Source organism: Brucella tritici (assembly GCF_902825325.1).
Taxonomy (GTDB): domain Bacteria; phylum Pseudomonadota; class Alphaproteobacteria; order Rhizobiales; family Rhizobiaceae; genus Brucella.
The window spans coordinates 288358-346028 of the sequence record NZ_CADEAR010000004.1 but is presented as its reverse complement, the minus strand read 5'-3'; the positions used below and the strand labels follow the sequence as shown (position 1 = coordinate 346028).

The window sequence follows — 57671 nt, the reverse complement described above, 5'->3', positions numbered from 1 at the left end:
TCAGTCGACCATGGAAACCCCTGCGCTGGAATCCTGGGGCTGGCGTATTCCGTTCTTCATCGGCGCCTTGCTTGCAGTAGTCGTATTCTGGCTGCGTCGCGGCCTTGCAGAAACCGAGAGCTTCAAGAATGCGAAGGCTAAGAACGCTCCGAAATCCGGTTTCTGGACGCTTATCAAGCATCATCCAAAGGAGACCGCTCTCGTCATGCTTCTGACTGCTGGCGGTACGCTCGCATTCTACGCGTACTCGATCTACATGCAGAAGTTTCTTGTAAACACGTCTGGCTTCAGCCGCGAAGTGGCAAGTCAGATCAACGCGGTGACGCTGTTCGTCTTCATGTGCCTGCAGCCAATCGCTGGTGCTTTGTCGGACAAGATCGGCCGCAAGCCATTGATGATCGCTTTCGGTGCCGCAGGTGTTCTTTTCACCTATCCGATCTTCACAACGCTGGAACAGACCCGCGATCCGATCACGGCCGGTCTGCTGGTCATGGGCGCGCTCATCATCGTCACCGGCTACACCTCCATTAATGCTGTAGTGAAGGCGGAGCTTTTCCCGGCGCATATCCGTGCACTCGGCGTAGCGCTGCCCTACGCACTAGCCAACACTCTCTTCGGTGGTACTGCCGAGTATGTTGCATTGAGCTTCAAGAATGGCGGATGGGAACGTGGCTTCTACTGGTACGTCACCATCATGATCGGCATTTCCCTGATCGTTTATCTGCGTATGCGGGATACGAGCAAGGACAGCATGATCAAGGAAGACTGACATCGCCTCCCAAGCGACAAGATGCCGGGCTTAGGCCCGGCATCTTTTATTCCTCTTGCTGTACAGTCCGAAACTGCCCTGGGCTTTGCCCCATCCATTTATGAAATGCGCGATAGAAGGCGCTCGGCTCACTGTAGCCAAGTTCGGCAGCCACCTCCGCTACACTTAGCTTGTTTTCCTGCAAAAGCCTTTCGGCTAACACGAAACGTAACTCGTCCTTGATACTCCCGAAATTCTGCCCCTCCCCGCGCAGCCTGCGCCGCAAGGTTGGCGCGGACATGCCCAGTCCGCCTGCAATTTCTTCAAATGACGGCCAGTCCGTGATTGGCAAGGCATTCAATTGCGCGCGTACCCTTGCGGAAAGATCATTATCGTGACGATAGCGGATCAGAATATTGGCGGGAGCTTCGCGCAGAAAACTTTCGAGCGCCACATCACTGCGAATGATCGGCAGCGATAGATAAGACGAGGAGAAAACCAGCTTGGTCACCAGTTGGTCAAATAGCACCGGCGCGCCGAAGAACTTATGATAATCCTGACGGTGAACCGGAGCGGGACAAGCAAAGTCGAGTGTGCGCAACGGAATACGCCGCCCGATCAGCCAACAGGCAACACCCATCAGGATCAGCCAGTAAGCACGATAGGCAAAGGCAGGTCGCGGAGCCCCGGCATCGGTCAGAACGACATGGGCCATCCCATCGCGGATACGCAATTCGCCTTGCGGATCGTCCAGCACCACGTTGAGAAATTGCAAGGCCCGTCGCAAAGCGCGTTCCAGCGTACCCGCGTGCAGCACAGCATGACAAAGCAGATTAAAGCTGCCGGGACGCATCGGCCTTGCCGCAAGTCCGAAGAATTCGTCGTCAATCGTTTCAGCGATCAGCCACCACAAACGACCATATTCTATATTGGTGACGGGCTCTGTCACTGCTCTAGGCAGGCCAATCTTCGCCATCAGAGGAGCCGTATCTATCCCCCGGACACGCACGCTTTCGAGCGCATCCTCGACAAAGCCTGGTGCAATATTATGGCGTTCCATGGCTTCTCCATATTGCAAAATCGATCACACATTAATGCATCTGATGTCATTGTTTGCAATGCATGACGCGTTAACCTTCAGGAATGGTTGGCCACGAGGAGGTGGCGGTCAGGGAGGGTATACTGGATGATTGAAACGTCCGCTTCAGCGCGGCTGGCGCGTTATGATGATGCCGTTGCGCAATTTCGCATCGAAGATGCCATTGCAAAGCTTCACGGCAATCCTGAAACCGGCATCAATGCCTGTGTTGAATGCTGCGACAGGCACACTGGCGATAATCGCGTAGCCCTCCGCGCAATTGCAACCAATGGCGAACTTTCCGAATTCACTTTCGAGAACCTGCGGGATATGGCCGCTCGTGTTGGCAATGTACTGAAAGATGCAGGTGTCGGTGCTGGCGACGTAGTCGCGGGCCTGTTACCGCGCACGCCGGAACTCATTGCAACCATTCTCGGTGCATGGCGTATCGGCGCTATTTATCAGCCGCTTTTCACCGCCTTTGGCCCGAAAGCAATCGAACATCGCCTGAAAACCAGCGGTGCAAAACTGGTGGTTACCAACACAGCCAACCGCTCCAAGCTCGCTGAAATTGAAGCCTGCCCCAAAGTCGCAATGGTACTGGCGCCCGGCGAAGACCTGCCAGCCGATGACATCGATTTTCGTGCTGTAACGGCTTCCGCTTCGGTCGATTGCACGCCTGTACTTCGCAAAAGTAGCGATCTGTTCATGATGATGTCGACCTCCGGCACGGCGGGTCTACCGAAAGGCGTACCGGTTCCGCTTTATGCGTTGATGGCATTCGGCGCCTATATGCGCGAAGCCATCGGTCTGCGTTCTGACGACATTTTCTGGAATATTGCCGATCCAGGCTGGGCTTATGGTCTATATTACGCCGTTACAGGTCCGTTGCAGCTTGGCATGGCAACTACGCTTTACGAAGGTGGTTTCACCGCTGAAAGCACCTACGACATCATCGAACGCCTTGGTGTCACCAGCCTCGCCGGTTCGCCGACTGCTTTCCGTCTGCTGATGGCTGAGGGACCGGAAGCTGCGAAACGTATCAAGGGTCGCCTGCGTGTAGTCTCCAGTGCCGGAGAGCCGCTTAATCCAGAAGTCATTCGCTGGTTCGACGCATATCTTGGTACACCAATCTACGATCACTACGGCCAGACCGAACTCGGCATGGTCGTGAATAATCATCACGGCCTTGAACATTCCGTTCGGCATGGTTCTGCTGGCTATGCAATGCCCGGCTATCGTGTCGCGGTTCTGGATGAAGAGAGCAATGAACTTGGCTTTAACCAGCCCGGTATTCTCGCTGTCGATATAGCACAATCGCCGCTTCTCTGGTTTTCCGGCTATTACAAGCAGGAAACTCCAGCCATTGCGGGCGGTTACTATCGCACCGGAGACACCGTGGAGTTCGAGCCGGATGGTTCGATCAGCTTCATTGGTCGCGCTGACGACGTTATAACATCATCTGGTTATCGCATCGGACCATTCGACGTCGAAAGTGCCCTTCTTGAGCACGCAGCCGTCAACGAAGCGGCGGTTGTCGGCGTGCCGGACCCACAGCGAACGGAAATTGTGAAGGCATTCGTTATCCTTGCGTCCGGTTTCGAAGGTACGCAGGAACTGAAGGATGAGCTGGCACTGCACGTGAAGAAGCGGCTCTCCGCCCATTCCTACCCGCGTGAAATTGACTTCCTGAGCGAACTTCCCAAGACGCCAAGTGGAAAAATCCAGCGTTTCCTCCTTCGCAAGGCGGAAATCGACAAACAGCAACAGACGAAGGCCTGAGGACAAGCATATGCAGATTAAAGATCGGGTATTCCTTATTACCGGTGCAAGCTCTGGCCTCGGTGCTGCGGTTGCTAAAATGGCCGTTGATGCCGGTGGGAAAGTCATGCTTCTCGATGTGAATGCTGAAGCCGGTGAAGCACAGGCCAAGGCACTTGGCGCGATGGCAAAATTTCATCGCACCGACGTCACCAGCGATGCGGACGGCAGTGCTTCCATCGCCGCTGCACTGGAGGCTTTCGGGCGCGTCGACGCACTCGTCAACTGTGCCGGTGTGGCACCGGGTGAAAAGGTTCTTGGACGTGATGGCGCGCATAGGCTGGAAAGCTTCACGCGCGCAATTTCGATCAATCTCATTGGCACATTCAATATGCTGCGCCTCGCTGCCGAAGCCATGGCAAAGAACGAGCCCAGCGAGGGTGGAGAACGAGGCGTCATCATCAATACGGCGTCCGTTGCAGCCTTCGACGGCCAGATCGGCCAAGCCGCCTATTCAGCTTCCAAGGGCGGCGTTGCTGCCATGACATTACCAGTGGCCCGCGAACTTGCGCGTCACGGCATCCGCGTCATGACCATCGCGCCCGGAATTTTCGCCACACCTATGATGGCGGGCATGCCGCAGGAAGTGCAGGATGCCCTCGGCGCTTCCGTGCCATTCCCGCCTCGCCTCGGTCGACCGGACGAATATGCGGCTCTTGCCCGCCACATCGTGGAAAACCAGATGCTCAACGGTGAAGTCATCCGTTTGGATGGCGCACTTCGCATGGCAGCGAAATAACGCAATTCCAGGAAAAGTGGAAACCGGTTTTCCGTCCGGAACTGCGTACAGAAAGAACCAACGAGGAACAATCATGTCCAACAGCGATTCTATTGTCATTGTCGGTGCTTCCCGTACTCCTATGGGCGGCTTTCAAGGCGATTTCGCCAATGCTCAGGCCACAGATCTCGGTGCTGCCGCCATTCGCGGCGCACTTGCAGGCGCTGGCCTTGCGCCGGAAGCGGTAGAGGATGTCTATATGGGCTGCGTCCTGCCTGCTGGTCAGGGGCAGGCTCCGGCGCGTCAGGCTTCGATCAAGGCAGGAATACCTGTTTCCACCGGCGCAACCACCGTCAACAAGATGTGCGGCTCGGGCATGAAGGCAACCATGCTTGCACATGATCTGCTGCTGGCGGGTTCTGCCGACGTGATCGTTTCCGGCGGCATGGAGAGCATGACAAACTCCCCCTATCTGCTGCCCAAGGCACGTGGCGGCTATCGTATGGGGCACGGACAGATTATCGATCATATGTTTATCGATGGTCTCGAAGACGCCTACGACAAAGGCCGCCTCATGGGCACCTTTGCCGAAGACTGCGCGGAAGCCTATCAGTTCACGCGGGAAGCTCAGGATGAGTTCGCCATTGCCTCGCTGACACGCGCCCAGAATGCCATCAAGAATGGTCTTTTCGCAGCCGAAATTACGCCCGTTACCATGAAAGCTGGGCGCAGCGAGATCGAAATCTCCATCGATGAACAACCCGGCAAGGCAAATCTTGACAAGATTCCAACCCTTCGACCGGCATTTCGTGACGGCGGCACCGTGACGGCCGCAAACTCCTCCTCAATCTCGGACGGTGCGGCGGCCCTCGTTCTCATGCGCGCTTCCGAAGCGGAAAAGCGCGGCCTCACCCCGCGTGCGGTTCTGGTCGGCCATGCGACCCATGCCGACAAGCCGAATCTCTACCCGACCGCCCCCATCGGCGCCATAAACAAGCTTTCGGCGAAAATCGGTTGGAACCTGAAAGACGTAGATCTCTTTGAGATCAATGAGGCTTTTGCGGTCGTAACCATGGCGGCGATGCGTGATCTCGATCTGCCGCATGACAAGGTCAATATTCATGGCGGCGCCTGCGCCCTTGGCCATCCCATCGGCGCGTCCGGTGCGCGTATTCTTGTCACCCTGCTTTCAGCCCTCGAAACCCATGGCCTGAAGCGTGGCATGGCGGGCATCTGTCTGGGCGGTGGCGAAGCGACTGCCGTCGGCATTGAAAGGATCGTCTGATGCTCTTGAACGATACGCAGGAGCAGATTCGCGACGCCGCCCGGCAGTTTGCACAGGAACGGCTCGCGCCGGGTGCTGCCGGACGCGACAGGGAACATGCTTTCCCGCGCGCAGAACTTTCTGAAATGGGTGAGCTTGGCTTTCTTGGAATGCTGGTGCCGGAAGAATGGGGTGGGTCCGATCTCGGCACGGTTGCCTACGCGCTGGCATTGGAAGAGATCGCCGCTGGCGATGGCGCCTGTTCGACCATTGTTTCCGTCCATTCATCCGTCGGTTGCGTTCCGATCCTGCGTTTCGGTACCGAAGAGCAGAAACAGCGTTTCCTGCCCAAGATGGCTTCCGGTGAATGGATCGGCGGGTTCGCATTGACCGAACCACAGGCCGGTTCGGATGCGTCTGCGCTCAAAACCCGCGCACGCCGCGACGGCGATCATTACGTGATCGACGGTTCCAAGCAGTTCATCACGTCGGGCAAGAATGGCAGCGTGGTGATAGTGTTCGCCGTTACGGATCCATCGGCAGGCAAAAAAGGCATTTCGGCGTTCATTGTGCCGACCGATACTCCGGGCTACGAGGTTGTTTCCGTGGAACACAAGCTCGGCCAGCATTCATCGGATACCTGTGCGCTCGCTTTCACCGATATGCGCATTCCGGTAGAAAATCGACTGGGCGATGAGGGCCAAGGCTACAAAATCGCGCTTGCCAATCTGGAGGGCGGGCGCATCGGTATTGCTGCGCAATCTGTCGGCATGGCCCGCGCAGCATTCGAAGCAGCATGTGCTTACGCCAAAGAACGCATCACATTCGGCAAGCCGATTATCGAGCATCAGGCCGTCGCTTTCAGGCTTGCCGACATGGCAACGAAGATTGAGACAGCCCGTCAGATGGTTCTCCATGCAGCTGCGCTGCGCGAAGCGGGCAAACCGTGCCTGACTGAAGCATCAATGGCCAAACTTGTTGCCTCTGAAATGGCTGAACAGGTCTGCTCTGCCGCGATCCAGATTCATGGCGGTTACGGTTATCTGGCTGATTATCCAGTTGAGCGTATTTATCGCGATGTTCGGGTCTGCCAGATTTACGAAGGCACCAGCGACGTGCAGCGTCTTGTAATTGCGCGAGGAATGTGAAGGCCACTTGCGATAATGTTTGCAAGTCGTGGTGAAAATCGGCCAAAAGATCGCGTGCGGATACGAGGTATATCTGCACGCAAAATGTGAGGCCTGATGACTGTTCGCCCGATTGTAAACTATCCGGATAAACGGCTTCGCGTTGCAGCCGAGCCAGTCACCCTGTTCGACGGCGCTTTGCAGGAACTAGCCACTGATCTTCTCGATACAATGCGCGCAGCACCGGGCATCGGCATCACCGCGGCGCATATCGGCATATCAACACGTTTGGTGGTTTTAGAACTGCCAACCGAACCAGTCCCCAAATTCTATGTAAATCCGGAAATCGTCTGGGCTTCAGAAGAAAAAATCCATCGTCAGGAAGGCAGCGTCTCGATGCCAGGTGTTGTCGATGAGGTCGAGCGCCACGCCCGCATCACAATTCGCTATCAGGACCTTAATGGTGACGAGCAAGCCGAGGAATCGGAAGGCCTGCTCGCCGTTTGCCATCAGCACGAAATCGACCAGCTTGACGGTATTTTCTGGATTCAGCGTCTTTCGCGATTACGCCGGGACCGCCTCATCAAGCGCTATGAGAAATCGCAGCGCCCGAGATAGTTGGCGCTGCGAAATGCACTCAATAAAGTAGACGAGCGCGGATAGTGCCGGGAATTTCGCGAATGGCCTGCAATACCGTTTCGCTGGCCTCACCGACGCCATCCGCTTCCATCACAAGATAACCCACTTCGCCATCGGTCTGCAGAAACTGGCTGGCGATGTTGATGTTATGCGTCGAGAAAACATTGACGAGGCTGTTGAGAATGCCGGGGCGATTTTCATGCACATGCATGAAACGTGTTCCCGTCGGACGTGGCGGCAGCTGGACTTGCGGGAAGTTGACAGCGCCCAGCGTGGAGCCGACATCGGAATATTCGACCAGTTTTCGGGTGACTTCCAAACCGATACGTTCCTGCGCTTCTTCCGTCGATCCGCCGATGTGAGGCGTGAGAATGACGTTCTCCAGACCCTGAATCGGAGAAACGAACCTGTCGTTGTTCGAGGCTGGTTCAACCGGGAACACGTCGATAGCAGCACCTGCGAGGTGACCTTCCTGCAGAACCTTTGCCAGAGCTTCCAGATCAACAACCGTACCGCGCGCATTGTTGATGAGAAAGGCTCCCTTTTTCATCTTGCGCAGTTTCGCTTCGGTAATCAGCTTCGAAGTCGATTTATTCGACGGCACGTGCAGGCTGACAACGTCTGAAATCTTCAGCAGTTCGTCGAGGCTCGCAGCTGGTTTGACATTGCCATATTGCAGCTTGTCGGAAGTGTCGAAATAACGCACGGTCATGCCAAGGCTTTCAGCCAGATTACCGACTTGCGAACCGATATTGCCATAACCGATGATACCAAGCGTCTTGCCACGCACTTCACGGCTGCCGGTTGCCGTCTTGTCCCAACCGCCTGCATGTGCGGAGACGGAGCGTGGGAAAATCCGGCGCATCAGCATGATGATTTCGCCAATCACCAGTTCTGCTACCGAACGGGTATTCGAAAATGGTGCATTGAAGACCGGAATACCGCGCTTGCGTGCAGCTTTCAGCTCAACCTGATTAGTCCCAACCGAGAAGCAACCGACTGCGATCAGACGGTTAGCCGCAGCAAAAATCTCTTCAGTCAGTTGCGTCCGCGAACGAATGCCGACGATATGCGCTGACGAAATCGCTTCAATCAGATCGGCTTTATCCAGCGCCTTCGGCAGATGCGTGACATTGGTGTAACCGGAAGCTTTGAAGTAATCGACGGCTGTTTGATTGATGCCTTCCAGTAGAAGAACATTGATGCGGTCGCGTGCGAGTGAGAGACGTTCAGTCATTTTGGGGATTTCCAGGCTGTAACAGCAGATAGTCGGTTTACGACATGAATGAACGCAAAGCCGTCGTCAACAGGATGTATTGAAAGATTTTACCCCAATTGCAGATTCACGAAGAAAGTGAATGGAGCAGCGCCTTTTCAGAAACCCCGACGGGCCTATTTGATTACTATGGCAAATAACAAAAGCTTCCATTTGGCTCACCTGCCAACCGAGCCAAAGATGTCCTTAAATGACAGCAACCGGAGGAATACCCCCGATGAGTGAAACTATCACCCTTGATACGCATGAAGCCATTCGGGACTGGGTGGCTGCTCGCAACGGAAACCCTGCATTTGTCAGCACATCCATAGATCCCGATGCAGCGCCGGTATTGCGAATTGTTTTCGAGCCGGAATTCGTTGCCGATGTCGAACGGCCCTTGGATGCAGGCGGACTTGAAGTCGTGGAATGGGAAGATTGGTTTCGCGTTTTCGACCAGGAAAAACTGGTCATGCTGGTAGCTCACTCGAAGCCAGGAAAACTTGATAATTTCTATCAAATCCTCCCGGCCTAATTGCTAATGAAATAATTACCTTTTGCCGGTCAGGGACTGGCTTCAAGCCAGTTTCCCTGATCGACTATCAGTTCTTAAGCTTCTTGCCGATGGTTTCCGCGACCAGCGCCAGCGAAATGGCCCCCGCATCGGGATGACCAATGCTCTTTTCCGCCAACGGTCTCGCCCGACCGAGTTTCGGAGCAAGCGGCGCCGTCGCGTCGGCTGCGACCTTTGCAGTCTCCGCCGCTTTATTCCAAGCATCGGCCAGCGTCTTGCCAGAAGCAAATTCGCTTTCAAGCGTTTCCACAAAAGGAACAAACGCATCCACCAATGTCTTGTCGCCGGGCTTCGCCCGGCCAAGGGTTGTCACTGAATCAAGCGCGCGCCTACCACCGCGAACGACCGCACCATCATCAATGTTGCCATTGTCGGAAAGCTCCGCGCTCCATGAGCGCAGCAGAAGTCCCCATAGCGCTCCCGATGTTCCTCCGGCTCGGTCCGCCCAGGCGTCACCTGCAACAGCCAATACGCTTGCGGCCCCCGCCCCGGCCTTGACGGCCTGGTCAGCTGCATCTTTTGCAGCCGTAGAGCCACGTCGCATGCCTTGCCCATGATCGCCATCACCTGCGAAGGCATCGATACGACCCAATTCCTCTTCGGCCTCGACCAGCACATCAGCGACGGCGTGCAAAATACCCTGCATGCAAACAGCACCGGCACGCCCGGCCTCATCCGACTGAGCAAAATCGGGCGCCGCATCCTCGTTGGCAATGACATCGTATGCGGGCTCGACTGTGATCGCTTCGCCGCGACGCAGAACCGGAGTATCGCAAGCTGCCGTCCAATAGCGCTCGAGTTCGTCATCGAGCCAAAGAAGGGTCAGCGAACAGCCTTGCATGTCGAGACTGGTAACAAACTCACCAGCTTCCGGAGCTACAACGTCAAGACCAGCTTTTTCCAGCAACGACGCAATCGCTGTCCACAGGACAAACAGCTCTTCGTACTTGGTAGCACCAAGGCCGTTCAGGATAACACCAACTTTCTTCGTTCCTTTGGGACACTCCGCCAGAAGCTTCTCCACCAGCAGGCTTGCCAGACCAGAGGCAGGCAAGATCGCCTCTTCCTTGATCCCCGGCTCGCCATGAATGCCGAGACCAAGCGCCATCTGGCCTTCCGGTACGGTAAAGAGCGGGTGTGGAGCGCCAGGCAAGGTGCAGCCTTTGAAGGCAACGCCAAAAGACACGGTGTTGGCATTCGCATGACGTGACAGCCGTTCGACTTCGTCCAGTGACAGACCGGCCTCAGCAGCAGCACCAGCAATCTTGAACACGACCAGATCACCAGCAATGCCTCGCCGCTTCTCGTGCATATCCGCCGGAGCGCTGGCCACATCGTCGGTTACAGGCACGATGCGGACGTCGATACCTTCGGCACGCAGTCGTTCAGCAGCAACGCCAAAATTGAGGACATCCCCGGCGTAATTGCCAAAGCCCAAGAGAATACCACCGCCCTTATGCGCCTGCCGACAGACACGCGCCACTGCCGCCGTGGAAGGCGAAGCAAATACGTCACCAGCAACGGCTGCATCCGCGAGGCCTGGCCCGACATATCCGGCAAATGCAGGGTAATGACCCGAGCCGCCTCCGACAACTACAGCGACCTTGCCTTGAGGGACCTTTGTGGAACGAACAACGCCGCCACGCACGTGACGAACATAGCGGTTATAGATACTGGCAAACCCGGCAAGAGCGGTCGAGGCAAACTCCTCCGGGGCGTCGAAAATCGTCGTCATTGAAACAGTCCTTGGTCTGGGTCATTAGCCGCGTGGCAGGATGCGGCGCAAGTAGTCACGATTTGTAGCCGAAACAGAAAGCCCGTCGCCACCATAATGTTCACATAAAAACGGGCTGGCAAATCCGTGATCCAGCGCCATTCTGATGGCTGCACGATAATTGATGATCCCGCTTTCGAGGGGAGCAGGATGTGTGACGATGACACCGGAGGCTGGATCTTCTGTACGGGTGTAGTTCTTGACGTGCCAGAATTTTGCGTAAGGCGCGACCTTCTCCATCATCTGCTGCCAATGCTCGACCGGACGGTGCAGACGAATGAGATTACCCAGATCGGCATTGATCCCTACATTATCGAGGCCGACTTCCTCGACAAAACGAACCGAACTGTCCGCAGTACCGAGATAAGTATCCTCATACATTTCAAGAGACAGCTCTATGCCAAGCTCCTCTGCGTGACGACCGAGTTCGCGAATTCGTTCAACAGCCTTGTTCCAGACAGCCGGATCGTCCGGGTTCTTCGCTCCGTCGACCGTCCAGAACCATAATGCCTGTTTCTGCAGGTCTGTCAGCGGTTCAAAAAGCCCGAAGGAAACGCAACTGGCACCGATTTCCTTTGCCGTGTCGATAACCCTGTGCCCATAGGCCAAATATTCGTCGCCATGCTGTGCATCGATCACGCTGCGCCGTGAGGTCGAAATCGCAGGAATAGTAAAGCCGAGCGATTTGGTGACCGCCATAAATTCACCAAGACGGGCGGGTGACAAATCCGCCAGCCGCAACCAGCTGTCAGTCGGATCGAGTTCGGTAAACCCTGCATCCGCAACGTCGGACAAAGTACGAGCCCAATCTTCTGCCGACTGATCCTGCACGGAACTGCCATCCGGCAGCATATTGGGATACTGGATCATCGCTGCTGCAATTGGCCAGGTTTCGCGCGTCCATTTCGAAGTCGTCTGTTTCAACTTACATTCCCGTTCTTTGCGTAATCCATCGAAATCAGGCCACATTACCGTTACCCGAGGGCATTTCGGGTTTCCGGCTACGCAGTTTGCCAATGCCCCAGAAGATCGCGGGTGAAACAAGCAGGAAGACGCCGAGCGTCATCAGCGACGCAACCAAACCATTCGACCAGAATATCGAAAGCTCACCGTTAGAAATCATCATCGACTGACGGAAGGCATCCTCTGCCTTATCGCCCAGAACCATGGCGAGAACCAACGGTGCCAGTGGATAGTCGAGTTTCTTGAAGATATAGCCCAGCACGCCAAATGCGATCACCAGCCAGACGTCGGTTATCGAATTGGCGACCTGATAGGCGCCGGAGAAAATGACCGCGACAATAATCGGTCCGATAATCGAGAACGGCACGCGCAGGATAGATGCGTAGAGCGGCACAGTCGCAATCACCAGAATGACGGCAACAATGTTGCCGAGATACATGGAGGCAATCAGGCCCCAGACGAAATCCGGGCGATCCGTGAACAATGTCGGGCCAGGAGTGAGACCCCAGATCATCAGGCCGCCCATCATCACAGCAGCGGTAGCCGAACCCGGCACACCAAGTGCAAGCATGGGGAGAAGCGCAGATGTACCGGCCGAATGGTCCGCAGTTTCCGGCGCCACGATACCGCGTGGATCCCCCTTGCCGAACTTCGATTTATCGCGAGCGGAACGACGAGCCACGCCGTAACTCATAAAGGATGCGGCCGTTGGTCCGGCGGGCGTTATGCCCATCCAGATACCAATCAGCGTTGAACGAGCGAGCGTGAACCAGTAGCGCGGCATTTCAAGAAGCGTACGCCCAATCTCACCGAGACGCACCCGTGCCTTGATGCCATCAAAGCGTAACCCCTCCTCCGTCGTCAGCAACAGTTCGCCGATCCCGAACAGGCCCATCACTGCAATCAGAAAGGAAATACCCTTGATGAGTTCCGGCATTTCGAATGTCAGGCGCAAGTTGCCGGAGATCGTGTCCATCCCCACCGAAGCAAAAGCAAAACCGATCATCATGGAAACGAGTGTCTTGAAAGGTGATTGAGCGCCCATGGATATGAAGCTGGCAAAAGCCAGAAAATAGACAGCAAAATATTCCGGGGAAGAAAACCGCAGGGCGAAATTGGCGACCCAGCTGGAGAGCAGTGTAATCATCACTACGCCAGCCAGTGCTCCGATACCAGCCGAAACGAATGCCAGCGTCAGGGCGCGGCTCGCATGTCCGGCCTTCGCCATCGGATATCCATCGAAAGTGGTGGCAACGGACGAAGGCTCACCTGGAATATTGAATAGAATGGACGTAGTCGATCCACCGAACAATGCGCCCCAATACATACAGGAAAGCAGAATAATCGCGGAGATAGGGTCCATCGTGAATGTCAGCGGCAAAAGCAAGGAAACGCCGTTAGGCGCGCCCAATCCCGGCAGGACACCAACCAGAATTCCTAGCGTCACACCCAGCATCATCAGCAGAACATGATTGAAACTGAGTATGTGGGCGAAGCCATCCATCAGGAGACTGAAATTTTCCATGTCTTTCCTCCAAAGACATCGGACTTTCCGGTATCAATAAATGCCGAAGAAAGCCTCGACCGGGCCTTTAAGGAGCGGAACCTTGAAGCCGATTTCAAAAATGACGAAAAAGAAGAGGGAAACGGCAATACCGGCTGGCACGGAAGTCCACCACTTGTAGCGTCCCTGAAACATCATCGCTCCAGCGATGTAGAGTGCCGTGCCGACATAAAGCCCGAGAACCGTGGATATGGCAGCGAAGGCAACCAGCGGCAAGGCGAACCCGAGAACCGGTTTCAGCCGGGAGAGTTCAACAAAGACTTCCCCGCTGCCACGATGTTTTATAAATGCCACAACGAGATTGACCGCACTTCCGAACATGATCAGCAGCCCGATGTAGAACGGGAAATAACCCGCATCCGGCCCCATTTCCGTCCAGCCTGTGCCAGCCTGTTGTGAGCCGTAACAGACCGCCGCTCCCAGCGCGCCTGTCAGGAGAGCAACGCCCGCTTCGATGACGAATCGGGAAACGCCGCCTTCACCTTTCTCACTCATGGGATGAGCTCCTTCGATGAATGATGCAGACGCCAATGGCGTCTGCATGAATGCACAAAACGTCAGTTGGCAAGCCAACCTTCACGCTTCAATACGGCCGTTACCGCTGTTTCATCGTTCTTGATAAAGGATGAGAGTTCATTACCGCTCATATAGGCGGCGGATTGCGAACTATCGGCAAGATACTTCGCCCATTCAGGTGTCTCGGCAACCTTCTTGAGTACGCCTGCATAGTAATCAACCACGTCCTGATCGACGCCTGCAGGAAGCCAAACGGTGCGTGGCATGGAGTAATTTTCGATTGCGATCCCTGCTTCCTTGCAGGTCGGGATGTCGCTCCATCCCATATCGCCAGCAACCTTGCCGTCACTCTTGAGTTTTTCACCCTTGAAGACGCAAAGCGGCTTCACCATGCCCGCCTGCCATTGGCCAAGATTCTCACTCGGATTGTTGACATTGGCCGCAATGTGCTCGCCCGCGAGCTGAACAGCGGCTTCGCCACCGCTTTTGAACGGGATATAGCCGAGTTTCGAACCCGTGGCATCGTTGATCATGGATGTCAAAATCTGGTCAACGTCTTTGGACTGACTGCCGCCAACCTTCATGCCCGCATCAACTTTCGCTTTGGCGATAAACTCTGCGGCTGTCTTGAAGTCAGACTTTCCGTTGATCCAAAGAATGAATTCATCCGAAGCCAGTGCCGAAACTGGGACCAGATCTGCCGATTTATAAGGAACCTTTGCGCGCACCGGCAAAAGATAGGCGTTGTTCGTGCCGAAAGCGAGCTTGTATGGATCGCCCTTATAGCCGGCAGTGTAGACAAAACCTTCTGCTCCGCCCGCGCTGCCCTTGTTTGTGGCGACGATTGGCGCACTCATCAGGTCATACTTGCCGATGATCGACTGGATTGTACGCGCGAAAATATCCGTACCGCCGCCCGGCCCGGCTGTCACGACAAACTCGACTGGCCGTGTCGGCTCGAATGCCAGAGCAGATGATGCGATTACTGCCACGCCTGCTGCCAGGCATGCGATATGTAGAGACTTCTTCATGGTCTATCCTCCCAGTTAAGCGGCACGGGCCTCCCCCCATGCCGATAGTGTCAAAATGTCGAAAATCAGGCAGCGTTTGAAAGTGCAGCCGCTCTTTTCGCCATTCGTGCCGCGAGCAGGATTGCTTCGCGCGTGGCCCCCACGTCGGCGATGCCCTTCCCGGCAATATCGTAGGCAGTGCCATGGGCGGGCGTGCAGAGCGGGAACGGCAATCCGCCCATCATTGTCACGCCTTTGTCGAAGCCCATCAGCTTCATCGCGATCTGACCCTGATCGTGATACATGGTCAGCACCGCCTGAAAGCCATCCTTCAGAGCACGCAGGAACACTGTGTCAGCTGGGAACGGACCATCGACATCGAACCCCTTGGTCTTCGCTGCCTTGACGGCAGGTTCAATGATGTCGATTTCTTCCATGCCAAAGCTGCCGCCGTCACCAGCATGTGGATTGAGCCCAGCCACTGCAATCTTCGGATTGTCATATCCCGCCTTCTTCAAGCACATCCAGGCCAGTTCCAGCTCGGCGAGAATTCCTTCAACAGTCAGGGTCGAGGCCACATCCTTGAGCGGAATATGCGACGTCACGCGCGCGTTCCAGACTTTCTCCAGAACGTTGAACTCACGCACCTTGCCTGTGAAGCTCAGCACATCGGCAACAAAGCGGATTTCGTCGTCGTAACCCGGATAGGCAAACCGCATGGCCTGCTTGTTGAACGGCGTAAAGCAAACAGCCTGCGCATGTCCGGCATCGGCAAATTTCAACGCAGTACGAAAGTTCTGAGTTGCAAAAGTTCCGCCGACCAACGTGGCTTCACTACGCACAACATCCTTCGGATCGAGATTTTTCAAGTCAACGAAGACGTGCTTGCCGACCGGCATGTTCGGCGCATTTTCGAGAGTAGAATCCTGCAGATCAAGCTCAACACCCGCTGTACGCGCACCTTCGTCCAGAACGCGGCGATCACCAAAGACGATGATATGCGCTTCTTTTCTGACATCCGGCAAAGCGAGGAGACGCGCCGTCAGCTCGGGACTGACACCGGCTGGATCTCCCATTGCAAGCGCAATTACGCTCGGTTCAGCGCCAGTAACGGTCATTAGCATCCTCCTCGTCTGCATTCTGTATGCAGCATGCATATGACAGCCCCACGCATGACGCAAGCATTTTGTATTCTGTATGCAGCATTTTATATTGACGGTTGAGGGCAGGCCAGCCATCTTCGCCTCAAACGGTGAGGTGAGGATTCGAGCTCACTCTTTGAGAAAAAGGCCGATGGACGAAATTCAAAAAAACGAACAAGCCGAAAACGGCTCACAAGCGTTCCGCCGTACTGCCTTGCACGACATGCTCGTCAACCATCTGCGCGACATGATTATCGAAGGGCAGCTAGAACCTGGCACGCGTCTGCATGAAGGCCAGCTCGGGGAGCAACTTGGCGTGTCCCGGACACCGCTGCGTGAGGCGATCAAGTATCTGGCCAGCGAAGGTCTGGTCGAGCTTGTTCCAAGTCGGGGCGCCGTTGTGAAGCGATTCAGTGCCGCCGACGTGAAAGACATGCTCACAGTCCTGCGCACTCTGGAAGAGCTTGCCGGAAAGCTCGCCTGCGAGCTGGCGTCCGACAAGGAAATTGCTGACGTTCGTTCACTGCACGATGAAATGATCGAGCGGTACAAGCATGCTGACCGACTGCAATATTACAAACTGAACCAGCAGATTCATCTCGCCATCGTTCGTCTGGCCAAAAACCCCACGCTGGCAGACATTCACCAAATGCTGCAGACACGATTGAAACGAATCCGTTTCGTCGGCCACGAAGGCACCGAAAAATGGGCGGCGGCTGTATCAGAGCACCAAGAAATGATCGAGGCGCTGGAAGCCCGCGACGCGACCCGACTGTCTGAAGTATTGGGACGCCATTTGACCAAGGCATGGGAGCGCGTACGCGACTCGTTGTAAAGGCATCAGACGTCTCGTTTTGTCTATCTGCCGCTATCGGCCAGATCATTGTTTGATCGAAAACATCAGATGAACTCTACCTCAATCCAATCGGATCGCGTTATAGATAGGCTGTGAACTTTTTTGCTTATCTGATGTATCGGTGCAGACTATGGAACTGAAATGGCTTGAAGATTTCGTCAGTCTTGCAGAACACAGGAGCTATTCTCGCGCGGCAGGTGACCGCAATATCACGCAGTCTGCCCTCAGCAAGCGCATCAAGCAACTGGAAGACTGGATTGGCCTCCCCCTGATCGACCGCTCTTCGAATCCTATTGGCTTGACGAAGGCGGGAGAGTGTTTTCTTCCGCGAGCACACGATGCTCTTGAAATGCTGCTTACCGCCCGTAAGACCGTCAGCGAAGGTTATAGCGCATCGTGGGAAATCGTTTCTTTTGCTACACTCAACACGCTGTCACTCACATTCTTTCCGCACTGGATGGCGCAGATTGAAGCCTCCGGCGCGTCATTCCGTGCCCGTTTTGCCGATCCGCATTCATCATTCGTCGGAAATATTTCCACGCTTGTCAGCGGGCATTGCGACTTCTTCCTGACTTATGCGCATCCGGCAGTTCCGCAGATGGATGATCTTGGCGGTTATCCGTTTTTGGCACTGGGCACCGAGAGGGTCATCCCTGTATCCGCTCCTGCGCCGAATGGACAAGCCCTACATAGCTTGAAGGAAAAGTCGCTACCAATCGACTTCCTCAGCTATCGAGGCAATTCGTTCTTTTCTCTCGCTCTGCCCTGGCTGCTTGAGAAACATGGTTTCGAATTGAATACGGTCTATGAAAACGGAATGTCTGTTGCGCTCAAAGCAATGGCGGTCTCCGGACATGGTGTTGCATGGATACCGGAAAGCCTTGTCGACGATGAACTCAAGCGTGGCGTGCTCGTCCGCGCCGGTGAAACAAACACCGATCTGTTGATTGAAATCCGCGTTTACCGAACACCTCAATTCAGGAACAAGCAGGCGGAACTCTTCTGGCGCCGTGCCTCGCAACTGGTTGCCCAGAAAAATGGCCACAACGCCGGAAGTCTTGCGCCGAGTTAAGTCATCAAGGCCGGGTGAAAAGTGCCGCAACAGCTTGCAGGTTCTCTGCATCGTCAAGATCACGCAAATCCCGATAGATCTGATCTGCTGCCGGAATCACCGCACAACAATCAAGAAATTTTCGCGTCCGGTCATCTGCGCTAAACGGTTGCTGCAGAGTACCAACGGCGAAGCTGCGCGACGCCTGCAAAACACGTCCGTTTTTCAGTGTAACGGTTGCGACATGCGGCAGCTTTTCCACTGATGCCCGTTCTTCCTCCATCGAATAACTTCGCATGGCGATAACATCGAGCAATGGATCGTCCCGGAAAGCACCCACGGCCTCTGGGGTAAAATCTGCAAGTGCCAGATGTCCCTGCCGCAGGGCGCGTGCGACGCAATATTGCATGGAAAAGCGTGCCTGCATCTGGTCGGCCGGCTGCATATAGGCAAGATTGCGGTAGTTCGCGATCCCAACCAACGTATCTACAGCTACAACATCCTCGGCATCAAACCGGTGTTCTTCCTTAAGATCAAGCAATGCGTCGACGATCATATGGGTGGACCCACAGCAAGGATGCCGTTTCGGCATGACACCGGCCGTTTCGATTACATGCGCCTTATCCGTGAGGATATCCTCGATAATCCAACCGTGACGTGGGTCCCCTGCAAATAACTCACGAATACCCTGCTCCCCTTCCAGAATATCGTGCCGGGCCTCCATTCCGGCTTTTGCGAGCAATGCAGCCTCAACAGCATTGCGCGCGGCCATGCCTGCATGAAACGGCTTGATCAGCGTGCCGAACTGACCTTTCGTGCCGGATGCGAAACTGGCAGCGATAGTGATCGCCTGTGTGGTCGTCGCGATGTCGAGACCGAGCATATGAGCCGTGGCGACAGCCGTGCCAATACTCCCCACCGTTGAGGTGCCGTGCCAGCCAGCTGTGTAATGTGCCTGTCCCAGGCCCTCGCCTACCAGGGCCTGTGCCTGCAGTCCTGCCAGATAGGCGTCAATCAGACGCCCCCCTGCGGTTTCATCCAGATTGGTCAGTGCCAAGATAGCGGGCACGATCACCGCCGAGGCATGACTCATGCCGGGCAGGAAATTATCGTCGAAATCGAGCGCATGCGCTGCTGTAGCATTGACCAGTGCAGCGAACATCGGGCTGCCTGTTTCTCCCGCAACCAACAAAGCAGTTCCGCCAGCGCTGAATTCTGCAAAGGCTTTCGCAACACTTTTCGTACTGACATCGTCACGACCTGCCACCATACAGGCCAACGTATCTAAAATGGCGTCACGCGCCAGTGTCCGCGCATTGGCGCTCACCACTGGTTTTGCACATGCTGAAGCAATCGCGAATGCGACCGTCACCTTTTCCCGCTGCATGACATTACCCCTGAAAAGCATCCAGAATGAGCTTCAAGAGACGCCCGAACTTGTGCCGGTTCAGCTGACGACCAGCAATGTCCGTATCCACACGATGCACGATCACCATGTCGAGCGCGGGCAATACGATACAGAAATGGCCGCCGGCACCGAAACCTGCATAGCTGCCATTCGGTGCCACCACACCGGGGAAAAACACGCCGTCTCGCTCCAGCCACCACATATAGCCATAAGCGCCACGTGCACCGGCATGAGAGTAAGGCATCACACATTCCTGCGCCCACCCCTCAGGTAGAACGGGTGCACCATTCCAGCGACCATTGCGCAGATAAAGCTGACCGAAGCGCGCCAGATCGCGTGTCGACAGACGGAACGGGTAAGCGGCGTGTCGGCTTTCCATAAAACGGTCATGCCAGCCGTCTGGCTTGTCACCGTCGAGTCTAAAATCCTCAAGGCCAAGCGGTTTTGCGATACGCTCATCGAAAGCCTGGTGTACGGTCTTGCCGGTCAACTGCTCGAAAATAGTACCTAGTGCGTTGAAATCCCAATTGTTGTAGCACCAGAAGGTACCGGGAGCGTGGGAATGACGCTTTTCCTTGATCATCCGCATCCATGGCGTTTCGTAGCCCGCCGGATGGTAGATGCCAGAACGGGCCGTTAGGAGATCATAGACCGTCGCCTGCTTTTCTACTTCGCTCAAGCCTTCATTGTCATCAATGCCTAGCTGCTCCAACGTCAGGCTGAGATCAATGGTGCCATCGGCTACATCCTGTCCCATCATCGCGGCAAGAATACTCTTGCGGATGGAGTGGCAGAGATATTTGTGCGTGATGTCGCCATATGTGTGGACGATCTTGTTGCCCTGAACGATCATCAGCGCATCGGTTTCCTGGCTGTCGGCACAAGCATCGACGGCGCCCAGCCCAGCTTCAGACCAGCCCGCCGCAGCGGGGCTTTTCAGACGTTCCCATTCCTGTCCCGGATTGGCCACCGAATGATAGTTCATACTCGTATTTCCCTAGACTGATTATGTGCAACAGCTTCCACACTGGCATGCAGGAACTCCTGCGTGTATTCGGCTTTGGCGCGCGAATGGCGCAGATCGTCCGCCGTCAATTCTTCCAGAATGATGCCCTTGTGCATGACCCCGACACGCTCGCAGATATGCGCCACCACGGCGAGATCGTGCGAAACCATGAGGTATGTGAGATTTCGCTCGCGGCGCAGCACCTTGAGCAGATTGAGAATTTCCGCCTGCACGGAAACATCGAGCGCGGATGTCGGCTCATCGAGAAGCAGCACGTCCGGTTCGATGATAAGTGCACGTGCTATGGCGACACGCTGGCGCTGGCCACCGGACAATTCATGCGGATAGCGATAGAGAAAGCTCGGACCGAGACCCACCGCTTGCAATACGTCGCGAACTCGCTCGTCCTTGCGGTCCATGCCGTGAATGGCAAGCGATTCCGCCAACACCTTATGCACCTGCTTGCGTGGGTGCAGCGAGGCATATGGGTCTTGAAACACCATCTGCACGCGACGGAAAAATGCTTTATCGCGTTCGCCGCCCATCTTCCGTCCGTCAAAGCTGAAGTTGCCTTGATAATGCGGGATGAGACCGGCAAGAGCGCGCAGGATCGTGGATTTGCCGCAACCGGATTCGCCGATCAGACCGTAAGCTCCGCCGCGTTCGATGTGAAACTTCACCTTCCTGACGACAGTGGCGCGCTTGCGCCCCTTGCCGAAGCTGATGGAGAGGTCCGAAACATCCACGAATGGAGAATTGGCGGCGTATTTCATCGGGTTTCTCCCACAAGCGTCGGTTCGGTCAGCCAGCTTTTGTCGCGTTCGGGAACCTTAAGCATATCGACCGGATGGTCGAGCCGCGGCAAGCTGGCCAGAAGCGCCTGCGTATAGGGGTGACGCGCCTTGTGCAGCTCCTTGGCTGGCAGATCTTCCATGATGCGCCCCGCATACATGACCAGTACCCGGTCACAGAAGTCCGCCACCAGATTGAGATCATGACTGATGAACATCAGCCCGGTGCCCGAACGGCTGACCAGTTCGTCGAGTATAGTTAGAACCTGGCGCCGCACCGTCACGTCGAGCGCGGAGGTTGGCTCGTCGGCAATGATCATGTCCGGTTCGGGAATCAGCATCATGGCGATCATCACACGCTGTCCCATGCCGCCAGAAATCTCGTGTGGAAACAGACCCATGACGCGCTCGGGATCGCGAATATGCACTGCCTCCAGCATGGCAATTGTTTTCTGTCGCGCTTCGGTCGATTTCACACGATGGTGCAGGCGATAGGCTTCCATGATCTGATCGCCGATACGGATCAGCGGATTGAGCGAATATTTCGGATCCTGAAGGATCATCGAGATACGGTTGCCGCGCACGCTGCGCATCTGGCGTTCGCTGGCTGACAACAGGTCAACCTCGCCGAAACGCAGGGCCTTGGCACGGATCTGCGCCGTCTTTGGTGTGAGTTTGAGAATCGAGCGCCCGGTCATCGATTTGCCGGAGCCGGATTCACCTACGATGCCGACTTTTTCGCGCCCGATGGAAAAGCTGATGCCGCGAACGACATCAATGTTGCGATCAGCACCGGGAAAAGACACCCACAGATCATCGACTTCAAGCAATGGTTTTGTCATTGATCTTATCCGTTTCTAGGGTCGAGGACATCGCGCAAGCCGTCACCGAACAGGTTGAATGCAAGGCTCGCAAGCAGGATTGCGGTGCCCGGCACAGCGGCAAGCCACCAAGAGGTCATCATAAATTCACGGCCACTGGACAACATCGCGCCCCATTCCGGGCTTGGCGGCTGTGCACCAAGGCCGAGAAAGCCGAGGCCCGCAGCGGTTAGGATGATCGACGACATGTTAAGTGTGATGCGGATCACCACCGAGGGTATGCACATTGGCACGACATGCTTCGCAATGACCCGCATGGCGGAAGCCCCCTGCAGACGGATGGCGGCCACATAATCCGACGAGCGGATCGTCAATGTCTCGGCACGAGCAAGACGCGCAATGGGTGGCCATGCAGCGAGCGAAATGGCTATGACAGCATTTTCGATACCCGGCCCGAGTGCTGCAGCAAAGGACAGCGCAAGCACAAGACTGGGAAAGGCGAGAAACATGTCGACGATGCGCATCAGCGCCGTATCGACCCAGCCACCCATATAGCCTGCGGTGGTACCCACGATGAGGCCGATAGGTGCAGCGATGACGGCGGTCAGCGTTACGATGTAGAGTGTAATGCGCGAACCATAGACAAGGCGACTGAAAATATCGCGACCCAGTTCGTCTGTACCGAAGAAATGGCCCCATGACGGTGGTTGAAGCCGATTGGCAAGATTGTTGGCACCGATGTCGTGTGTTGCGATCAGGGGCGCGAAAATCGCCACCAGAACCAGAAGGACGATGACCGCAAGACCAAAGACAGCGGATGTGTTGGCCATCAGCTTGAACCAGGACCGGCGCAATTGCTGTATATTGGCCTGAAAGGCAGAAGTGGGTACGGGAGCGGTCATCCAGGCCCGCAGGGAACTGGAAGTTTGCGCCGGCGACGTGCTGGTGTGCGTATTCATCGGCAGTTTCCTATCGTGTGCGGGGATCGAAGACGCGATACAGAAGATCGCTGATCAGGTTGATACCGACGAACAGAATGCCGACGATAAGCGTACAGCCGACCACTGCGTTCATGTCACCAGCCAGAAGTGCATTGGTGAGGTAACGCCCGAAGCCCGGCCATGCGAACACCGTCTCGGTCAGCACCGCACCTTCCAGCAGGAAAGCATAGGACAGCGCCACAACCGTCACGACCTGAACCGCAACATTGCGGAAGGCATGGCCCCAGACGGTACGCGCCCAGGACAACCCCTTGACGCGTGCTGTGATAACATATTCCTGATTGAGTTGCTCGATCATGAAACCGCGCGTCATGCGGCTGATATAGGCCATCGAGCCGAATGCGAGGATCAGCGCGGGCATGATGATATGGCTTACGGCGTTCCCAAAAGCATCCCACTGGCCCTGCATCGCGCTGTCGAGAAGCAGGAAGCCGGTCGTCGGGTCGACGGAATATTCGTAAATGAAGTCTATCCGACCCGGCCCGCCAATCCAGCCCAGCGTGGCATAGAAAATCAGCAGCGCCATCAAGCCGAGCCAGAAATTCGGCGTGGAATAGCCAAGCAAACTGACCATACGCACGGCATGATCCAGAGGCGAATTGCGGTACATGGCAGAGAAAACACCGAGCGGAATGCCCAGCGCGGTTCCGATGACGATAGCCACAGTCGCCAGTTCGATGGTGGCCGGGAAGACGCGTGCAATATCTTCCAGCACCGGACGACCGGAAGTCAGCGCGTTGCCGAAATCGAACATCAGCGCGTTCTTGAGATAGAGGCCATATTGCACGATCAATGGCTGGTCGAGCCCCAGCTTTCTATACATCGTGTCATACGCTTCCTGGGACACATTATCGCCCAGCATCGCGATGACCGGATCAAGTGGCAAAAGGCGGCTGATGAAAAAGGTCAGCGTGATCAGCCCCAGAAGCGTAATTGCCACTGAAACGACCAGACGCGCGGTGGCGGCGAGAAACTGAAGTACGGGTCCGGCCTCCCGATCGTGGTCCACCGCCTCCACATCTTCAATGATTTCGTGCGTCGTCATCTGCAAATTCCCGAAAGAGAAAAACGGGATGCCCGGTCCGGGTCGCGAAGCGAACCACAGGCGACCATGCGGTCATCCATTGAAACGATGTGCACCCAACCACTTTGAGAGAAGCCGCCGGGTGCGTAATTTCCGTTATTTAGCGGCCAGATCGTAGTAGACGCGGAAGCCGTTCCAGCTCCAGTTCTTCATGGCCTTGTTGACACCGGCGACATTGTAAATTTGGAAAATGAAGGCATGCGGCCCCTTCTCCATCATCTCTTTCTGCAGATCGATATACATCTGCTTGCGCGTGGCCTCATCCTTCTCGAACAGGGCAGCGTCAACGTCCTTGTTCACGGCTTCGTTGAAATAGCTCGCGCGCCAGCTCGGATACATGGTCTGCTTGGCTTCAGCCCGGTTGTCGGGATTGAATATCTGACGCGAAGCATTGCCATGCGCGTCCGGAACAGTCGTCTGCCAGCCCATCAGCGAAGTCTGGAACTCACGGCCACGGATACGGCTGAACAATTGCGCATTGGCCATGCGTTCGATCTTGATCTTCACGCCTATCTTGGCGGCCGCGTCCTGAATACTCTGGGCAATCGGAGCGGCATAAGGCGCGGTACTGATGAACATCGTCGTCTCGAAGCCCTTCTCGTAACCGGCTTCCTTCAGCAGTTCGCGAGCCTTTTCGACATCAAGTTTGAAGGGCTGCCCTTCCTTCTCGTCCAGCGCGCCGAAAGCACCGAGCTGCACGAAACTTGCACGCGGCACACCGACATTGTTGATGACCGTCTTGCCGAGGCCCTCATAGTCGATGAGATAACGCATCGCGAGGCGTACCTTCTCATTGGCGAAGATCGGATCGGCATTGTTGAAGTTCCAGTAGAACAGCGAAGGCTTCAGCGAGCGTGAGGCGGTCACCTTGTCCTGAGTTTCCAGATCGCGCAGATCTTCCGGCGTCAGGTCACGGGCGATGTCGATGTCGCCCTTTTCGAGCAACAGTCGCTGGGTTCCCGCTTCCGAAACATGGCGGATCAACACCTGCTTGAGCTTCGGCGCTTCATCCCAATAATTGTCGGTCGCCTGGAGGATAACCACTTCAGCCGGGTTCCATCGCATCAACTTGTAGGGGCCAACGCATTCCGACCGAGTGGCCAGATATTTGTTGCCCATGTCATTATCGACCTGGTTCTGCATCAACACCTTCTGGTTCAGAAGGCTGGCAACACGGTTGGCGGCGATCGCCGCCAGGATGAGATTGACCGGATATGGCTTGTCCAGCTTGAAAACGACTGTGTTGTCGTCCGGCGCCGAAATGGTCTGATCCACATTGTCCTTGGTGAAACCGTATTCTGTCAGCGTGGCTGCATTGCCGAAACCGAGCTTGACCGCGCGCTGGAGCGACCACGCCATATCACCCGCCGTCGCCTTGTCGCCATTGTCGAACGTCAGATCATCGCGCATGTGGAATGTGATCTGCAACCCGTCTTGCGAAACCTCCCAGCTTTTGGCAAGTTGCGGCACGATCTTGGTCTCGTCAGCCGGATCGAAATCGACCATGGGATCGCAAATATTCTGGATAATTTCATTGGTCGCGGCCTCGCCGATCTGCGCCGGATCAAAAGTGCTGATAGCGTCGATATTCCAGGCCATGACGAGTGCGTTCGGCGGTGAGGCGGCTTCGGCGGTGAACGTCACGGCGCCCATACCGGCGGCAAGCGCGAGCGCCGTGGTGCGGCACAGGATGGTTGTCTTCTGTTTTTGCATTGTTATCCCCTTTTATGGTTGGGCATTTTCGAGAGGTGCCGCGCGCGGACGCAGGGCACGAAATGCATATTCTTAGCAAGTCAATCGGCCGGACGCGGCTGCAGCGGCGGGTTGACTTCCGGCGGGATCGGGCAGGTATAGGGCGTCTTTGCCGTGCGAGCCTTGTGATCGGCTTTGGCGTCGTTCAGAATCTTCTCATTTTGAAGAACATCGAGCGCCGTGCCCGCCATTACCTTCGCAGCATAGACCATGCCCTTATGAGCAGCCGGCATCTTGCCTTGCGCGGTGATCTGCCAGGAATGGCCCGGCGAACCGATGGCGTGCGTTGCCACGCGTGCCTGAACAGTCGGCACGACCCAGCTCACATCGCCCAGATCGGTGGAGCCGATCATCGGTACGCCCTTCTGTTCGCGCTGCAGCACGTAGTCGCAAAGCGGTTCGTTTTCCGCCAAAGGCTGGCCGACACGCAGATAGTCGGTTTCGATGTCTTCTTTCGAAAGAGTCGCCTGTATCTCCGCTGCAAAGGCACGGTCCGCATCATCGAACGGCACGCCGCCCAAACGCTCCATGTTCGAATGCATCGCGATTTCCAGTGGCGTATTGCCCAGCAGGTTCGAGACCGCGCTCATGATGGAGATATTGACGGTTGTTTCCGTCATCATTGCTGCGCCCGCCGCAACCTTCTTCACCCGATCATTGAGGGCGAACATGCCCGGCAGATCAGTGGCGCGAATGGCGTAGCGCACCTTGGCCTTGGCTTGCACGACGTTCGGCGCGATGCCACCCGCATTGAGATAAGCATAGTGAAGACGGCAATCGGACGGGATATGCTCGCGCAGATAGTTGCAACCGACACTCATCAGTTCCGCCGCATCCAGAGCCGAACGCCCTAGATGCGGTGCCGCAGCAGCGTGGGAGGCCCTTCCGGTGAATTCGAAATCCATCCGGGTATTGGCAAGCGATTGGGCGTCATCGACCTGCGTAAACGAAGCCGGGTGCCAGCAGATGGCAATATCGACATCGTCGAAAGCGCCCGCGCGCGCCATGAAAGACTTGGCCGCGCCGCCTTCTTCTGCAGGACAACCATAGTAGCGCACGCGACCCTTCTTGCCAGTCTTTTCCAGCCAATCCTTGACCGCCGTCGCAGCCAGAATGGCAGCGGAGCCCAGAAGATTGTGGCCGCAACCATGACCATGTCCCGTACCGGGGATCGGGCGCGGCTCTGCTATGCCCGCTTCCTGACTAAGGCCTGGCAGCGCATCATATTCACCAAGAATGGCGATGACTGGTCCACCCTCACCCGCCTCGCCCGTGACAGCAGTGGGAATGCCAGCCACATTCTCGGTGATACGAAAACCCTGTGCCTTCAACATTTCGGTGTGCTCGGCACAGGACTTGTATTCGGTATAGGCGATCTCGGGCATCCCCCAGACACGATCGCTCAAGGCTTCAAAATCAGCCTTCTTCGCATCCACTAGATCCCAGATCTCTTCACCATTCTTCACGGCGTACTCTCCCAACAATGCTTTTAAAGATTCTCGTCGATGAAACGGGCAAGCGCGCCAAACACGCGGCGACGATTTTCGATACGCGCAAAGCCATGGCCTTCATGCGGCACGCGCAGATACTCGATGGGCTTGCCGAGGCCGCGTAAGCAGGAATAGACCATCTCGCTCTCGCACGGGGTGACGCGCGGGTCTTCCAGACCGTGGGCGATCATCAGCGGCGCTGCGATATTGCCGATGCGGTTGATGGGTGAGAACCGCTCCAGTTCATCCCGCATGGTTTCCGCATGACCATATTCGATGGCGCGCAGTTCCTTGCGCCACGGTCCGGTGGTCTGCAACAAGGTGAGAAAATTGGCGATACCGTAATATTCGACGCCAAGCTTCCACAGATCGGGATATTCGGTCATGGCCGACAAGACCATGAAACCACCATAGGAACGACCGAACACACCGATACGGTTTGCATCGACATCGCTGCGTGCCGCGACCGCCATGCGTACCGCCTTGAGATCAGCAACGCTGTTCATGCGTAATTCGCGATCATCCAGGTGTTGGTAGGCGCGGCCATATCCCGTACTGCCGCGAATATTGGGCGCGATGACCATGATGCCTTGCGCCAGCATGTACTGAATGTCCGCACGAAAATCCGGCTTCCACTGGGCTTCAGGACCGCCATGTACGATTATCATCACCGGATAACCATCGAGACCTGCAGCACGCTCCGGCTTGTAGACGAAATAAGGAATCTCCAAACCGTCAAAGCTTGCAACGCTTGTCACTATCGGTTCGAGGAAAGCTGGTAATTTAACCTTGGCCTTTGGTGCGTCTGTCAGGCGCGTGAAAGCACCGCTTTCAACATCGCAGCGCCAGATGTCGCTTGACGTCGCAGCACCTTCCACAGGCATGATCAGTGACATGCCATCCGGCGTCCACGCGATCGAAGCAACGACCCCGGTAACCGGCATCACTAGCTGTTTCAGTACAGCTCCACCGCGGCCGACCAGAACCACATCGTTCCAGCCTTGACGGTTCAGGACGAGTGCTATCCTGTTTTGATCGGGTGAGATTGCAAGCGCTTCGACATCCTGCCCTTCGAAAGCGGCGAGTTCGGTCAGCGATGCCGCGTCGTGCGGCTTGACCATGACAGAGAGATATTCGCGTTCCTGGTCGGCAATCAGCAGAATGCCGGAGCCATCCTTGAAGAATTTCGGCGCTTGATAGCGTGCCCGTCCTTCATGCGGCAAGGCATTTTCATAGGTGCCAGTTTCAAGATCGAGGCGACAGAAATCCTGATCCGTCATTGCGCGCTGGCAATCGTTGACCAGCAACGACTTGCCGTCGGGCGTAAAGGCGGCCGGCGTGCGCCATCCGATCCCCTCGTAAACGCATTTCGTCTCACCGGTTGCAACGGTCATCACATGAATATCCATGTGGAAACGGTCACGATAATTAGCACCATAGGCGATCTGTGTGCCATCCGGCGACCAGCAACCCCAGGCATGAACCACCGTAGTATAGGTGGTAAGAAGGTGCGGCTCGCCTTCGGCATTTTGGATCAACCAGAGCTGGTGACGCTCATCACCACCCCAATCGGTGGTGATGAGCAGATCACGGCTCTTCGGACTGAAGGCAAGATTACCGACCGGTTCCGGCAGATTGGTGATCTGGCGTGGCACGCCGCCCGCAAGCGGGCGCCCCCAGACCTGCGCCGTGCCGCTTTCATCGCTTAGATAGACCAGAAGCTCTCCGTCCGGCGAGACGGCAGGCTTCACTGCCTTGCAGATATCGATGTAGTGCGTCATCGAAAGCGATGTATCGGCGGTCTTTGTATCGAACATCGAACTGTCCTCAATTCCAAGCATTGAAAGTGTGGGCTTACGTCAATTGCCGCGCCAGCCGGACTGATGCGGCGGTCAGTGCATCGGCCATCGGGCCAATTGTGGACTGATGGTTGGCAAGCGTGACGATGGTGAAATTCGCTTCCGGCCAAGCTTCCTTGAGTTTCCACGCCGTCATCATCGGAGTGACGGTATCGTAGCGCGCCTGCACAATTTCAGCGGGAAGGTGGCGGATACGATCGATATTATCGATGAGATAATTGTCCGGGAGAAAAGCCCGGTTGACGCAATAGTGGGTAAAAATGCGTGATACGGCCAAAGCCGCTTCCGGCTTCAGAAGCTTGGAAACGTGGTCCGTGTCCGGTTCGAAGGTCTGCGTGCGCGCCGAGAACCCGCGCAGGCTCTGGGCCGCTTCCCGTTCTTGTACGGGATCGCCCGAGGTGAGCCGCCTGTAATAAGCGGTAAGTAGATCGCTACGTTCGCTTGTAGGCACGAATTCGGCAAATTTCTGCCAGTGGTCTGGAAAAATGGCCCGGCAGCCATGGAACCACCAGTCGACATCCTCCTGCCCCCCCAGAAATATGCCGTGCAGCCGAAAGCCGAGGCAACGCTGCGGATGCGCGATGCCATAAGCAAGCGAAAGACACGATCCCCAAGAGCCGCCGGCCACAAGCCAGCGCTCAATACCCAGTTTTTCGCGCAGGGCTTCCATATCCGCGATCAGATGCTGTGTGGTGTTTTCAGTAATTTCAGCGAGAGGGGTGGAACGACCCGCGCCACGCTGATCGAAAGTGATGACACGATAGATATCGAGATCAAAACTGGCAATCTGCGCAGCTGAGACGCCCGCACCGGGACCGCCGTGCAGAAAGACAGCGGGGATACCTTTCGGGTTGCCATATTCCAAAACGGAAAGCTCATGTATGTTGCTGACTTGCAAACGGAACTCATGCTTCGGCTGAGCGGCGCTTGACGCCCCAACGGCGCCGCTTTGCAGTTTCGAATCATTGATTTGCTGCGCCTTTTCGCCAGAAGGGTAAATCTTCCCCTTCGGAAGGAACTTGGCTTCCGTCATTCATTTCCCCATTTTTTGCGCTCGTTTGAAAGGCGCGCCAGTCATCATTGCCCTGAGCTGATCTTCTCGCTTTTTCAAAAGCTTAAAGAAAGGCTGAGGAGCATTCTCCCTTGACTGTCAGTTTTGTTATTCGAAATTTATAGGCAGCAAATTTGGGCTTTGGCCAATGCAATTTTAGACTTGCCATTCCAATCTGGAATACGTGTCTATACGCGGCCATATCGTTGGCAGCCTGTCTTTACGGGATTGGATAATACTGATCCCGTAATATGTCCGGGGCAAACTTTGCCAAGCATCGTGGCAAAGAGATTTATGGCGTATGGAGCCAATCCCCCATACGCATATGGACAACCGTTTCAAGAAAATAGAGCTGACAACGTCTTGGCAAGCTCTGAAATTTCAAGCAAATACTTCAATCCCGACCATAGATGCCGGTATGAATCTCACCATCTGCACCGCACCACGCACGATACATGCCCGGACTGTTGAACGGCAGACAGACATTGCCCTTGCGGTCCACCGCAACGAGGCCGCCAGAACCGCCGATTTCACCAAGCTCGCGGACAACAACTCCAGCCGCTTCGCTGAGCGTTTGCCCGGCCCAGCGCATCCGCGCATCTACTTCGTGGCCTACAGCCCAGCGGATGAAATATTCTCCGTGACCTGTGGCGGAAAGCGCAACCGTCTGGTCGTCAGCCCAGGTTCCAGCGCCGATGACCGGACTGTCGCCAACACGTCCCGGCGTCTTGGCCGTCATACCACCCGTGGAGGTTGCTGCAGCCAGATGCCCGAAACTATCCAGCGCAACAGCACCTACAGTCCCGTGCTTGCGGGCAGGATCGCCATCGTCGGCTGCGCCACTGCGACGACGCTCCATTTCGTCATGCAATGCCTTGCGGCGCTGTTCCGTCGAGAACCATTCCGGTGCCATCATTTCCAGACCGGCAGCTTCGCAAAACCGCTTCGCCCCTTCGCCTGCAAAGAACACGTGTTCGGTCTGCTCCATAACCGCACGTGCCGCCAGAATAGGGTTGCGTGGTCCGCAAATTCCAGAAATTGCACCACATGCCCTAGTTGCGCCATCCATGATGGCAGCATCCATCTCATGCGTTTCGTCGGCGGTGAAAACAGCTCCTCGCCCGGCGTTAAAAAGCGGATTTTCTTCCAGAGCAATCACAGATGCCGTCACAGCATCGATAGCTTTGCCACCTTTACGTAAGACGTCCAGTCCAGCCTGCAGGCATTCACGCAGGCCAGCGTGATAGGCGGCCTCTTTCTCCGGCGTCATATTGGCCTTGAGAATAGTTCCAGCGCCGCCGTGCAACGCAATTACGGGTACAAATTCGGACATTTTAACTCACTGTTGAAGACGTTATCACGGACTGGAATGACGTGAAGACCTATACGAACTATCGAAATGTATCAGCCAGTTTTGACTGGTTCGTTTCGTTCTGCGTATCTTCAAGTTCCCTTGGAAGAGGCGCGCTTGAGCAACGCAGATGCATCTCGCGAACGAAAATTTTCCGCCGCTTCTCGTCGTTCTCTTTTATTGCCGCCGCGATACCCAGCCCATATGGACCGATGAGAAGTCCAGGAGCTAGATCAGAAGCTTTCGTTTCTCTGGCCTCATAGTTCGTGGCCTCCGCACGAATTTCTTCGCACTGCGGCGACTGCCATTTGGGATCCTGCGTTGAAAGCGAAGCTGCATAATTCTGCGGCGATGTCGTGCATCCAACCAAAGTCAATGACAGCAGGCAAACACACCCCACCGCTAAACGCTCTAATACCATTTTATTCCGTTTCTCCGTGCGACAAGCTTCATATGCGAAGCCACCGCTCTATTCAGAAATATTGCTATTACCTGCAAGTATTGCATCTGCGGCCAGGCCACCTGCCATACGGTATTCATCCGACCACTCTTCGTCATCAAAGACGCAAAGTGCAACTGTCGCACATCGCTGCCTCTCTCTAAGGATAGCGAGCGCGATCACATCGACGGGTACAACTTTTTCGTTCGCTTCGGAGACTTCCAGCCACAAATTTCTGGCGGCATCTTCGATATCACGGGGAAATTCCATGCCGTTCGCCTCTTCACGTGGTTCAATGCGCAAAATTTCAGCTCGTCGAATCGCACGCACTTACCCGCTATTTCTATCGTTTCACAATTCAAAACATCAGGCACTTCTCAACAATGCCGCATTGAGCGAAACTTTCTTTCGACAGCGCCCGTTAACGAAAAACACTGATCCGCACGGATATAACATATTGAAGGTTGCATCTAACAACGGGTGAGGCAGGGCTTGAAGCCGGACTTATTCTTTAAAATCATACTGGCTTTATGCGCAGCTTTCCTTGTGACTGCCATCATTGTCAGACTTTATCACGAGTATCACGACATTGATTCAACTTGGGGCAATATGCGTTTAGGCGTATACCCAGGTTGGGATACACCGGAGAACTAGTTTCCCGAAGCTTCAGAAAACCTGCTTGCCTTGTAAGTCAGGCTTCCAGATTCCGCAGTCTCCACCTCAATTCGAATATTCCTGATTTCGATAGATTGTTGCTCGACCGGAAAATCGACTGTTTGTCCCGTATCCGGGTTTAGCAAGTCAGTCGCGGTATAACCGCGAATCTCGAAACACATTCTGCCATCGATAACGCCCAGATAAACGATGTCAAAAATCGTGCCGGACTCGACAGGATCATACTCATCGGGATTCGGTATCTCCGACCCTTTTGCGTAGTCGCGCGGAGGGACAATGGGATCGCCGCTGAGAACGAACTGCGTCTGACCGAAGGTGTCGGTTGCCGGCGCAGGATGATGCAATGTCTCTTCAGTCATCGCCGACACCTCTGCATTTGCAGCCGGTTGCGCATGCAAACCCGTTGGAAAATTCAGAATACAAGATGTAACCGAGAATATCGCAAGCCATCGAGTTGTATTCGAACGTTTATCCATAGGCTGTTCCTTTCCCTGAATCGCAAATCAGCAGCGTTGTTTTGACCGAAACGCGACACGCAGGCAATCCTGCCTATCATGTGTTGCTCCCGTTGAAAGGACAGCAGTAACTGTCACGATTTTATGACTGCAATCATTAATACCTTAGGTTAGGGTCAGCGCGAGAAGACTACCTTCTGAAACCTCAATAGAGAGGCATGGCATGACGGTTGAATCCAGGTCAGTTCGCATTATCCGGACAGTTGTTGAAACGCTGCGCCCACAGTTCAACGTGGAACTATGGGATGGTACACGTATCGGTGCGTTCGATGGTCCGTCATTGGTAATCAACGATCCGACAATCGTCCGACAGCTTCTTCTCAAGCCCAACTATGATTCCCTGATTGATATCTGGACATCCGGTCGCGTCGATATCAACAACGGTACGATCTTCGATCTCGCTGAAGCCAAGACTGATGGGAGTGTGAAGAACAGGTTGAAAGAGCTGCCAAAATGGCAACTACTCAAGGATCTTCCGGCTCTTCTGTTGGCTGGCAAAACCGATGCGCGCGAGGTTCTTGACGGCAAGGAGCCGTTCGTCAGTGGATCAAGCAAGGAGGCAATTACCCATCATTACGATGTATCCAACGAGTTTTATCGCTTATTCCTCGATGAACGAATGGTTTACACATGCGGTTACTTCAAGGACTGGGCCAATGATATCGACCAAGCCCAGAAGGACAAGCTGGAGCTTATTTGCCGTAAACTACGATTGAAACCCGGTGACCGTCTTCTAGATATCGGTTGCGGTTGGGGTGCCCTCCTGATCTATGCAGTGCAGAACTTTGGCGTCATCGGAACTGGCGTTTCATTGTCGGAAGCGCAAACCGCGCTGGCCCGCGAGAGGGTCAAGCAGGCAGGACTTGAAGACAGGATTACCATCCACGTCAAATCCTATGCAGAACTTGATGGTCAGTTCGACAAGATTTCATCTGTGGGAATGTTCGAGCATGTGGGAATTGCCAACTACGATAGCTATTTCAGCGCTGTGAACCGGCTTCTACGCCCCGGTGGACTTTATATGCATCACGCAATCACAAGGCGCATGAAGAAGGACAAGAAATCCTTCAAACGTAAAAGTGCAGAGCATAAGGCGCTTGTGAAATATATTTTTCCCGGCGGGGAACTCGATCATCTTGGAATGACCGTAGAGAACCTTGAAGGGCACGGGTTCGAAGTCCACGACGTCGAAAATTTACGCGAACATTATGGCCGCACCTGCCGGTTATGGTGCGAACGACTGTATTCCAATTTCGACAAAGCCGTTGCTGAAATCGGATATCCGAAAGCGCGTCTCTGGCTGCTCTATCTCGCGGGATGTTCGCTGGCATTTGAGAGAGGCACCGTCCAAATCAACCAGACGGTGGCTTCAAAACGCAAACGCGGCATTTCCGCTGTGCCGCAGACGAGAGCGGATATCTATACCAGTTTCAGCCGGCCGGGACGTGAGTAAGCAGCGAGGGTAATCGCTGCTGAGACCCACGACCGGCTAAACAGTCTCCACTAACTGTACGCTTTGTACCGGTTTAGCCTGTATCTGGCGCCATAGAGGCGTCATTGCAGCTGTGATTTCTCCATAAAGCGCGTAACGGCGATTATAGTGTCCATCCAGCGCGGCGTTCGGCTTGTAATGCCGATCGGCGCGCACCATGGCATTGGCACCTTCTGTGAAATCTGAGAACAGCCCAACACCGGTCCCCGCCGCAATGGCTGCGCCAAGTGCGCCTGTTTCTCGTGAGACGGCAACAGAAACTGGCACGCCGAGTACATCGGCAAATATCTGGGGCCATAAACGGCTGCGTGAGCCGCCACCGGAAAGCACAGCCTCCTCGAAGGTCGCGCCTGCTTTTCGGATGGTTTCCACATGCTGGCGATGACCGAAGGCAACGCCTTCAAGCAAAGCGCGTATCAGATGCCCCTTCGTATGCCAGCCCGCAATACCGTAAAACCCTGCGCGGGCGTGGCCGTCCTGCTGCGCTCCGTAGAGATAAGGGTGGTAAAGCGGATCATCACTTGCAGGTTCGATGGCTGCGGCGAGACTGCAACAAACATCAAATGGCGAGACATCGGCATGATGGTCGCCTTCAAAAAATTCCCGCACCAGCCATTCAAGATTCGCCGCAGAGGTAGCGCTGTTTTCCATCGCCATGTAACGGCTGCGATCAAAAGTAGAGGTCATGAAGACCGGCCCCTTGAGATCAGGACTATCGACAATAATCTGGTTGATGCTCCACGTACCTGCAATGATCGATGCGCTTCCCGTGCGCGAGACGCCAGAACCCAGCGCCGACGCTACGACATCGAAGAGACCTCCAACAACGGGCGTACCCGCCGCAAGCCCAGTCTCCCTTGCCACAGCCTCAGTTACATTACCTGCAATATTGTCGCTTTCGATGAGCGGCGGCAGGATGTCCATACTGTCACCCAAACCGTAAGCATCCATCAAAGCACTGTTGTAACGGCGCGTTGCAAGATCGAGCAAGCCTGCCCCCGACATATCGGAAACTTCGCTGAAACGTTTGCCCGTCAAGCGATTGACCACGAAGTCCTTGGAGAAAAATACCGTGCCTATCTGGTCAAACAGTTCAGGCTGGTAGCGCTTCAGCCAGGCAAGCAGCGTCGGGGTTTGGGAGGGCCATGGACGCTGGCGCGCTATCGGATAGGTCTTTGCGCCCACCCCTTTTGCCGTCCACTCTTCAACGAGACCAGTCGCGCGGGTGTCGAGCGACTGGATGCCTATGAGCGGATCTCCCTCCCGGTCGAGCGCGTAGAGCCCGTTACCGTGTCCGGCACAGCCGATAGCGGCAATATCACTCGCCGCTATCCCCGCCTTATCAAGGCAAGCCCGAATAACCCGCTTGGCATTGGACCAGAGCTCGCCAAGGTCACGCTCGACGTGACCGGGATGCAGCATGCGGCTATGTCCTTCTTCACCTGCATGGGCGAGCTCCCGTCCCGAAAGATCAAAAACCACCGCCTTGATGACAGTGTTGCCCGCATCGAGCCCCAACAGATATTTTTGCATGAAGAAGCCCTCCCAAGGTCCAACCAATCCAGTAACTCAGCCCTGCTGATAAAGCGAGTAGGCCTCCTCGCCGCTCGCATTCTTATGAATAATCGCCATCAACCCACGCACCACGGCGCTTGGATTGGCATGCTGATATATGTTGCGTCCATAGACCATGCCCATTGCACCTTGCTGCATCAAGGCTGCAGATTTTGCAAACACTGCGGAGAGATCTTCCTTACCGCCGCCACGCACCAGCACCGGACAGCGCGCCGTCTCTACGACACGATGGAAATCCTCTGCATTTGTTGTCGGATCTGCCTTGATGATGTCAGCTCCCATTTCGCGGGCAAGCCGCGTAAGCGTCACGATCTTGTCGGCGTCACCATCGACCATGTAGCCGCCGCGCTCTGTGACTGGCTGCATGACGAGCGGTTCGATCATCAGCGGCATACCGTATTTTTCGCAGTCTGCCCGGACGCGGGAAATGTTCTGTACGCATTGGCGAAAGAGAGCCGGCTCGTCCGGTAGCATGAAGAGGTTCACCACCACGCAAGCCGCATCCATTTGTAGCGCTCCAATCAGCGGATCGGCCTCGTTCTGCAGCACAGCCCACATGTCGCGATGGCGAATGCGGTTATAGGGATTGCCCATGTCGAGGCGCATGACCAGCGCTGGCTTATCCTTACCGGGAATATCCTGCAGCAGATCGGCCTGACCATAGTTCATCTGGATGGCATCAGGCTTTGCGTCAATCAATGCCTTGATGACAGCTGGCATATTCTCCAAGCCGTCGAGAAAGGAGGGCTCATTGCACACGCCGTGGTCGACAGCCACATCCAGACAACGACCGTTGCCGAACAACCGGTTCATCCGGACTTTGCAGTTTTCTCGCATAATTCACTCCTTTGTTCATTCCTTGCGGAAAGGATTTCCTCGGCGACGTCGTGGCGTTCGCGCATGAGGGTTAGAAATCGTTTCAACTCAGCGTTTGCACGCTGTGGCGGCCAGCTTTTCTCCTTCGCAAGCAGATCAAGGACAGCCTTCGTCATAGCGAGGGAAAGTTCACCTGAGATCGCCAATGTCGTACGACGCAAAAGCAAGTCATCGAGATGCTCGACTGCCTCGGTTCGGATGAGATAAAGGAACTCTCGCGTACTGTAGTCAGCATTGGGCAAGGCATAATCTGGCCCTTCCACGATGAAACGAGCGATTTTGACGGCATCTGTGCCGTAAAGTTCAAAGAGTGTTTCAATGCGGCCTGCGGGAAGTCCGGTGGCGGCAGCCGTTTTTGCGATCCAGCTCGCACGGTCTTTCGGAAATTCACGTCCACCACCTATGGCGCGTTCCGTTGTGTCGATCCGTCGCGACAAACCCAGCCGCTTCAGCGCCATATCGGCCGCCAATTCGCCAAAGGAGCGGAAAGTCGTCCATTTTCCACCGATCATGCAGAGGACCGGCGGACGCCCATTCTGCCCTTCAAGCACGGTGCAGAAATGGTCGCGTGGGATGCGCCCCGTAAAACTGTCATTGCTGGCTGGCAGCGGGCGTACACCTGCGAACTGGAAGACAATCTCCTCAGGACGAACTTTGATTTCCGGCAACACGAAGGCGAGCGATTGCAAAATGTAGTCCCGTTCGTCCGTCTCGCAGCGCACCGTGCCGGGATCGTCAATGCGGATATCAGTCGAGCCGACGAGAACTTTGCCGAGATAGGGGAACAGGATGCAAATGCGCCCGTCCTCGTTCTCGTAATAGATCATGTGCCCATCAAGACTGTCACTAAGAGCGGGATTATCAACAATGAGATGCGATCCTTTGGTGCCTCCCATCAATGGAGCAGGCTGTGCCTCTTTTGGAAACAGTGTGCCATTCGCGATATCGATCCAGCCCCCCGTCGCATTGATGACCAAACGCGGCTGGATGGATACCATTTTACCGGAAACGCCGTCGAATAATTGGAAATTACCATCGCCGGTTTCCCGAATTGTCGCATAGTTCAGCGCATTGGCATTTGGTCCAGCAGAAAGGCCATCGCGCAGAAGCTCGACCCCAATCCGCTCTGGGTGGCTGACCCACGCATCGAAGTAGGTGGCAGAACTACGGATCGCGGGATTGAGCGAAGGCCATTTTGCAAGGGTCGTTTTGCGACTGCGAAAACGATGCTTCGGCATAAGCGCTCGTTTACGCGTCAGAAAATCGTAGATGCCCAACCCTGCCTTGACAGCGATTGCACCGCGTCGGCTCGGACGGCGGGTAAGCCCCAGAAAACGCACAATCCCATTTCCTAATCCCGAGAAAATGTCGAAGATCGGAACCGTGGTCGGTAACGGCGCTACATAGTGAGGAGCATTGCGCAGCAATCTGTCACGCTCGACAAGGGATTCCTTCACGAGACTGAACTCGCCATTCTCCAGATAACGCAAACCACCGTGAACCATACGTGAAAGCGCAGCGCTGGCACCCGAACAATAATCGGACTGCTCAACCAGCAGCACGTTCACGCCCTGCAGCGCAAGCTCACGGAAAACGCTGAGCCCGTTAATGCCACCGCCGACGACACAAACGTCCACCTTCGGGCTCTGGCGGAGCCCGTCTAATATCTCTTTTCGGTTCATGATGGCCGTCCGTTATCCGTCCATGTTAACCAGTTGTGCCGAAATGGCCGTGTCGATAGCCGCAAGGTCATCGGACGAAAGCCGGAGCCTTCCTGCCTGCGCATTGTCGAGGGCCTGCGCTGGATTTCTCGCCCCGCAAAGTGCGAAGGTCACTCCCGGCTGCGCCAGCGTCCAAGCAATCACGATCTGGGCTATCGTCGCGCCATGGCGATCGGCGAACGGCTTTATAGCCGTCGCGAAATCCTTTGCCTTCTGCCGGTTGGCAACGGAAAAGCGTGGATTGTCCTTGCGTTGATCGTCCCCGGAAAACACACGTTCCGGTCCGATCATGCCAGACAGAAGACCAAGCGCGAGTGAGGAATAGCTCAACGTCGATACATTGTTTGCAGTGGTAAGCGGCAGCAAGTCTTGCTCGATCTCCTGATCGATCATGCTGAACCGCTCCTGGATCGCATCGAGCGCGCCAGTCTGGATATATTGTTCTAGTTCCGGCCGATTGACGTTGCTGGCGCCGATCGCCCGGATTTTCCCCGCCTGCTTCAACTCTTCAAGTACCGCAACGGTTTCCTCGATGGGCGTCGTCTGGTCCTGCCAATGGGTGATGTAAAGATCGATATAATCGGTGCCAAGACGGCGCAAACTTTCTTCCACCTCGTGGATGATTGAATTCCGTCCCAGATAGCGATGAACCGGTTTTCCGTCCTGATCGAAGAAATGATTACCCTTTTGCGTGTGCCAGACGAGGCCGCATTTGGTCGCGATCACCGCCTTGTCACGACGCCCGGCAATCGCCTTACCGACTATTTCCTCGGAGCGTCCGAGGCCGTAGGCTGGCGCCGTATCAATCAGTGTCACGCCAGCGTCCAGCGATGCCTGGATAGCTGCGATGGATTGGGCTTCATCCGTTCCGCCCCACATCCAGCCGCCTATAGCCCATGTACCGAGACCGACTGCGGACGCCCTGACGCCGGAGCGCCCGATTTCGCGGATCAACTGTTCGCCGCTCATGCGGAATATCCTTCTTGGGATGCAAGTTCGAGAATGCCGGCGCCAGTCGCCTCGTCTGTGACGAGCGTATCGAGATGATTGCCGCGAAGAACGCTCAGGATAGACTCGGCCTTGTTCAATCCGCTGGCAACACCGATCTTCGTCGGGATATGGGCAAATTCATCAAGCGTTAGCGAGACCAAAGCGCGGTTCAGACTGTACTCACAGACCTGACCGTCAACATCGAGCAGATGAGCCAGAAGCTCGGCACTGGCACCGGAATGTTCGATAGCAGTACGATCCTCGCTCGATGACGGGTGCAGGTCGTAATAGGTCGAATCCGTGCTCACGATGGAGCCTATACCGACGATGGCCACCTTGGCTTCCCTCGCCCGCCGAAACACGTCAGCTACAGAACGCATGCTCATCAGCATGGCGCGCTGCGCAGCATCATCCGCAAACAAGGGTGCGTGTATCTGATAAGAATGCCCACCGAGTTTTTCGGCCATCAACGTCGAGACGTGATTGACGTCAGTATAGTGTTTTCCCTGCACACAGCCCGTTGCAGGAATAACCTCGACATCGAAACGGCGCGGCGCTTGAATTCCGGCGACCACTGCACTGACGCCTTTTCCGCCAGTGATGCAAATCGTGTCACCATCAGCAATCTCTTCGAGAAGTAGTCGGGCAGCCGCTTCTCCAACCGCCAGCAGAGCGGTTTGCGGATTGTCGGATACGGTCGGCACAACGATGGCGCGGCTGATACCGCCGAGTGCCAGCAGTCGTTCTTCCAGATCAACAAGAGGCTCGACCGGTGACTTAATCTTGATTTCAACGAGGCCAAGCTGGCGACCGCGCTTGATGAGCCTGTTAACTGTCGCGTGTGATATGCCGAGATGGTCCGCTATCTGCGCCTGTGTCAGTCCTTCAAGAAAATGCAGGACGAGTGCCTGATGCATCTGGCGAGCGACAACTATTTCCTCACGCGGCGCGGTTGTTCTGGGTTTCAGTTTGGCAATGGACATATCAGGACGCCTTCCGCTTGTGCAGGAAATGGTCGATGGAAACTGCGGCAAGAAGAATGCAACCCTTGATCATGTCCTGCCAATACACTGAAACATTGAGCAGGATCAGCGAGGATGTGACCAGCGACAGCAGCGCCATACCGAGAATAGCGCCAAGGATCGTGCCGGAACCACCGCTGAGCGATGCACCGCCGATGACTGCGGCAGCGATAATATTCAGCTCCATACCCACACCGAAAGTAGGCGTTGCAGCACCGAAACGGGACATATAGATGACGCCTGCAACGCCGGCGAGCGTCGAACACAGCACCGTCACCCAGAATTTGACCTGGTTCGTTTTGATGCCTGAATAAAGCGCAGCCTTCTCATTGCTACCGGTATAGAACACTTTGCGAAAGGCCGTGGCCCGGCGCAGCAGAAAATCAAACAGAATGACGACAGCAACAAAAATCAAAATGACATAGGGTATGCCATAGAACGTACCCTGTCCTACTGCCTTAAAACTTGGCGGCAGTGTGAAAAGCGATAGCGGCGTGCCTTTGGTGATGATCAGGCAAAGGCCGCGCACAATCACCATGGCCGCCAGCGACGTGATGAAGTGGTTGAGACCGACGACGGTTACAAAGAACCCCATAGTAGCGCCGATGGCGCTACTCGCCGCGATACCAACAAGCGAAGCCGTCCAAGGATCAAGCCCGGCAAGAAAAAGGGCACCAGAAAGAACCATGGAGAAACAGACCACCGAACCGACCGAAAGGTCGATGCCCCCGACGATGAGCAGGATCGTCATTCCGACCACGACGATGCCTTCTACTGAGAAGCTCATCAGCATCGCACGAAAATTACCGAGCGTCAGAAAGTGCGGCGACGCAAAGGTCATCACCACGGACAATGCCAGAATGATCGCAATCAGACCTGCTTCGCGCATGGTCCCAATGCGCCTTATCGATGAGTTTTTTGGCGCAACTGCTGCCATTGTGTCGATTGCCATTTCACCCTCTCCCATTTTCTTTTCATGCGGCATGATGCGATGTCCGTTCCGCGCCAACACCTGAAGCAAGAAGGATCACTGCCTCTTCCGACATGGTGTCCGCAGAAAGCTCTCCCGCAATTTGCCCTTCCCGAACGACCAGTACGCGGTCAGAAAGACCAAGCAGTTCCGGCATTTCCGACGAAATGACGACGATGCCGATACCGGAGCGCGCAAGCGCCCGCAGCAAGCGATGAATTTCCGCCTTCGCCCCGACATCTATGCCCCGTGTCGGTTCATCCATCAAAATGACTTTGGGCTTCACTGCCAATTGTTTGGCAATTGCCACTTTCTGTTGATTGCCGCCCGAAAGTGATTTCACCGGTGCTTCGATGCCACCCATGCGTACGGACAGCCGTTTCGCAAAATTCTCTGCAAGTGCGGCCTCCGCCCGCCCATTCAGAAGCCCGGCGGCGTTAGTCAATGATTTCATATCCAGCACGGAAATATTCTGCGCGATGGACATTTCCAGAAATACGCCAGAACCTTTGCGGTCTTCGGAAAGATAAACAATGCCGGCCTTGGCGGCATCGGAATATGAATTGATCTTCTGCGTCTTGCCATGGAGGCGGACTGTTCCCGCCGTACGCGGACGAAGGCCGCAGATACCTTCGGCAATCTCCGTTCGCCCCGATCCGATAAGGCCACCGACACCAAGAATTTCACCTTTGCGAACGGCAAAGCTTACGTCATTAAAGCGCACGCCATCGCCGATGCCGTCGACTTCGAGAATAATTTCGCCTGCCGCCTCGTGCGATCCAAGCTTATCTGGGTAGAGCTGCGTGATCTCTCGTCCTACCATCCGACGCACCACATCGTCGGGTTTCACATCTGCAATGCGATCGGTGCATACATAACGACCATCGCGGAAAACCGTCACCCGGTCGCAGAGGCTGAAAATCTCGGCCATACGGTGACTGATATAGATGATGGAAATGCCATTCGCCTTTAGATCACGGATAATCGAAAAGAGCTGCTGTGCCTCGGTTTCGGTGAGCGCAGCCGTCGGTTCATCCAGAATCAACACACGGCAGTCGAGTGTCAGCGCTTTGGCGATCTCCACGAGCTGCTGGCTGGAAATCGGCAAGTTGGCGACCTTCTGCCGAACATCGATAGCCGCCAGGCGGTTCATCACGATCTGCGCATCACGTTCCAGCACGCGGTAATTCATGAACGGTGAACGACGGCGATTGGTCGTTGCCATGAACATATTTTCGGCCACTGTCGCGTCCGGACAAAGCGCTATTTCCTGATGCACCAGACCGATACCAAGCGATTGCGCCACGGCGGGGGAGGCAATGTGAACGATTTTGCCGTCAATGCGTATCTCACCTTCAGTCGGCTGCAAAACGCCAGCGATAATGCTCATCAGTGTTGATTTGCCAGCACCGTTTTCGCCGCAGAGCGCATGGACCTCACCACGTTCAAGCCTGAAATCCACTTGCGTCAGCGCCTTCACCGCTCCGAAATGCTTGGTTACACCGTGGATGGTAAGCACCGGTTCAGCCATCTTTTTCCTCCCTCTCCATTCCAACCATCCGCACCAAAGCGCGCGGATGGCTTCTTGAACGGAGCCTATTCCTCAATGCCCTTGGTACCGCGACGCTTCAGATATTTGTCCCAATAGAAGTCGTCAGCATTTTCCGCCGTAACAATCGAAAGGCCGTTATCGACGACAGGAATGCTCATAGGGTTGAAGCCGGAACGTTTGGCATCGTTCATCGGGTCGATCAGTTCCGGATGCTTGGCGAGCCACAGCAGCATGAAGCCCATATAGCCCTGCATACCCTGGTTCGGATTGATCGAACCGAAGACTTCACCGGCCTTGATCATGTCGAGGATATTGGCGTTGACGTCCGCACACATGACGAGGACCTTACCACCAGCTTCCTTGTTCGCCTGCGCAGCCCCAATTGCGGAGTTAGCCTCCGGCATGAAAACCGCACCAAGGTTCGGATTGGCCTGAATGAGGCTCGACAGACCCTGATAAGCCTTGGTCGGGTCCTGATTGGAAGCAGCGCGACCGACCAGTTTCATGTCCGGCCACTTTTCTTCCATACGGGCAATGAAGGCTGCAATCCGCTTGTCGTGATTATCCTGTCCCGGATTTTCAAGAACTGCATATTCGCCCTTGCCGCCCATTTTCTGGGCGATGGCATCAGCCGCATAGGTGCCTTCGCGGGTGTTGTCCGAAGTGATGAAGGACACGCGCTTCGACAGCGGAGAATCTGCTGCGAATGTGACGACCGCCGTGCCCTGATCAATCGCCCGGTTGATAGGCTCGATGAACGGGTCAGAATTCATTGGATGAACGAGAATGCCAGCCGGGTTCTGCGCCAAAGCCTGATCGAACGTCGCGATCTGTTTGTTCACGTCATATTCCGGCGTACCCGTATATTCCGTCTCACAGCCGAACTGCTGACCAGCCTGCTTGAACATTTCATAGACGGGAAACCAGTATTCAACGCCAGAAACCATGACGTTCATCACATATTTTTCGCCCGGTTTACAGCGGAACGGATTTTCCGTCTCGGCTGCCGTTGCGGAACCGGCCAGAAGCGTTGCCGCAAGAACCGCCAGTGCGGTCGTGCTCAGAAAATTGCGCAAGTGTCCTCCTCGAGGCCGAAACCCCTCCCAAACGCGCGGATAGCGTCCCAAAAACGCCGTTGATCTTTATGAAGACCGGCCTTCCTCCTCGAAGACCAGTATTGATAGCTAATCGCAAAGAAATGTGCCTGTCAATATAATTCACACAATGAAATATATTTCACGGTACTTGTTCATTTTGCCCATGGTCAAGCTGGATCGGTGGCGAAGCGCATATCTGGATGATGAAATTTTTGATGCTGCCCGCATGTTCCCTATTTCTGAAAATGGCAGCCACTTCCGACATGATCGGCTTTCCCGCTATTGGACGAAAAACCATATTGGGCATGTGCACGACGTTTCTCACCACGCCCGGTATTACCGATATGCCTGCACCCAAAGACACTTGTGTCAAAACAGCTAGAAGACCGCCCGGCTTTGCAACGATCCTTGGAGTGAATCCTCCGCGCTTCGCGACTTCATACGTACCTGCCTCCTGTTCGGGCAGAATAAATCGGCTTTCTGCAAGAAGAGCGTACTGCCCCTCCAACGCTGCAACCGTCAGCCGATGGTCTGAGGGGACTGCCAGACAAAAATAGTCTTGCAGCAAAACATGAGCACTGAGTGACGGTGGGAGCGTCATCGGCATACGGACGAAGCCAATGTCGAGATGTCCTTCCTCGATGAGCTTTGGGAGTTCCTCCATCGGAAACTCACGCGAGTGAAGCTCCACCTGAGGCCAATCTCCTGCGAAACGGCTGATCTGCGTCTGCAAGGCTCCGGCATAAGCCGCTGAGCCGACATAGCCGATTTCGATCCGCCCGATTTCCCCCCGCCCGGCTCGGCGTCCGACACTTTCTGCCTTGTCGAACTGATCCAGCACCAATCTTGCTTCCTTCAGAAAGACCTCGCCCGCCGGGGTGATTGTGACTGAACGTTTGGTTCTGAGAAAAAGCTTCGCACCGAGCCGCCGCTCGATTTCCTGTATCTGAACCGTAAGCGTCGGAGCAGCAATGTTCAACCGCTCCGCAGCTCTTGAAAAATGAAGCTCTTCGGCGAGAGCCACTAAATAGCGAAGGTGCCTGAGTTCCATGTGCGCTTCCAACAATTAGGTAAAAACTAATATTATTCCAAATTACCGCGAATGAAAGAAATTCAAAAATCCGATCTATTGGCACTGTCAATCTCTATGAAAGAATGTCTTATGTCCCGACATACTGTCGCAATCATCTCCTCGCTAATCACAACGATAACCCTCACTAACTCGGCATTCGCGCTGGACTTGCCGACAAAACCTTTTCTTACACTCGAAGCTGCCCGCTTCGTCGTTGCGGCCGCCGAGGAAGAAGCTAAGGTGAATGGCTGGCCCTGTGTGATCTCTGTCGTCGATGCGGAGGGTATGCCAATTCTGACCGTGCGCATGGACGACGCATCAGTACCTGCTGGCGTCGAACTTGCACCTGAAAAAGCTCGAACAGCCGCTCTTTTCCGTCGGGAAAGCGGCGCTTTGGAAGATGCCATCAACGGGACACGTCCTGCTGTCATCACCGCGCGTGGATTTGTGCTTATGCGTGGTGGCGTGCCCATCACCGTGGGCGGTAAGGTTGTCGGCGCCATCGGCGTATCGGCGGACACGCCCGATCATGACCAGCAAATTGCTAAGGCTGGTGCGGCAGCGCTGACAACAAAATGACAACAGTTATCGCGTCCGCACCGCGTCTTACCAATTCGACTTTGATTTTGCTGACGGCATCGACCGGTTGCGCGATGACCGTGCTGGACACAAATGTCGTCGCAATGGTCCTACCGACCATTTCACGTGAATTTTCGGCAAGTTTTGCGGATGTCGAGTGGGTTATCAGTACTTATGTTCTTTGTTTCGCGTCACTCCTCTTACCAGCCGGCGCCCTAGCCGATCGGTTCGGACGCCGCACTGTTTTCCTGATCGGAATTGGCGCGTTCGCATTGTCGTCCTGGCTTTGCGGTGTGGCGAATTCTGCCAGTACACTTTATCTCGCCCGTGCATTGCAAGGCGCAAGCGCGGCCTTCCAGCTCGCACCCGCGCTCGCAATCATTGGCCATACGTTCCATACCGAAGACGAACGTAACCGTGCATGGTCAATCTGGGGTGGTATCATGGGTCTGACCATGGTTCTGTCGCCAGTTATCGGCGGCATCATTGCCCATGCGCTTGGGTGGCGATGGGCGTTCTACATAAACATACCCATCAGCATTGTTCTGGCACTTGCTACGCTGCGTTTCGTCACGGATTCAAATGATGAAAATGCGCGACGTCTCGATCCTATCGGGATCATTTCCTTTGCAGCGACCATGTTTGCATTAACATGGGGGCTCATCAATGGGCAGGCACATGGCTGGACATCTCCAATCGCTGTGACAGGTTTTGTCAGCGGCGTTGCCGGGCTGATGATTTTTCTTATCGCCGAAACTGCCCAGCAGCGCCCGATGCTCGATCTCAGTCTGTTTCGTAATCCCCGCTTCATCGGTGGTGTCTGGGCGATGTTCGCCTATGCCGCCTGCGCGCAGGTGATGGCATCCATGCTGCCACTGTTCCTTCAGAACGGCTTCGGTCAACCACCATTGCAGGCTGGTTTTGCCATGCTTCCATTTGCAAGCGCGATGCTGATCTTCCCCAATGTCGGGCGCCTTCTCGGAAAGAAAGTATCATCTCGAGAAATTCTTGCCCTGGGTCTCATGGTCGTCGGCGTTGGCAGCCTGGTGACAAGCCTCGGTGCGCATTCCGGAAACTGGTCTATCGTGATGTGCGGCATGTTTCTGATCGGGAGCGGTGGCGGCCTGCTGAACGGTGAGACCCAGAAGGCGATTATGAGCACGGTTTCGCGCGAACGGGCCGGGATGGCATCTGGCATCAGCACAACCGCTCGGTTTACTGGCATTCTGCTCGGCTTCGCAGTCCTGAGCGGTGTGCTAGCAAGCGCTGTCCGAACTCATCTAATTCAAACGGATTGCAGCGATCCTACATGCAGCGGAGATTTTGCTGATGCGATAGTGGCAGGCGACCTACCCAATGCGCTTTACATGGTGGCACCGTCAGCCAGAACTGTCACATCTGAACTTGCCATGCGGGGTTATTCGGCCGGTTTCTCGGTTGCGCTGCTCGTTTCCGCGACCGTCGCCATCGCCTCCTCGCTTCTGGTGTACCACCTGATGAAACGACAATAACCTTCTCGCGAAGGCTCTATTCCTTTTTGTAAAGTGTACGCGACCGCTCGAGATGACGGAGCATGGCAGCCTCGGCACGGTCCGCATCCTTACCGGACAGGCAATCCAGTATTTCCTCGTGCTCAACGAGGGTATATTTCTCCTTACCCGTCCAGATAAGCATATGAGTATGATACTCTTTCAGCCAGGCCAACATGGCCTCGCTCACTGCTACCAATATCGGATTACCAGCAATTCTGGCTATCCGGACATGAAACTCCATATCGGCAGCGATGAATGCATCCGCGTCACCAAGCGATTCCCGCTGCCGTTCGATGATCTCTCGCAGTTCCGCGATATCATTTTCCGTTATCTTCTGCGCAGTCTCGCGAACAATACCGCGTTCGAAGAAAATTCTTGCACTCTTCAAATCCTCCAGTGTGTCCATTGATTGCGCCAGCATGATCTTCGCAGTCGGATCTACCTGCTGAAAGATCGACTTTGCCGTTAGCTTCAGCACCTTGGCACGCTCTCCATGCGAAATACTGACCAGTCCCATTTTGGCAAGCGACTGCATTGCCTCGCGAATTGCAGGGCGCCCAACACCGAAACGCTCCATCAAGACTCGCTCCGACGGCATTTCGTCTCCTGGCTCCAATTCGCCGGAGGTGATCATGTTTTCGAGCCGGTCAAATACTTCGTCGGACAGTTTGCGACGAACAATAGGTTCGATTGGCTGGTTCATTGCATCTCACCCCTCATGCGCTTTCCCCTCTTATGCATCTTCGAATGCGCGGAGAAAAGCTATTTGCCCACAGCAGTCGAAGCGTCTCACAATTTTTCACTTGCGTGTAATGGAATACTCATTATACCAGTCACCCTACATACGCCAGACGATTACGACTGGCAACGAACCAATGTCTGTTCCGGTAACAACCATGTACATCAGCCTGACCTATCGCATAGAGACTACCGGCAGCATCGAACAGATGGCAGCCAAAATTGCGAGCGATCAGTCGACCGGCACTTTTGTCGCTATTCCCGGCGAAACAGAAGAGCTGAAGGCGCGCGTTGCAGCACGTGTACTCGAAATTCGTCCACTTGGAGACACAACGACCCCTGCGTGGCCGGAGCTTGAGCCCGGCCACGGCTCGATCAAGCGCGCCGATGTCGACATCGCCTTCCCGCTCGACGCAATCGGTACTGATCTTGCAGCACTGTTGACGATTGCCGTTGGCGGTGTTTACTCGATCAAGGGCATGACCGGCATCCGCGTGGTCGATATGAAGCTGCCGGAAGCCTTCAAAAGCGCGCATCACGGCCCGCAGTTCGGCATTGCTGGCAGCCGTCGTCTGACGGGCGTTGAAAAGCGTCCGATCATCGGCACCATCGTCAAGCCCGCGCTGGGGCTCCGTCCGCATGAAACAGCAGAACTCGTTGGCGAATTGATCGAATCCGGCGTCGACTTCATCAAGGATGATGAAAAGCTGATGAGCCCGGCTTATTCGCCGCTCAAAGAACGCATTACAGCGATCATGCCGCGTATCCTTGATCACGAACAGAAGACCGGCAAGAAAGTGATGTATGCCTTCGGCATTTCCCACGCCGATCCTGACGAGATGATGCGCAACCATGACATGGTATTGAAAGCTGGCGGCAATTGCGCCGTGGTCAACATCAACTCGGTTGGCTTTGGCGGCATGAGCTTCCTGCGCAAGCGCTCAGGCCTCGTTCTGCACGCGCATCGCAATGGCTGGGATATTCTGACCCGCAATCCGGGCGCAGGCATGGATTTCCATGTTTATCAGCAGTTCTGGCGCCTGCTCGGCGTGGATCAGTTCCAGATCAACGGCATTAGCGTAAAATATTGGGAACCGGACGAAAGCTTCGTCAATTCGTTCAAGGCTGTCAGCACGCCACTGTTCGACCCGTCAGATTGTCCGCTTCCTGTTGCTGGTTCTGGCCAGTGGGGCGGACAGGCACCTGAAACCTATGAGCGCACAGGTCGCACGACGGATCTGCTTTATCTATGCGGCGGCGGCATTGTCAGCCATCCGGGCGGCCCGGCAGCTGGTGTTCGCGCCGTACAGCAGGCATGGGAAGCAGCAGTCGCTGGCATCCCACTTGAAACCTATGCTGCTGAGCATCCTGAACTTGCAGCTTCGCTCTCAAAATTCGGCTCCGTTAATTCAAATGGAGGAGGCGAATAATGACCAAGGCTTCCAACGAATTGCTGCTGTCTTACTACGGTGACGACCTCACCGGCTCGACCGATGTTATGGAAGCCATGTCTTCCAACGGCGTTGACACTGTGCTGTTCATGAATGTGCCGGACGAAGAGCTTCTTTCGCGCTTTTCGCACTGTAAGGCTATCGGTCTTGCAGGAACGAGCCGCAGCGAAACGCCGGAATGGATGCAGGAAAATCTCACGCCTGCATTCAACTGGCTCAAAAGCCTGAATGCTGCGATTGCTCATTACAAGGTCTGCTCAACATTCGATTCCGCCCCCCATGTCGGCAATATCGGCAAGGCCGTCGAAATCGGCAAAGCGGTCTTTGGTCAGACCTATGTGCCGTTGGTTGTTGGCGCACCGCAGCTCAAGCGTTATACCGCTTTCGGGAATCTCTTTGCCGCCTATCAGGGCGAAGTCTATCGTATTGACCACCATCCGGTCATGAGCCGCCATCCCGTCACGCCAATGCACGAAGCGGACCTGCGCGAGCATCTGGCTAAGCAGACCGCACTGAAAACCGTGCTTGCTGATCTTGTCGCGCTTTCAGCCGCCGATGCGAATGAACGTGTAAACGCGATTGTCAAAGATGCTGACGGCATGTTGCTCCTCGACGTTGATAGCCATGAAAGCCAGTTGCACGCAGGCGAACAGCTCTGGCGTTTGCGTGCCCGTGAAGGCTGGTTTGTCGCTGGTTCGTCCGGCGTTGAATATGCGCTTCTGGCCGCTTGGGCCAAGGCTGGACTGATCAGCGCGAAAAAAGAGTTTCCGCTTCCCGGCAAGGCTGACCGCATCGCGGTCGTTTCGGGCAGCGTCTCACCAACCACCGAACGCCAAATCCGTCATGCAACCACATCGGGCTTTACCGGCATTGATCTCAACCCGCTCGATCTTCTCGGCGAAAACGGCAATCAGGCAATCGAAGCTGCCATTGCTGACGGCCAGAAGGCGCTTCAGCAGGGCAACAGCGTGATCCTCAACACCGCGCTTGGTCCGTCCGCTGATCGCGGCACAGAAATTGATAAGATCGCAGGCAGCCGCCACAAGCTGGCCCGTAGCCTCGGCTTCATCCTCCGCAGCCTTGTCGAACGCGAACAGCTTACCCGCGCAGTTATTGCAGGCGGCGACACTTCCAGCCACGCATTGCGTGAACTGCATATCGATGCACTCACCACGCTTTTGCCGCTTCCGCAAACACCAGGCTCGCCGCTTTGCACGGCTTACGGCTCACACGTCGCCACCAATGGCCTTCAGATCGCTCTCAAAGGCGGTCAGGTCGGCTCAGACAATTATTTCAGTCAGATCCGCGACGGAATCCTCACCTAATCTGGAATACTCATTGACTGGTTATACCAGTTGCGCTACCAAAAATTACGGGAAGGAAATATCAATCATGACAGCAATCGCTTTGTTCGGAGCGGGCGGCAAAATGGGTTACCGTCTGGCCAAGAACCTTCAAGGTTCGCGCTTCGACGTCCGTCACATCGAAGTCAGCGACGCAGGCAAGGCACGCCTGAAAAACGAACTCGATATTGACACCATCGATGCAGATGCAGGTCTCGAAGGCGCTGAAGTCGTCATTCTGGCTGTGCCGGACACCATCATCGGTAAGGTTGCTGCAGGTATCGTTGACAAGCTGAAACCAGGCACAATGGTTATCGCGCTCGACGCAGCCGCTCCATTTGCAGGTCACCTGCCAGAACGCGCAGACCTCACCTATTTCGTAACCCATCCTTGCCATCCGCCGATCTTCAACGACGAAACGGACGTGCAGGCAAAGAAGGACCACTTCGGCGGTCTGTTTGCAAAGCAGCACATCGTTTCGGCTCTGATGCAGGGCCCGGAAGAAGCTTATGCGCTGGGTGAAGAAATCGCGAAGGTCATCTGGGCACCGGTCATGCGCTCGCACCGCGTAACCGTCGAGCAGCTCGCAATCCTCGAGCCGGGCCTGTCGGAAACCGTTTGCGCCTCGCTTCTGGTTGTCATGAAGCAGGCCATGGATGAAAGTGTCCGGCGCGGCGTTCCTGAAGAAGCTGCCCGAGACTTCCTGCTCGGGCATATGAATGTCCTTGGAGCGGTCATTTTCGGCGAAGTTCAAGGCGTATTCTCCGATGCCTGCAACAAGGCAATCGAATTTGGCATCCCGGCGCTGATGCGCGACGACTGGAAAAACGTATTCGAACCGGCAGAAATCGCAGAAAGCATCCGTCGCATTACGTGACGTCACTTGGGAGGGCGTCACACGCTCTCCCCTTTTCCGCCCTTTTGGGAAATGGGGCTTATTGGGAGGTCTACATGAAGTTCACACGCAGGAAAATTGCACGCGGTTTTGCTATTGCAGCCGTTTCGGCAACATTGGCAGGCAGTGTTGTCATGCCAGCATGGGCTGCTGATCTGATCGCGATCATCACGCCATCGCATGACAATCCATTCTATAAGGCTGAAGCCGTAGGTGCTGAAGCCAAGGCCAAGGAACTTGGTTACGAAACGCTGATCCTTCAGCATGACGACGACGCGACCAAGCAATCGCAGCTCGTCGATACGGCCATCGGTCGTGGCGCAAAGGCTATCATCCTCGACAATGCCGGTTCGGAAGCCTCGATTGCAGCCGTTCAGAAGGCAAAAGACGCGAAGATTCCTTCATTCCTGATCGATCGTGAAATCAACGCCTCGGGTGTTGCCGTTTCGCAGATTGTATCCAACAACTATCAGGGCGCTCAGCTCGGCGCTGAAGAATTCGTCAAGCTGATGGGCGAAGCCGGCAATTATGTCGAGCTGCTCGGCCGCGAATCCGATCTCAATGCTGGCACTCGCTCGAAGGGCTATCACGACGTCATCGACGAATACCCGGACATGAAGATGGTTGCGCAGCAGTCGGCCAACTGGAGCCAGACTGAAGCCTTCACCAAGATGCAGAGCATTCTGCAGGCAAACCCTGATATCAAGGGCGTGATTTCCGGCAACGACACCATGGCTATGGGTGCATGGGCAGCGCTTGAAGCTGCTGGCCGCAAGGACGTTATCGTTGTCGGCTTCGACGGCTCCAACGACGTCCGCGATTCCATCAAGGCAGGGGGCATCAAGGCAACTGTCCTTCAGCCAGCCTATGCTCAGGCACAGATGGCTGTCGTTCAGGCTGACGAATATATCAAGACCGGTAAGGGACCTGCTGAAGAAAAGCAGCTGATGGACTGCGTCCTCATCAACCCTGACAATGCAGACAAGCTCGAAACCTTCGCTTTGAAGGATTAATCAAGCATTGCTTGGCTGGGAGCGCCAGCGCTCCCGGTACTATTTCCTGTACCGAGGATAAATTCATGTCAGTGCTGAAGTCAGCATCCATTATCCTGCTGGCCTGCGGTGTCGCGCTTTCGGGCTGCAAAATCATCAAGACTCCGACAGCAGAAGAAGCCGCAGAAGCACGCGGCGATAATTTCAACCCCGATCGTTCGGTTGCCGACATCTGGGACTCAAAAGTTAAACCGTTTTTTGCCGAAAAAACTGCGACGCTCGATGAAGTGATGCAGGCAGTAAAGGCAGATGCGGACGCCGCTGGAGCGAAATACGGTCATCGCGAAAAGCAGGGCAATGCCCCCTGGACTTTTGCAGCCAAGCTTGAAGGCACTGTGGTCGCCGCCGAAACGAAATCGCGCGCAGCCTATGTTGATGTCGACAGCAATGGCGATGGCAAGGCCGATGCACGTGTGCAGATCGGACCGACCGTTCGTGGCAGCGCAATCCGCGACAGCCTCTCCTTTGTGAACTTCAACGAGTTTCGCAATCAGATCGACTGGGCTCAGTTTGGCAAGGCGTTCAACACCCGCGTCAATGACGATGTTCTTTCAAAGCTCCCGCGCGAAGATCTGGTTGGCATGAAGGTGAAAGCCGAAGGTGCTTTCCCGTTGCCATCGAAGGGCCAGCTTCCGCTCGTCACACCTGTATCCATCTCTTTGGAGAAATAAGCGATGGAGACGGAATTGAACCCAAAGGACGATATCGTCCTCAAGCTTGAGGATGTTTCCAAGGTCTATTCGGGCATCGTCGCGGTCAAGCGCGCCAGTCTTGAATTGCGCCGTGGTTCGGTCAATGTGCTTGTCGGCGAGAACGGTGCTGGCAAGTCAACGCTGATGAAAATCATCGCGGGCGTTGAGCGTCCGACCATGGGCAAGATCATTCTCGATAGCGAGGAAGTGTCCTTCGACAGCCCCGCCGACGCGCAGAAGCGCGGTATTGCGATGATCTTTCAAGAACTGAACCTGTTTTCAAACATGTCGGTGGCAGAGAATATCTTTGCCACACGCGAAATCATGCGCGGGTTGCGCGGTATCGACCACAAGGCGCAGGTTGTAAAAGCCAACGAATACCTCGACCGACTCGATGCAGGCATCAGTGCAAATACGCTTGTCGCCGATTTGCCGATTGGTCAGCAGCAACTAGTCGAAATCGCCAAAGCCATTTCGCTCGATGCACGCATCGTCATCATGGACGAGCCAACATCCGCACTTTCTGCAGCCGAAGTCGACATTCTTTTCAAGGTGATTGCCGAGCTGAAAAGTCAGGGCGTCGCAATCGTCTATATTTCGCATCGTCTCGAAGAACTGATGCGGATCGGCGATTACATCACCGTTTTGCGTGATGGAAAAATCACCGGGCAGGAAGAGATCAAGAATATCGATACGCAATGGATTGTGCGTTCGATGATTGGCTCCGATGCCAAGGATTTTGCAAAGCCTGTGACCCACAAGATCGGTGCAGAGCGGTTTCGCGCTGAAAACATCACCCTGCCGCGCGCGACTGGCGGGCTTGCAGTTGATGACGTCTCCCTGACTGTGCGCGCAGGCGAAGTTCTGGGCATTTACGGCCTTATGGGCGCCGGGCGTTCCGAGTTTTTCGAATGTGTGATGGGCCAGCATGGGCATTCAACCGGCCATATCTATATCGATGGCGAGGAAGTGAAAGAGCGCGATACGACCCGGCGCATCCGGCGTGGCCTTGCCCTCATACCGGAAGATCGCCAGCGCGAAGGACTGGTGCAGATTTTGTCGATTGCCAGCAATCTGACACTGGCAAGTCTCGACCGGCTGGCTCGCTTCTTCCATATCACGCCAAAGCGTGAAAAACAGGCCATTCAACAGGCGATCAAAGACCTTTCGATCAAGGCACCGAACCCCGAATTCGAAGTCACCTCGATGTCTGGCGGTAATCAGCAGAAGGTTGTCATCGGCAAGGCGCTGATGACCAATCCGAAAGTTCTTCTGATGGACGAGCCATCGCGGGGCATCGACGTGGGTGCGAAGGCCGATGTCTTCCGCACCATGCGCAGGCTTGCCGCCGAGGGTCTCTCCATTCTTTTTTCAACCTCTGATCTGGAAGAAGTCATGGCGCTCTCCGATCGCATCGCGGTGCTCAGCAACGGGAAGCTGATTGCCATATTCGACCGCGACAAAGCGACGGAAGCCGACATTGTTGCCGCATCGGCCAAGGGCCACGGGCACACACATGACAACGACCACAACAAACAAACAAGGGAACTCGCGTCATGACAGCCAACACGACGACGGCCGCCACTGACTCAACCTTTAACAGCGGCTCGGCCCTGCTGACGCTGATGAAACTGAGAACCTTCATCGCGCTTTTCGTGGTGTTCATATTCTTCTCGTTCGCAGCGCCGAACTTCCTTTCAGCTGCCAACCTGATCCTGATGTCGAAACACGTTGCGCTTAACGCATTTCTTGCAATGGGCATGACCTTCGTCATCATCACAGGCGGCATCGACCTTTCCGTCGGCTCCATTGTCGGGCTTTGCGGCATGGTTGCCGGTGGTCTTCTGATCTACGGTATCGATCTTGGCATCGGCTATACGATCTATTTCAACATCATTGAAATCTCGCTGATCACACTGGCTGTGGGTGTCGCAGTCGGCTTCATAAACGGGCTATTGATAACCAAACTGAATGTTGCGCCCTTCATTGCGACACTCGGCACGCTTTATGTAGCGCGTGGCCTGGCACTTCTGTCCTCGGACGGCCAGACCTTCCCGAACCTTGTAGGCCGCGAAGACCTGGGTACAACCGGCTTCGCCTTCCTCGGATCAGGCAGCATTCTCGGTCTTCCGGTCTCGATCTGGATTCTGATCGTTGTCGCGTTGGCAGCAGCCTATATCGCGCGATACACGCCCCTTGGTCGCCAGATTTTCGCAGTCGGCGGCAATGAACGTGCGGCACGCATGTCGGGTATCCGCGTCGACCGCGTAAAGATGTTCGTTTACATGTTTTCGGGCTTCTGTGCGGCGATCGCCGGGCTTATCATCTCGTCCGAACTGATGTCTTCGCATCCGGCAACCGGCAACTCGTTCGAACTGAACGCCATTGCGGCAGCAGTCCTCGGAGGCACCTCGATGTCTGGCGGGCGCGGCACCATTGGCGGCACGATCATCGGTGCATTCGTCATCGGTATCCTCTCCGATGGCCTGGTCATGATGGGCGTATCGTCCTTTTGGCAAATGGTCATCAAGGGCCTTGTCATCATCATTGCCGTGGTGGTGGATCAGGCACAGCGCCGCCTCCAGCAGCGCGTTACACTTATGCAAATGGCAAAAGCGGGTTAAAATGGCAGAATTGAATGGCGCTCTGATCGGCTGCGGTTTTTTCGCAATCAACCAGATGCATGCATGGAATGATGTTTCGGGTGCCAGAATCGTGGCAATCTGTGATCGCAACCCTGAGCGGCTGAAGATTGTCGGCGACCAGTTTGGCATCGAACGCCGCTATACTGATGCGCAGGTGCTGTTTGCGGATGGCGGCATTGATTTTGTCGATATCGCCACCACAGTCTCAAGCCATCGCGCTCTGGTGGAACTTGCCGCCACTCGCAAGGTGCCAGCAATCTGCCAGAAGCCTTTTGCCAAAACGCTTGATGATGCACAGGCCATGGTGAAAGTCTGCGATGAAGCAGGCATTCCGCTCATGGTGCATGAAAACTTCCGCTGGCAGACGCCTATTCAGGCAGTGCGCAAGGCACTCGACAGTGGCGTCATAGGTGCGCCATTCTGGGGACGTTTCTCCTTCCGCTCGGGCTTCGACGTGTTTTCCGGCCAGCCCTATCTTGCTGAAGGCGAACGCTTCATCATCGAAGATTTAGGCATTCATACGCTTGATATTGCACGCTTCATTCTGGGCGATGTGACCAGCCTTGTTGCTCGCACAAAGCGTGTGAACCCGAAGATCAAGGGTGAAGATGTAGCAACTATTCTCATGGATCATGAAAATGGCGCTACTTCCATTGTCGACGTAAGCTATGCGACCAAGCTCAAAACCGATCCTTTCCCGGAAACGCTCGTCGAAATTGATGGCACCGAAGGTTCGATCCGGCTTTATCAGGGGTATCGCCTTGAAGTGATTACGCCGAACGGCACCACGGTTTCCGACGTTTCGCCAAAACTGCTCTCGTGGGCCTCACGTCCATGGCACAATATTCAGGAAAGCGTCTTTGCCATTCAGCAGCATTGGGTCGACAAGCTGGCATCTGGTGAAGACACCTCGACATCGGGTGCTGATAATCTTAAGACCTTCGCGCTCGTTGAAGCCGCGTATGACAGTGCTACAAGCGGCAATCGCGTCGACATTACGGCGTTGCTCAAATGAGCAACGTCGATCCTTTCCT

53 protein-coding genes (2 of these 53 only partly in view) are annotated in these 57671 nt (G+C 55.3%); 21 read left to right on the top strand and 32 right to left on the bottom strand.

Translation table 11 applies throughout. From position 1 onward, the window contains the following. On the top strand, positions 1-769 hold the 3' portion of the coding sequence (locus HWX93_RS08235) for an MFS transporter (RefSeq protein ID WP_109986905.1). Its footprint begins 539 nt before the window's first position; the window shows 769 of its 1308 coding nt (coding positions 540-1308); its start codon lies off the left edge, out of view; it ends in the stop codon at positions 767-769. 46 nt (positions 770-815) lie between these two features. Here the strand turns inward: HWX93_RS08235 and HWX93_RS08230 are convergent, their stop codons facing one another. Beyond that, positions 816-1808 (bottom strand): AraC family transcriptional regulator, encoded by a 993-nt coding sequence (locus HWX93_RS08230; RefSeq protein WP_176037103.1) that lies wholly within the window; start codon positions 1806-1808, stop codon positions 816-818. A gap of 126 nt (positions 1809-1934) precedes the next feature. Between HWX93_RS08230 and HWX93_RS08225 the strand changes: the two genes are divergently transcribed. The 5 genes from HWX93_RS08225 (at position 1935) to HWX93_RS08205 (ending at position 7374) form a co-directional block, all read left to right on the top strand. Continuing rightward, positions 1935-3608 (top strand): acyl-CoA synthetase, encoded by a 1674-nt coding sequence (locus HWX93_RS08225; protein ID WP_176037102.1) that lies wholly within the window; start codon positions 1935-1937, stop codon positions 3606-3608. A gap of 10 nt (positions 3609-3618) precedes the next feature. After that, positions 3619-4386, top strand: a complete 768-nt coding sequence (locus HWX93_RS08220) for a 3-hydroxyacyl-CoA dehydrogenase (protein WP_176037101.1) — start codon at positions 3619-3621, stop codon at positions 4384-4386. 73 nt (positions 4387-4459) lie between these two features. Then, positions 4460-5650: an acetyl-CoA C-acyltransferase gene (locus HWX93_RS08215; RefSeq protein WP_176037100.1), complete on the top strand. Its 1191-nt coding sequence runs from the start codon at positions 4460-4462 to the stop codon at positions 5648-5650. Next, positions 5650-6777, top strand: a complete 1128-nt coding sequence (locus tag HWX93_RS08210; RefSeq protein ID WP_176037099.1) for an acyl-CoA dehydrogenase family protein — start codon at positions 5650-5652, stop codon at positions 6775-6777. Before HWX93_RS08215 ends, HWX93_RS08210 begins: the two co-directional genes overlap by 1 nt. 96 nt (positions 6778-6873) lie before the next feature. Beyond that, the gene (locus tag HWX93_RS08205; protein WP_176037098.1) at positions 6874-7374 is read left to right on the top strand and encodes a peptide deformylase; all 501 of its coding nucleotides are present in this window, start codon (positions 6874-6876) and stop codon (positions 7372-7374) included. 19 nt (positions 7375-7393) lie between these two features. On the opposite strand, the gene serA is transcribed toward HWX93_RS08205, so the two are convergent. Continuing rightward, positions 7394-8632 (bottom strand): phosphoglycerate dehydrogenase, encoded by a 1239-nt coding sequence (serA, locus tag HWX93_RS08200; RefSeq protein WP_109986898.1) that lies wholly within the window; start codon positions 8630-8632, stop codon positions 7394-7396. Positions 8633-8888: 256 nt separating this feature from the next. Here serA and HWX93_RS08195 point away from each other — a divergent pair, with 256 nt between their 5' ends. Continuing rightward, positions 8889-9185: a hypothetical protein gene (locus tag HWX93_RS08195; protein ID WP_109986897.1), complete on the top strand. Its 297-nt coding sequence runs from the start codon at positions 8889-8891 to the stop codon at positions 9183-9185. Between the two features lie 67 nt (positions 9186-9252). Here the strand turns inward: HWX93_RS08195 and HWX93_RS08190 are convergent, their stop codons facing one another. The 6 genes from HWX93_RS08190 to HWX93_RS08165 form a co-directional block, all read right to left on the bottom strand. Further along, complete coding sequence (locus HWX93_RS08190; RefSeq protein WP_176037097.1) at positions 9253-10959, bottom strand: dihydroxyacetone kinase family protein; 1707 nt, start codon at positions 10957-10959, stop codon at positions 9253-9255. A 24-nt stretch (positions 10960-10983) separates the two neighbouring features. Beyond that, positions 10984-11868, bottom strand: coding sequence for a sugar phosphate isomerase/epimerase family protein (locus HWX93_RS08185; RefSeq protein ID WP_176037132.1), 885 nt, complete (start codon positions 11866-11868; stop codon positions 10984-10986). Between the two features lie 88 nt (positions 11869-11956). Continuing rightward, a complete protein-coding gene (locus HWX93_RS08180; RefSeq protein WP_176037096.1) occupies positions 11957-13486 on the bottom strand; it encodes a tripartite tricarboxylate transporter permease in 1530 nt (509 codons plus the stop codon). 33 nt (positions 13487-13519) lie between these two features. Further along, a complete protein-coding gene (locus HWX93_RS08175; protein ID WP_176037095.1) occupies positions 13520-14020 on the bottom strand; it encodes a tripartite tricarboxylate transporter TctB family protein in 501 nt (166 codons plus the stop codon). Positions 14021-14082: 62 nt separating this feature from the next. Then, on the bottom strand, positions 14083-15072 hold the full coding sequence (locus HWX93_RS08170; RefSeq protein WP_176037094.1) for a Bug family tripartite tricarboxylate transporter substrate binding protein: 990 nt from the start codon (positions 15070-15072) through the stop codon (positions 14083-14085). Positions 15073-15137: 65 nt separating this feature from the next. Next, a complete protein-coding gene (locus HWX93_RS08165; protein ID WP_176037093.1) occupies positions 15138-16169 on the bottom strand; it encodes a 4-hydroxythreonine-4-phosphate dehydrogenase PdxA in 1032 nt (343 codons plus the stop codon). A 175-nt stretch (positions 16170-16344) separates the two neighbouring features. Here HWX93_RS08165 and HWX93_RS08160 point away from each other — a divergent pair, with 175 nt between their 5' ends. After that, positions 16345-17028: a GntR family transcriptional regulator gene (locus HWX93_RS08160; RefSeq protein ID WP_176037131.1), complete on the top strand. Its 684-nt coding sequence runs from the start codon at positions 16345-16347 to the stop codon at positions 17026-17028. Positions 17029-17179: 151 nt separating this feature from the next. Further along, a complete protein-coding gene (locus HWX93_RS08155; protein ID WP_176037092.1) occupies positions 17180-18121 on the top strand; it encodes a LysR family transcriptional regulator in 942 nt (313 codons plus the stop codon). 4 nt (positions 18122-18125) lie between these two features. Here HWX93_RS08155 and HWX93_RS08150 read toward each other — a convergent pair whose 3' ends face one another. From HWX93_RS08150 to HWX93_RS08085, 14 genes are all read right to left on the bottom strand, one after another. Continuing rightward, on the bottom strand, positions 18126-19487 hold the full coding sequence (locus HWX93_RS08150) for an MmgE/PrpD family protein (protein WP_176037091.1): 1362 nt from the start codon (positions 19485-19487) through the stop codon (positions 18126-18128). Positions 19488-19491: 4 nt separating this feature from the next. Then, positions 19492-20493, bottom strand: a complete 1002-nt coding sequence (locus HWX93_RS08145) for a serine hydrolase domain-containing protein (protein WP_176037090.1) — start codon at positions 20491-20493, stop codon at positions 19492-19494. Beyond that, positions 20490-21287 carry an ABC transporter ATP-binding protein gene (locus HWX93_RS08140; RefSeq protein WP_176037089.1) on the bottom strand — a complete coding sequence of 266 codons (798 nt, stop codon included), beginning with the start codon at positions 21285-21287 and terminating at the stop codon, positions 20490-20492. Before HWX93_RS08140 ends, HWX93_RS08145 begins: the two co-directional genes overlap by 4 nt. After that, the gene (locus HWX93_RS08135) at positions 21284-22147 is read right to left on the bottom strand and encodes an ABC transporter ATP-binding protein (RefSeq protein WP_176037088.1); all 864 of its coding nucleotides are present in this window, start codon (positions 22145-22147) and stop codon (positions 21284-21286) included. Before HWX93_RS08135 ends, HWX93_RS08140 begins: the two co-directional genes overlap by 4 nt. Positions 22148-22152: 5 nt before the next feature. After that, positions 22153-23085 carry a nickel transporter permease gene (gene nikC / locus HWX93_RS08130; protein WP_176037087.1) on the bottom strand — a complete coding sequence of 311 codons (933 nt, stop codon included), beginning with the start codon at positions 23083-23085 and terminating at the stop codon, positions 22153-22155. A 10-nt stretch (positions 23086-23095) separates the two neighbouring features. After that, the gene (locus tag HWX93_RS08125; RefSeq protein WP_176037086.1) at positions 23096-24172 is read right to left on the bottom strand and encodes an ABC transporter permease; all 1077 of its coding nucleotides are present in this window, start codon (positions 24170-24172) and stop codon (positions 23096-23098) included. Positions 24173-24307: 135 nt separating this feature from the next. Further along, on the bottom strand, positions 24308-25924 hold the full coding sequence (locus HWX93_RS08120; RefSeq protein ID WP_176037085.1) for an ABC transporter substrate-binding protein: 1617 nt from the start codon (positions 25922-25924) through the stop codon (positions 24308-24310). An 80-nt stretch (positions 25925-26004) separates the two neighbouring features. Then, positions 26005-27429 carry a M20 family metallopeptidase gene (locus HWX93_RS08115; protein WP_176037084.1) on the bottom strand — a complete coding sequence of 475 codons (1425 nt, stop codon included), beginning with the start codon at positions 27427-27429 and terminating at the stop codon, positions 26005-26007. A gap of 23 nt (positions 27430-27452) precedes the next feature. After that, a complete protein-coding gene (locus HWX93_RS08110; protein ID WP_176037083.1) occupies positions 27453-29270 on the bottom strand; it encodes a S9 family peptidase in 1818 nt (605 codons plus the stop codon). Between the two features lie 37 nt (positions 29271-29307). After that, a complete protein-coding gene (gene pip / locus HWX93_RS08105; RefSeq protein WP_176037082.1) occupies positions 29308-30345 on the bottom strand; it encodes a prolyl aminopeptidase in 1038 nt (345 codons plus the stop codon). Positions 30346-30757: 412 nt separating this feature from the next. Continuing rightward, positions 30758-31696 carry an isoaspartyl peptidase/L-asparaginase family protein gene (locus HWX93_RS08100; RefSeq protein WP_176037081.1) on the bottom strand — a complete coding sequence of 313 codons (939 nt, stop codon included), beginning with the start codon at positions 31694-31696 and terminating at the stop codon, positions 30758-30760. A 58-nt stretch (positions 31697-31754) separates the two neighbouring features. After that, positions 31755-32135 carry a hypothetical protein gene (locus tag HWX93_RS08095; protein WP_176037080.1) on the bottom strand — a complete coding sequence of 127 codons (381 nt, stop codon included), beginning with the start codon at positions 32133-32135 and terminating at the stop codon, positions 31755-31757. Between the two features lie 48 nt (positions 32136-32183). Next, entirely contained in the window at positions 32184-32423 is a 240-nt protein-coding gene (locus tag HWX93_RS08090; RefSeq protein ID WP_109986879.1) for a hypothetical protein, read from the bottom strand. Positions 32424-32803: 380 nt separating this feature from the next. After that, positions 32804-33304, bottom strand: coding sequence for a hypothetical protein (locus HWX93_RS08085; protein WP_176037079.1), 501 nt, complete (start codon positions 33302-33304; stop codon positions 32804-32806). A 202-nt stretch (positions 33305-33506) separates the two neighbouring features. On the opposite strand from HWX93_RS08085, the gene HWX93_RS08080 reads away from it, so the two are divergent. Further along, positions 33507-34796: an SAM-dependent methyltransferase gene (locus tag HWX93_RS08080; protein WP_176037078.1), complete on the top strand. Its 1290-nt coding sequence runs from the start codon at positions 33507-33509 to the stop codon at positions 34794-34796. 36 nt (positions 34797-34832) lie between these two features. Here HWX93_RS08080 and HWX93_RS08075 read toward each other — a convergent pair whose 3' ends face one another. From HWX93_RS08075 to HWX93_RS08035, 9 genes are all read right to left on the bottom strand, one after another. After that, positions 34833-36368 (bottom strand): FGGY-family carbohydrate kinase, encoded by a 1536-nt coding sequence (locus HWX93_RS08075; protein ID WP_176037077.1) that lies wholly within the window; start codon positions 36366-36368, stop codon positions 34833-34835. Positions 36369-36404: 36 nt separating this feature from the next. After that, positions 36405-37247 (bottom strand): class I fructose-bisphosphate aldolase, encoded by an 843-nt coding sequence (locus HWX93_RS08070; protein WP_235969082.1) that lies wholly within the window; start codon positions 37245-37247, stop codon positions 36405-36407. Next, positions 37220-38968 (bottom strand): glycerol-3-phosphate dehydrogenase/oxidase, encoded by a 1749-nt coding sequence (locus HWX93_RS08065; protein ID WP_176037076.1) that lies wholly within the window; start codon positions 38966-38968, stop codon positions 37220-37222. The genes HWX93_RS08070 and HWX93_RS08065 overlap by 28 nt, the downstream gene beginning before the upstream one ends. 12 nt (positions 38969-38980) lie before the next feature. Continuing rightward, entirely contained in the window at positions 38981-39976 is a 996-nt protein-coding gene (locus tag HWX93_RS08060) for an aldo/keto reductase (protein ID WP_176037075.1), read from the bottom strand. Continuing rightward, positions 39973-40980 carry a sugar-binding transcriptional regulator gene (locus HWX93_RS08055; protein WP_176037074.1) on the bottom strand — a complete coding sequence of 336 codons (1008 nt, stop codon included), beginning with the start codon at positions 40978-40980 and terminating at the stop codon, positions 39973-39975. Before HWX93_RS08055 ends, HWX93_RS08060 begins: the two co-directional genes overlap by 4 nt. 1 nt (position 40981) lies before the next feature. Beyond that, positions 40982-41971, bottom strand: a complete 990-nt coding sequence (locus tag HWX93_RS08050) for an ABC transporter permease (RefSeq protein WP_176037073.1) — start codon at positions 41969-41971, stop codon at positions 40982-40984. A gap of 22 nt (positions 41972-41993) precedes the next feature. Then, positions 41994-43520 (bottom strand): sugar ABC transporter ATP-binding protein, encoded by a 1527-nt coding sequence (locus HWX93_RS08045; protein WP_176037072.1) that lies wholly within the window; start codon positions 43518-43520, stop codon positions 41994-41996. A 65-nt stretch (positions 43521-43585) separates the two neighbouring features. Continuing rightward, positions 43586-44617, bottom strand: a complete 1032-nt coding sequence (locus HWX93_RS08040; RefSeq protein WP_109986870.1) for a substrate-binding domain-containing protein — start codon at positions 44615-44617, stop codon at positions 43586-43588. 160 nt (positions 44618-44777) lie between these two features. Continuing rightward, positions 44778-45689: a LysR substrate-binding domain-containing protein gene (locus tag HWX93_RS08035; protein ID WP_109986869.1), complete on the bottom strand. Its 912-nt coding sequence runs from the start codon at positions 45687-45689 to the stop codon at positions 44778-44780. Between the two features lie 111 nt (positions 45690-45800). Here HWX93_RS08035 and HWX93_RS08030 point away from each other — a divergent pair, with 111 nt between their 5' ends. Together HWX93_RS08030 and HWX93_RS08025 are read left to right on the top strand one after the other, a co-directional pair. Then, positions 45801-46289, top strand: a complete 489-nt coding sequence (locus tag HWX93_RS08030; RefSeq protein ID WP_109986868.1) for a GlcG/HbpS family heme-binding protein — start codon at positions 45801-45803, stop codon at positions 46287-46289. Continuing rightward, positions 46286-47800: an MFS transporter gene (locus HWX93_RS08025; RefSeq protein WP_176037071.1), complete on the top strand. Its 1515-nt coding sequence runs from the start codon at positions 46286-46288 to the stop codon at positions 47798-47800. Before HWX93_RS08030 ends, HWX93_RS08025 begins: the two co-directional genes overlap by 4 nt. 16 nt (positions 47801-47816) lie before the next feature. Here the strand turns inward: HWX93_RS08025 and HWX93_RS08020 are convergent, their stop codons facing one another. Then, complete coding sequence (locus HWX93_RS08020) at positions 47817-48524, bottom strand: transcriptional regulator NanR (protein WP_151555124.1); 708 nt, start codon at positions 48522-48524, stop codon at positions 47817-47819. A 193-nt stretch (positions 48525-48717) separates the two neighbouring features. Between HWX93_RS08020 and oiaX the strand changes: the two genes are divergently transcribed. From oiaX to HWX93_RS07975, 9 genes are all read left to right on the top strand, one after another. Beyond that, on the top strand, positions 48718-49989 hold the full coding sequence (gene oiaX / locus HWX93_RS08015; protein ID WP_176037129.1) for a 3-oxo-isoapionate-4-phosphate decarboxylase OiaX: 1272 nt from the start codon (positions 48718-48720) through the stop codon (positions 49987-49989). Further along, a complete protein-coding gene (locus HWX93_RS08010; RefSeq protein WP_176037070.1) occupies positions 49989-51335 on the top strand; it encodes a four-carbon acid sugar kinase family protein in 1347 nt (448 codons plus the stop codon). The genes oiaX and HWX93_RS08010 overlap by 1 nt, the downstream gene beginning before the upstream one ends. Positions 51336-51402: 67 nt before the next feature. After that, entirely contained in the window at positions 51403-52230 is an 828-nt protein-coding gene (locus HWX93_RS08005; RefSeq protein WP_176037069.1) for a phosphogluconate dehydrogenase C-terminal domain-containing protein, read from the top strand. Between the two features lie 74 nt (positions 52231-52304). Beyond that, on the top strand, positions 52305-53261 hold the full coding sequence (locus HWX93_RS08000; RefSeq protein ID WP_176037068.1) for a D-ribose ABC transporter substrate-binding protein: 957 nt from the start codon (positions 52305-52307) through the stop codon (positions 53259-53261). A gap of 65 nt (positions 53262-53326) precedes the next feature. Then, the gene (locus HWX93_RS07995) at positions 53327-53971 is read left to right on the top strand and encodes a DUF2291 family protein (RefSeq protein ID WP_176037067.1); all 645 of its coding nucleotides are present in this window, start codon (positions 53327-53329) and stop codon (positions 53969-53971) included. 3 nt (positions 53972-53974) lie between these two features. After that, positions 53975-55552 (top strand): sugar ABC transporter ATP-binding protein, encoded by a 1578-nt coding sequence (locus HWX93_RS07990; RefSeq protein WP_176037066.1) that lies wholly within the window; start codon positions 53975-53977, stop codon positions 55550-55552. Then, positions 55549-56616, top strand: a complete 1068-nt coding sequence (locus HWX93_RS07985) for an ABC transporter permease (protein ID WP_176037065.1) — start codon at positions 55549-55551, stop codon at positions 56614-56616. The genes HWX93_RS07990 and HWX93_RS07985 overlap by 4 nt, the downstream gene beginning before the upstream one ends. Before the next feature lies 1 nt (position 56617). Then, the gene (locus HWX93_RS07980; protein WP_176037064.1) at positions 56618-57652 is read left to right on the top strand and encodes a Gfo/Idh/MocA family protein; all 1035 of its coding nucleotides are present in this window, start codon (positions 56618-56620) and stop codon (positions 57650-57652) included. Beyond that, positions 57649-57671, top strand: the 5' end (the start) of a protein-coding gene (locus HWX93_RS07975) for a hypothetical protein (RefSeq protein ID WP_176037063.1). The gene runs 1807 nt beyond the window's last position; 23 of the gene's 1830 nt are visible here — the first part of the coding sequence; it begins with the start codon at positions 57649-57651; its stop codon lies beyond the right edge, outside the window. The genes HWX93_RS07980 and HWX93_RS07975 overlap by 4 nt, the downstream gene beginning before the upstream one ends.

Excerpts from the sequence above, each read along its gene's own strand:
- HWX93_RS08230 (WP_176037103.1), bottom strand. The coding sequence starts at position 1,808 with ATGGAACGCCATAATATTGCACCAGGCTTTGTCGAGGATGCGCTCGAA.
- HWX93_RS08225 (WP_176037102.1), top strand. The coding sequence starts at position 1,935 with ATGATTGAAACGTCCGCTTCAGCGCGGCTGGCGCGTTATGATGATGCC.
- HWX93_RS08220 (WP_176037101.1), top strand. The coding sequence starts at position 3,619 with ATGCAGATTAAAGATCGGGTATTCCTTATTACCGGTGCAAGCTCTGGC.
- HWX93_RS08215 (WP_176037100.1), top strand. The coding sequence starts at position 4,460 with ATGTCCAACAGCGATTCTATTGTCATTGTCGGTGCTTCCCGTACTCCT.
- HWX93_RS08210 (WP_176037099.1), top strand. The coding sequence starts at position 5,650 with ATGCTCTTGAACGATACGCAGGAGCAGATTCGCGACGCCGCCCGGCAG.
- HWX93_RS08205 (WP_176037098.1), top strand. The coding sequence starts at position 6,874 with ATGACTGTTCGCCCGATTGTAAACTATCCGGATAAACGGCTTCGCGTT.
- serA (WP_109986898.1), bottom strand. The coding sequence starts at position 8,632 with ATGACTGAACGTCTCTCACTCGCACGCGACCGCATCAATGTTCTTCTA.
- HWX93_RS08195 (WP_109986897.1), top strand. The coding sequence starts at position 8,889 with ATGAGTGAAACTATCACCCTTGATACGCATGAAGCCATTCGGGACTGG.
- HWX93_RS08190 (WP_176037097.1), bottom strand. The coding sequence starts at position 10,959 with ATGACGACGATTTTCGACGCCCCGGAGGAGTTTGCCTCGACCGCTCTT.
- HWX93_RS08185 (WP_176037132.1), bottom strand. The coding sequence starts at position 11,868 with ATGATCCAGTATCCCAATATGCTGCCGGATGGCAGTTCCGTGCAGGAT.
- HWX93_RS08180 (WP_176037096.1), bottom strand. The coding sequence starts at position 13,486 with ATGGAAAATTTCAGTCTCCTGATGGATGGCTTCGCCCACATACTCAGT.
- HWX93_RS08175 (WP_176037095.1), bottom strand. The coding sequence starts at position 14,020 with ATGAGTGAGAAAGGTGAAGGCGGCGTTTCCCGATTCGTCATCGAAGCG.
- HWX93_RS08170 (WP_176037094.1), bottom strand. The coding sequence starts at position 15,072 with ATGAAGAAGTCTCTACATATCGCATGCCTGGCAGCAGGCGTGGCAGTA.
- HWX93_RS08165 (WP_176037093.1), bottom strand. The coding sequence starts at position 16,169 with ATGACCGTTACTGGCGCTGAACCGAGCGTAATTGCGCTTGCAATGGGA.
- HWX93_RS08160 (WP_176037131.1), top strand. The coding sequence starts at position 16,345 with ATGGACGAAATTCAAAAAAACGAACAAGCCGAAAACGGCTCACAAGCG.
- HWX93_RS08155 (WP_176037092.1), top strand. The coding sequence starts at position 17,180 with ATGGAACTGAAATGGCTTGAAGATTTCGTCAGTCTTGCAGAACACAGG.
- HWX93_RS08150 (WP_176037091.1), bottom strand. The coding sequence starts at position 19,487 with ATGCAGCGGGAAAAGGTGACGGTCGCATTCGCGATTGCTTCAGCATGT.
- HWX93_RS08145 (WP_176037090.1), bottom strand. The coding sequence starts at position 20,493 with ATGAACTATCATTCGGTGGCCAATCCGGGACAGGAATGGGAACGTCTG.
- HWX93_RS08140 (WP_176037089.1), bottom strand. The coding sequence starts at position 21,287 with ATGAAATACGCCGCCAATTCTCCATTCGTGGATGTTTCGGACCTCTCC.
- HWX93_RS08135 (WP_176037088.1), bottom strand. The coding sequence starts at position 22,147 with ATGACAAAACCATTGCTTGAAGTCGATGATCTGTGGGTGTCTTTTCCC.
- nikC (WP_176037087.1), bottom strand. The coding sequence starts at position 23,085 with ATGAATACGCACACCAGCACGTCGCCGGCGCAAACTTCCAGTTCCCTG.
- HWX93_RS08125 (WP_176037086.1), bottom strand. The coding sequence starts at position 24,172 with ATGACGACGCACGAAATCATTGAAGATGTGGAGGCGGTGGACCACGAT.
- HWX93_RS08120 (WP_176037085.1), bottom strand. The coding sequence starts at position 25,924 with ATGCAAAAACAGAAGACAACCATCCTGTGCCGCACCACGGCGCTCGCG.
- HWX93_RS08110 (WP_176037083.1), bottom strand. The coding sequence starts at position 29,270 with ATGTTCGATACAAAGACCGCCGATACATCGCTTTCGATGACGCACTAC.
- pip (WP_176037082.1), bottom strand. The coding sequence starts at position 30,345 with ATGACGGAAGCCAAGTTCCTTCCGAAGGGGAAGATTTACCCTTCTGGC.
- HWX93_RS08100 (WP_176037081.1), bottom strand. The coding sequence starts at position 31,696 with ATGTCCGAATTTGTACCCGTAATTGCGTTGCACGGCGGCGCTGGAACT.
- HWX93_RS08095 (WP_176037080.1), bottom strand. The coding sequence starts at position 32,135 with ATGGTATTAGAGCGTTTAGCGGTGGGGTGTGTTTGCCTGCTGTCATTG.
- HWX93_RS08090 (WP_109986879.1), bottom strand. The coding sequence starts at position 32,423 with ATGGAATTTCCCCGTGATATCGAAGATGCCGCCAGAAATTTGTGGCTG.
- HWX93_RS08085 (WP_176037079.1), bottom strand. The coding sequence starts at position 33,304 with ATGGATAAACGTTCGAATACAACTCGATGGCTTGCGATATTCTCGGTT.
- HWX93_RS08080 (WP_176037078.1), top strand. The coding sequence starts at position 33,507 with ATGACGGTTGAATCCAGGTCAGTTCGCATTATCCGGACAGTTGTTGAA.
- HWX93_RS08075 (WP_176037077.1), bottom strand. The coding sequence starts at position 36,368 with ATGCAAAAATATCTGTTGGGGCTCGATGCGGGCAACACTGTCATCAAG.
- HWX93_RS08070 (WP_235969082.1), bottom strand. The coding sequence starts at position 37,247 with ATGCGAGAAAACTGCAAAGTCCGGATGAACCGGTTGTTCGGCAACGGT.
- HWX93_RS08065 (WP_176037076.1), bottom strand. The coding sequence starts at position 38,968 with ATGAACCGAAAAGAGATATTAGACGGGCTCCGCCAGAGCCCGAAGGTG.
- HWX93_RS08060 (WP_176037075.1), bottom strand. The coding sequence starts at position 39,976 with ATGAGCGGCGAACAGTTGATCCGCGAAATCGGGCGCTCCGGCGTCAGG.
- HWX93_RS08055 (WP_176037074.1), bottom strand. The coding sequence starts at position 40,980 with ATGTCCATTGCCAAACTGAAACCCAGAACAACCGCGCCGCGTGAGGAA.
- HWX93_RS08050 (WP_176037073.1), bottom strand. The coding sequence starts at position 41,971 with ATGGCAATCGACACAATGGCAGCAGTTGCGCCAAAAAACTCATCGATA.
- HWX93_RS08045 (WP_176037072.1), bottom strand. The coding sequence starts at position 43,520 with ATGGCTGAACCGGTGCTTACCATCCACGGTGTAACCAAGCATTTCGGA.
- HWX93_RS08035 (WP_109986869.1), bottom strand. The coding sequence starts at position 45,689 with ATGGAACTCAGGCACCTTCGCTATTTAGTGGCTCTCGCCGAAGAGCTT.
- HWX93_RS08030 (WP_109986868.1), top strand. The coding sequence starts at position 45,801 with ATGTCCCGACATACTGTCGCAATCATCTCCTCGCTAATCACAACGATA.
- HWX93_RS08025 (WP_176037071.1), top strand. The coding sequence starts at position 46,286 with ATGACAACAGTTATCGCGTCCGCACCGCGTCTTACCAATTCGACTTTG.
- HWX93_RS08020 (WP_151555124.1), bottom strand. The coding sequence starts at position 48,524 with ATGAACCAGCCAATCGAACCTATTGTTCGTCGCAAACTGTCCGACGAA.
- oiaX (WP_176037129.1), top strand. The coding sequence starts at position 48,718 with ATGTACATCAGCCTGACCTATCGCATAGAGACTACCGGCAGCATCGAA.
- HWX93_RS08010 (WP_176037070.1), top strand. The coding sequence starts at position 49,989 with ATGACCAAGGCTTCCAACGAATTGCTGCTGTCTTACTACGGTGACGAC.
- HWX93_RS08005 (WP_176037069.1), top strand. The coding sequence starts at position 51,403 with ATGACAGCAATCGCTTTGTTCGGAGCGGGCGGCAAAATGGGTTACCGT.
- HWX93_RS08000 (WP_176037068.1), top strand. The coding sequence starts at position 52,305 with ATGAAGTTCACACGCAGGAAAATTGCACGCGGTTTTGCTATTGCAGCC.
- HWX93_RS07995 (WP_176037067.1), top strand. The coding sequence starts at position 53,327 with ATGTCAGTGCTGAAGTCAGCATCCATTATCCTGCTGGCCTGCGGTGTC.
- HWX93_RS07990 (WP_176037066.1), top strand. The coding sequence starts at position 53,975 with ATGGAGACGGAATTGAACCCAAAGGACGATATCGTCCTCAAGCTTGAG.
- HWX93_RS07985 (WP_176037065.1), top strand. The coding sequence starts at position 55,549 with ATGACAGCCAACACGACGACGGCCGCCACTGACTCAACCTTTAACAGC.
- HWX93_RS07980 (WP_176037064.1), top strand. The coding sequence starts at position 56,618 with ATGGCAGAATTGAATGGCGCTCTGATCGGCTGCGGTTTTTTCGCAATC.